Here is a 57,671-nt window from a genome sequence, read left to right on the forward strand (position 1 = left end):
CCGCTCCTGGCGGTCCGGCGATACCGAGCAGATAGCGTCCGGCGTGCGCGCCTGCCCGCGCTCGCACGCGCTTGGCTAGAACGCTCAACGGTACTTCGACGTGTGCCTCGGCCACTGGTGCGACTCTACCTGTGCGGGATCGGAATTCGTTCGATGCGCGGTCCGTTCACCGATTACATCGCGCTGCGGCCGCGGTGCGAAACAGGGTGTACCGATTGTCCGGAAATGTCCGAGAATCGTCGACTGGGGAATCAGCGGCCGGACCGGCTCTGGAACTAATGCGATTCGGTCAGCGCAGGCGCTGGCGGACCAGTGCGGACAGGTGCGCCGCGGCGTCGCGCAGTGCCTCGGTGAGGTCGCAGCGAACCCGGTCGTCGCGCAGTGCGGCGCGGTAGACGACCGCGGTGCGCCGGATGGCGTCGGGGTGATCGATGCGGACGAGCGCGACCGTCGGCGGCAGCACCGGGACGGCGATACCGGGTACGACGGTGCTGCCCATACCCGCGGCGACCAGGCCGAGTTTGGCGAACCAGTCCCGGGCGACGAAGGCGATATCGGGCGGCTGGGCCGGGTCGTACCAGGCGCCGAGCATGGTGCTGCCCGGGTCGGCGCTGCCCGCGATCCAGCGTTGGTCGCGCAGCCGGTCCGGGGTTACGCCGAGTTGACCGGCCAGCGGATGATCCAGTGCGACCGCGACGAGCAGTGGATCGTCGAGTAGATGTTCTACGACGACCGCGTCCGGTATTTCGGCGGGCGTCGGCACCACCGCCAGGTCGAGGCGGCCCCTCGCGACAGCGGTCAGCAGGCGCGGGCTCAGCCCCTCGCGCAGCGGCACCCGCGCCGCCGGATGGCGCGCGACCAACGCCGCGATGGCCCTCGGCAGCAGCGCGGACATGGCGGTCGAGAAGCCGCCGACCCGGATCCGAACGGGCGCAAGGGATTCCAAGTCACGCAGGTCTTGGCGGGCGGTGTCGAGTTCGCCGAGTACGGCGTCGGCGTGCCGGACCAGGATTCGTCCCGCCTCGGTCGGCCGGACACCGCGCGCCTGCCGTTCGAACAGCGGCCTGCCCGCGGCCCGCTCCATCAGCGCGATCTGCCGCGAGACCGCCGACTGGGTGTAGCCGAGATGCTCCGCGGCGGTGGAGAACGATCCGGTGGCCGCCGCCTCACGGACCACCCGCAATCCGGCGATAGTGAACTCACCCATGCGAAATACGGATACCAGATATGCGAGACCATCGCTTGTCGCATACCTGACGCCTACATAGCGTCGAGCACATGAGCATCGAAGCGAATAAGCGACTGTTGACCGATATCTTCGAGCGCACGGCCGAGGGCGATATGCGCGCGATCAGCGAGGCGATGGCCGACGAATTCCATTGGACCTTCCCGGGAAACTGGTCCTGGTCGGGTACCTGGGGACCGAAGTCGGTGGCGCTCAACGGATTACTGCGTCCGCTGATGGCCCAGTTCCGCGACTACCGGATGACCGCCGATTTCATCGCCGCCGAGGGCGATCGGGTGATCGTGCAGGCCCGCGGCCACGGCGTGACGCGGCGCGGCGACGCGTACGAGCAGACCTACTGCCTGATCTTCCGGGTAGCCGACGGGCGGTTGACCGAGGTGATCGAGCACTGCGATACCGCACTGGTCGAACGGGTACTCGAACGGCCCGTCGGCTGAAATCGAATGCCGCGGTTCAGGATACGAACGCTCGCTCGATGATCGCACCGGTGTCGACGCCGGTGGGCAGGGTGCCGAAGGCGATGCCCCAGTCGTCGCCGAGGCGGGTGGCGCAGAAGGCGTCGGCGACCGCGGCGTGACCGTGCCGGATCAGCTGCGCGCCCTGCAATACCAGCGCCATCAACTCGATCACCCGCCGCGCCCGGTACTGGATATCGTTCAGATCCGAAAGTTCCTTGCCGACACGGGCGATCGCGTCGTCGAGCCGGGGATTCTCCCCCTTGGCCAGCGTGACCTCGTTGAAGTACGCCTCCACCGTCTCCGGCTGCCTGCCCATGGCGCGCAGCGCGTCCAGCGCCGCGACATTGCCGGAGCCCTCCCAGATGGACATCAGCGGGGCCTCCCGGTACAGCCGCGGCATACCCGACTCCTCGGCATATCCGTTGCCGCCCAAGCATTCCAGCGCCTCGGCCGCATGCGACGGCGCGCGCTTGCACACCCAGTACTTGGTGACGGCGAGCGCGATCCGGCGCAGCGCGGCCTCGGCGGGATCGGTGGCGGCGCGGTCGGTGGCGCCGGCCAGCCGCATCATCACCGTCGTCGCGGCATCGGATTCGATCACCAGATCCGCCAGCACATTTCGCATGGCGGGTTGATCGATCAGCTTGGCGCCGAAGGCCTCCCGATGCCGCGCGTGGTGCACCGCGAATACCGCGCCGACGCGCATACCGGTCGACGAGCCGATCACACAGTCCAGCCGGGTCATATTGACCATCTCGATAATGGTTTTCACGCCTGCGCCCTCCGCGCCGACCAGCCAGCCGGTGGCGTTCTCGTACTCGATTTCGGAGGAGGCGTTCGACTTGTTGCCCAGCTTGTCCTTGAGCCGCTGGATCCGGATCGGATTACGGGTGCCGTCGGGCAGAACGCGCGGCAACAGGAAACAGGACAGTCCGCCGGGGGCCTGCGCCAGCGTGAGGAACATATCGGACATCGGCGCCGAGGTGAACCACTTGTGGCCGACGATGCGGTAGGAACCGTCGGATTGCGGTGTCGCCGTTGTGGTGTTGGCGCGCACATCGGAGCCGCCCTGCTTCTCCGTCATCGACATGCCTGCAATCAGACCCGCCTTCGTCGACGGCTCACGCAGGCCGAAATCGTAGGTGCGAGAACCCAATAGAGGTTCGTACCGGGCCGATAGCTCGCGATTGTGGCGCAGCGCGGGAACCACCGCGTACGTCATCGAGATCGGGCACATATGCCCGGCGTCGGCGACACCCCAGGTGTAGAACTTGGCGGCGCGCGCGACGTGTGCGCCCGGCCGCTCATCCAACCACGGCGAACCGTGCAGACCATGTGCGACAGCGACATTCATCAGGTTGTGCCAGCGCGGATGGAATTCCACCTCGTCGACCCGGTGGCCCCAGCGGTCGTGCGTGTGCAGCACCGGCGGGTATTCGTTGGCCAGCCTGCCCCACTCCTGCGCCTCGGAACCGCCTGCCAGCGCGCCGAGTTCGCGCACCTCCGGCTCGGCCCAGCCCGCACCCTCGCGGTGTAGACCCTCCAGCAGCGCCGGATTGCGCGATACGTCGAACGGCACGATATCGGGCACCTGGTTGAAGACTTCATGCGTCGGCATCGGATACTCCTGATTCTCGCCGAGATTCCTCGCGCACGCCCAATGCGCGTAGCGCGAAGGTAACTAGTTGTGGCACAACGGATTCGCTATGCGGCGCGGCGGCAAGCGGACCGACGAGCACCTCGCCGATCGCGCCGACCAGTGCGGCGGCGCTGGTCCGCGCGTCCTGCGCGGGCAACTCGCCGCGCGAAACCCCTTCCCGGATGGCGGATTCGAATGACTCGGCGAAGGCGCGGCGGAAGTGCAGCCGCTCGACGTCGACCTCGGTGTCCACCGGTTCGGCCAGCAGTACATAGGCCAGCTTGGGATTCTTGAGCGCGCGACCCGCGAAGGTCTCCACCGCGGCGGTCACCCGGGTGACGGCGTCACCGGTGGCAGCCGCCGCCGTCACCGCGGCGACCTCGCCCGCGACCACCTTGCGGAATACCGCGGTGACCAGTTCGGCCTTGCCGCCGAAGTGTTTGTATACGGTGCCCGTCGCAATACCCGCCTCGGCCGCGACGGTGGCCATCGAAAGTCCCGCGTAACCGGCCCTCGACAGGATTTTGGTCGCGACCTGCACGATCAGCCCGGTTTGCGCGTCCAGTCTGGCCTGGACGGCGGGCGTTCTGCGGTACGCCATGAAAGAAGTGAATCATGAATTCACTCCTTCACACAAGGGTCGGTTGGCCGTATCGTCGGGCGGTACGGAGCGCAGCGCCGATGCTGAGCCCGACGAGGAGGAGGCGACGTGACGGATCCCCAACCGCCCGCCGTGCGGGTGGAGCACGCCGGACCCGTGACAACGGTGATCCTGGATCGCCCCCATGCGCGCAACGCCGTCGACGGGCCGACCGCGCAGGCGCTGGCCGACGCATTCCGCGCCTTCGACCGCGACCCGGATGCCGCGGTGGCGGTGCTGTGGGGTGCGGGCGGCACCTTCTGCGCGGGCGCCGACCTGAAGGCGCTCGGCACCGAAAAGTCCAATCACGCAAGCGAAAACGGCGACGGGCCGATGGGGCCGACCAGGATGCGGCTGTCCAAGCCGGTGATCGCGGCGGTATCCGGCTACGCGGTGGCGGGCGGCCTGGAGCTGGCACTGTGGTGCGATCTGCGAATCGCCGAGCAGGACAGCACATTCGGCGTCTTCTGCCGCCGCTGGGGCGTACCGCTCATCGACGGCGGCACGGTGCGGCTGCCGCGCGTCATCGGGATGGGCCGGGCAATGGAGCTGGTGCTCACCGGCCGCCCGGTCAGCGCGCCGGAGGCGTTGCAGATGGGCCTGGTGAACCGGGTGGTGCCGACGGGTGACGCGCGCCGCGTCGCCGAGGAACTAGGCGCCCAACTGGCCGCATTGCCACAGACCTGCCTGCGCACCGACCGGATGTCGATGCTCGAGCAGGAGGGCCTGGATGAGGAGGCGGCGCTGCGCAATGAATTCCGGCACGGCGTAACGGCTTTGGCCAACGGCGCGCTGGACGGCGCTCAGCGGTTCGCCGCGGGCGCCGGTAGGCACGGGGTGTTCTGACCGAGGTGAGCGCCTACGGGGACGCGGCAGACCGGTTGAGTGTCGTCGACGAGATCTTCCTGCGCACCCACCGTGGCATGGGCACACCGATAGCGTTGCAAGGACTTTGGCGCACCGCCGACCGAATCGATCCGGAACTGCTGCGCAGGCTGCACGCCGAGCTCAGCGTTGGACCGTTGGGGCGCAGGGTGATTCGCCCTCGGGTGCCCGGCGCCCGCCGCGGTTGGCGGCCGAACATTCGCTCGCACGCGCTCGGGTTGTCCGATGAACCGATTCCTGTCGCGAGGCTGCTCGATTGGGCCGATGGACAGGGCAACGACCTCGATCCCGAATCCGGGCCCGGTTGGCGGCTCGCGGCCACCGCGCTCGACGACGGCGGAACCCTTGTCGCGCTGACCTGTTCACATGTCCTCGCCGACGGCAGGGCGCTCGCGCTCGCGGTGGATATGGCGCTGCGCGCGCTCGATACGCCGCATTCGGCGGATTCCCGGCCGCCCACACCCCCTGTTTCGGATTGGGCCGACGCGCGGCGACAATGGTGGATTGTCCTGCGCGGCACGGCCCGTGCACTGCGCAACGGCATACCGCGGCGACCGGCCGCGGCGGCACCGGATGAGCGCGCGGGCACCGGCCTCGTACCGACGGTAGGCGCGGTCTTGCAATGCCCGGCCGCCGATTGGGACCGGGTGGCCGCGACAGCTGGCGGAACTGCCAACAGCCTTTTCATCTACCTGGTCGCGAAAGTGCTGTGGGACAGCGGATTTCCCGGCGAGGCAATCGAGGCGAGCCTTCCGGTCGACACCCGCGCCGAACCTCGCGTCGATAACGACCTCGCGATGACGTCCATCACCGTCGATCGCAGCGACGACCCCGCGACGATCCGCGAAAAGGCCAGGGCCGCCTACGAATCAAGAATGTCCAGCCCCGGCGGCATGCCGGAGGAGTTGTTGCAGTTGATCCCGGATCGCCTGGCGTACGCGCTGTCGCGGGGCGCGGGCGAACGAGACATCCTGTGCTCCAATATCGGAACGCTGCCCGATTCCCTGCGCGCACTCGGCCCGCATCGGTGCGTCGGGGTCGCCGCGCGGGCCATCCACCCGGGCCTCGACGCGAATCATCGCCCACGGACCCGACTTTCGGGCTACCTGACCCGCATCGACGCGGATTACACGCTGGCGCTGGTCGGCCTGGACCCGGCGCGCATCCGAACGACGACCGAACTGCACGACCTGATCCGCAAGCCCGCGGCCGAGCTGGGCCTACCGCTCACCTTCTGGTGATTTCAGCCGATCGACTCCGATAGCTCGACGAGGCAGAACGGGTGCCCCTCCGGGTCGAGCAGCACGGTCCACTGATTCGGGGAGATACGGTCGGGTGCGTGGCCCGGCTGGAAATCCGGTACCGTCGCGCCCAATTCGACGGCGCGTGCGGTGGCCTGCGCCCGATCGGCCACCTTCAGATCGATGCGTCAGGATCCCCATTCTGCCCGTGCGCCGGACCCAATGCCATGGTGGCCCACTCAGCGGACCGGCCGCTCGCGGCCCCGACGTACCGGCTGCTTCCGCGCGAACGGAGACCGATGACCCGCGCCGGAATTCACCGGCGCACAGGCAATCTTCCCGGTTCCGGCCGCTCCGAAACATCCTGCGGCACCGGGATTCCTGGTTCGACATCGGCGGAAGTGATTGGTGCGTCCCATATCTGACGCAGTGGCAGCACACCGGCCCATACCCCTCCGGTCGCGATATCCGCCGCGTAGTCTCCTGGGTCGCCGGACCGCACCTTGACCGACGCCTCGGTGAGATCGAGGGCGAGCACGATCGTGGCGGCCAATTCCTTCTTGTCCGGCCTGCGCACCCGGTCCCACGCGCCCGGCGCACTGTGTTCGATGATCACCCGCAGCGCGTCCAGCCGGCGCGCCGGATCGGTCACCTCGACCGGACGGCCGTGGACGACGGCGGAGCGGTAGTTCATCGAGAAATTCATCGCCGAGCGCGCGTAGACCACCCCGTCCACCAGCGTCACCGCGACCGAGACCGGCCCGCGCAACGCGGCCCGCAGATTGCCCGCTCCGGTGGAACCGTGCAGGTAGAGGGTGTCGCCGTCGCGGCCGTACACGGTGGGCAGCACCACGGGAGCACCGTCGAACAGCACGCCGAGATGGCAGACCAGCCCGGCATCGAGCACCGCGTCCAGTTCGGCGCGATCCGAACGCGCTCGTTCCTTCAATCTGTTCGGCGTGCTGCGCGGCGTCGGCGAGAGCGGAATTCTCGGGGCACTCATGCGTTAAGCCTCCCGGACAGAATGGCATCCTTGAATAGCCAATTCGCCTATGAATCCAAAGACCACTTCGGGGGCCGATGCCGAACAACTTCCACGAACTGCCGCTGAAACTGGACCGCAAAGGCCTTGCGCCATTATCGGTCCAGGTCGCCGACGGTCTGCGGGCCGCGGCGGCGAGCGGTGTGCTGCAGCGCGGCGATCGGCTGCCCTCCTCCCGCGCGCTGGCCGACCAGCTCGCGGTGAGCCGCACCGTCGTCGCCGCCGCCTACGACCAACTGCACGCCGAGGGGTGGATCAGCGGTAGGCAGGGCTCGGGCACCTATCTGCTCGCGGCGCCGGAGATCACCGAGCCGCGCACGATCATGCCGGTCCCCGAGGATGATTCCGCCGACCTGCTCGACCTCGGACCCGGTGCGCCGTGCACCGACACGATCGATCCGGCCGCGTGGCGCCGGGCCTGGCGGGCCGCGGCGGATCAGGCGCCGCGGATCAGGAAAGACCGTGCGGGCGAACCGGATTACCGCGCGGCGGTGGCCGAACACCTGCTGCGCCACCGGGGTTTGACCGCGTGCGGCGGCACCGTCGTCCTGGCTACCGGCGGAACCAGTTCCGCGGTAAGCGAATTCGCGGCGGCGGTGCTGCGGCCCGGCGACCGGATCGCGATGGAGAATCCGGGCTATCAGCGCGCGGTCGGCGCGTTCCGGGCGGCCGGGGTCCAGGTGCTCCCGGTGCCGGTGGACGCCGAGGGATTGCGGGTCGACCGGCTGCCGCAGGACATCAGGGCGGTGTATTGCACTCCGGCGCACCAATTTCCGCTCGGCGGCCGGATGCCCGCCGCGCGCCGGGTGCAACTCGTCGAATTCGCGCGCAAGCACGGCATATTGATCATCGAGGACGATTACGACGGCGAATTGCGTTATGACACCGCCCCTTTGCCGCTACTGGCCGCGCTGGCCCCGGATGTCGTCGTACATCTCGGCACGACGAGCAAGATCCTCACCCCGACGCTCGGCGCGGGTTGGCTCGTTGCGCCACCCGGTATCGCCGATGCGGTGCTCGCGCACCGCGACCGCACCGGAACCGGCCCGGCGCCCGCGGGACAACTGGTGCTGGCCGAACTTGCGGGCAACGGCGATCTGGCCCGGCACCTGCGCAGGTTGCGCCGCGAGATGCCGCCCCGGCGCGCGCTGGTGGTCGACGAACTGCACCGGCGCGGGCTCACGGTGCTCGGCGACGACGCCGGATCGCATGTGGTGATACCGCTGGAGTCGGCCGAGGAGGAGCTGCGGATCACCGCCGCCGCCCGCCGCCGCGGCGTATACCTGGACGGGCTCGGCCGCCACCACATCGGCCCCGCGCACACCTTCGGCATCAGCCTCGGCTATGCCGCGCTGCCGGAGTCGGCGCTCGGGACGGCGGTGCGCATCGCCGGTTACTGTTTGACGCGGCCGTAGCATTGACCGCATGACCGAACAGGACGTCCTGGCCCGCATCAAACAACTGGTGGACCGCGAGCACCAGCTGCGCGCCCAGGCCACCAGCGGCGACCTCGATCCGAAGACCGAGCGCCAGCAGCTGGCCGAACTGGAAGTGATGCTCGATCAGTGCTGGGATCTGCTGCGCCAGCGGCGCGCCCGGATCGACCGCGGCGAGTCGCCCGACACAGCGGAGGCCAATTCCGCGACCCAGGTCGAGGGTTACCTCCAGTAATCCGATGAGCGCAGCGAATTCCACCGAATACGACGTCATCGTGCTCGGTGGCGGACCGGCCGGGGAGAATGCCGCGGCCTATGCCATCGCGGGCAGCACGCGCACCGCGGCCATCGTGGAGCGCGAGCTCGTCGGCGGGGAATGTTCGTACTGGGCCTGCATTCCGAGCAAGGCGCTGCTGCGACCAGGCCATGTGCTGGCGGGTGCGCGGGCGATGAGCGGATTGGCGGCGACCGGACTCGATATCGCGGCCGTGCTGCGGCGGCGCGACGAATTCGTGCACAACCACGACGACGCCTCGCAGGTCGAATGGGCCACCGGCAACCGGATCGATATCGTGCGCGGCAGCGGACGGCTGGCCGGTCCGCGGCTCGTCGAGGTCGGCGGCCGGACGCTGCGGGCCAGGCATGCGGTGGTGCTGGCCACTGGCACCACCGCCAACGTTCCCGATATTCCGGGGCTGCGCGCCGCACTGCCGTGGATCTCCCGGGACGCGACCAATCTGCACGAGGTTCCCGGTCGGATCGTCATCGTCGGCGGCGGTGTCGTCGCCTGCGAAGCCGCGACCTGGCTGGCCGCGCTCGGTGCCGAGGTCACCCTGCTGGTGCGCGGAAAGTCGCTGCTCGGCGCGGTGGAACCGTTCGCGGGCGAGCGGGTCGCCGCCGGATTGGCCGAGGCCGGTGTGCGGGTGCGGTTCGGCGCGACGCCCGTCTCGGTGGACCGGCCCGCCGCGAAGGACACCGGCGAGGGCTGGATACATGGCGGCCAGGTGACCGTCCGCGTGCGCGACGCGCAGGGCGAGTCCGAGCTGATCGCCGACGAGATCCTGGTGGCCGCCGGGCGGACCCCGGCCTCCGCGGGTCTCGGGCTGGAGACCGTCGGACTGCCGGGAGGGTATGTATCCGTTGACGATCACCTCACCGTCACCGACGTCGACGGCGAATGGCTTTATGCCGTAGGCGATTTGAATCACCGCGCGCTGCTCACGCATATGGGCAAGTACCAGGCGCGGGTGTGCGGGGATGTCATCGCCGCGCGGGCCGAGGGAAGGCCGCTGGACGGTCCGCGGTATTCCGCGAGCGCCGACAACGGGCAGGTACCGCAGGTGGTGTTCACCGAGCCGGAGGTCGCCGCGGTCGGGTTGACCGAGGCGGCGGCCCGGGACGCCGGGCATGCGGTGGAGGTGGTCGAGCTCGATATCGCGGTGGCCGGAACCGCGTTGGCGCGCAACGACTTCGCCGGACATGCCAAACTCGTCATCGATACGGCGACCGATACGCTGCTCGGCGCGACCTTTGTCGGACCCGATATGGGTGAGCAGTTGCATGCGGCCACGGTCGCGGTGGTCGGCCGGGTGCCGCTGGAGACGCTTTGGCACGCGGTGCCCGCCTTCCCGGCGGCGAGCGAATTCTGGTTACGTCTGTTGGAGGCGCGGCGGGCTGGCTACCATCGGTGAATGATGGTGGCTCAGACAGAAATCCCGACCGCGGCCGGCGTGGTGCGTGGCAGTCGCGGTGCCAGGGTGCTGCGCTGGCGCGCCATCCCCTATGCCGCGCCGCCGGTGGGAGAGCTGCGTTTTCGCGCACCGCAGCCGGTCGAGCCGTGGTCCGGGGTGCGCGCGGCGACCGAATTCGGCTTCGCCGCGATGCAGCACCGCACCGGGGCGCGCACCGGGCTGCGCACCTTCCAGCCGACGGGCGAGGATGCCCTGACACTCAATGTCACGGTGCCGGTGAGCGCGTCCGAGACACCGCGCCCCGTCCTGGTCTTCATCCACGGCGGCGGCTATCTGTTCGGCACCTCGGCAACCTATCCCAGCGGGCGGCTGGCCACCCGGGGCGATGTCGTCGTGGTGACGCTGAACTATCGGCTCGGCGCGTTCGGATATGCCGACTTCAGCGAGTTCTCCACGGGCACAAGGATTTTCGAAACCAATCTGGGGTTGCGCGATCAGGTCGCCGCGCTGGCGTGGGTGCGCGACAATATCGCGGTCTTCGGCGGGGACCCCGGCAACGTGACCGTCTTCGGCGAATCGGCGGGCGCGCACGCGGTGCTCAGCCTCTTCGCGACACCGGCGGCCGCCGGTCTGTTCCGGCGCGGCATCGCACAGAGCCCTCCCGCCGACTGGGCGGTAAGCACAACGGACGCAAAGGCTTTCGCGCGCCGCTGCCTCAGCGAACTCGGCATTCGCCCAGACGAGGCGGCCGAGGCGCTGCTTGCGGCGGCCCCGAACGATATCCGCCGCGCGGCCGATAGGCTCGCCGCCCGGGTGCGTCGGGAACGGCCGGGCGTCTATCTCATCGCGCCGGAGGTCGACGGCGATTTCCTGCCGAAGGCGCCGATCGACGCGCTGGTCGACGGAACGGCGCACCGGCTGCCGCTGATCATCGGCACCAATCGGGACGAGGGCACGCTGTTCGCCCGCAATCCCGGCGAACTGCCGACCCGGCCGGAAGAGCTGCGCGCCGCCATCGGCGCCGAAAGCGAATCCCGGGTCGCCGCAGCATATTCCGGCTATCCCGGACGGCGGGGCGCGATACGGGCCGGCGGCGATTTCACCTTCTGGCGGCCCTCGGTGACGATCATGGCCGGCCACAGCCGCTACGCGCCGACCTACGCGTACCGGTACGACTTCACACCGCGCGCGCTGCGGCTCACCGGATTCGGCGCCACCCACGCCAGCGAGCTCATACCCGTATTCGGGCTCACCGATACCGCCATCGGCCGCGCGGTCACCGCGGCGGGCGGCGGGCGCGGCCTGCGCGAGGTGACCCGTCAGATCCAGGACAACTGGCTGGAATTCGCGCGCACCGGGGCGCCGCTGCCCGCTTGGCCCGCCTACACCGAGGACCGGCGGACCACGCTGATCATCGACGCACCGACCCGGCTGGTCGACGATCCGGATCGCGCCAAACGCCTTGCCTGGGAAGGGGTTTGCGCGCCGACGCTGGCCGCGACCCGGTCGTGAATTATTTCAGCAGCCGCGACATCCTGCGGTCGGCGAGGATCTTGCCGCCGGTCTGGCAGGTCGGACAGTACTGGAACGAGCGTTCGGCGTAGGAGACCTCGCGGACGGTGTCGCCGCACACTGGGCACGCCTCTCCGGTTCGCGCGTGCACCCGCATGCCGGAACGTTTTTCGCCCTTCAGCCGGGCCGCGTCCTGACCCACCGATCGGGTGACGGCGTCGGTGAGTACCGCGCACATGGCCGCGTAGAGTTCCGAAACCTTCTCCGCGGAAAGGGTTTTGGTATTAGCGAAGGGTGAAAGCTTTGCGGTGTGCAGTATTTCGTCGGAATACGCGTTGCCGATACCGGCGATCAGCGACTGGTCCACGATGGCGGTCTTGAGTCGCTGCGCGGCGCCGCGCAGGATCGCCGCGAATTCGTCCTCGCTCACCGCGAGCGCGTCCGGGCCGAGTTTGGCGATACCGGGCACCGTCTTCGGATCCTCGACGATATAGACGGCCAGCCGCTTCTTGGTGCCCGCCTCGGTCAGGTCGAATGCGGGCGTCGCGCCCTCCGGCGTGAAGAAATGCACCCGCAGCGCGAGCGGACCCTTACCCGGCTTCGGCGGTGTCGCACTCGGCTCATCGATCCAGCGCAACCAGCCGCCGCGGGACAGGTGAGTGATCAACCACAGCCCACCGCAATCCATTCCGAGAAATTTCCCCCACCGGCCCGCCCCGGTGACATCCCGCCCGGACAACGCCGTCACCGGCGGCTCGAACGTCTTCACCGCACTCAACGCGGCCACATCGACGCGCCCGACCACCGCGCCGACCGCATGCTCCCGCAGGAACTGCGCCAACGCCTCCACCTCCGGCAGTTCAGGCACGCGCCCAGGCTACCCGGAGGCACCGACAAATGCCGTCCGGCGACCGATGACAGCCGCTTACCGCATGGTCGGCGACCGCGACGTTCACCCCCGCCGGAGCAGGTAGATGTCCATGATCCAGCCCTTTTCCGCGCGCAGCCGGGTGCGTAGGTCGACGATTTCGTCCTCGACCTTGCGCAGTGGGCCCTCGATCAGGGTTTCGTCGGGGAGGCCGAGGTAGGCGGCCCACCAGATGTGGATGTCGTCGCCGCAGACGTCGGTGAATGCGCAGTCGCCGTCGAGCATGACGAGGGTGGAGCCGGGGCCGAGGCCGTCTTCGCGGAGTTTGCGGCCGGTGGTGATGTGGAGGGGTTCGCCGACTCGGTGCAGCACGATGCGGTGCCGGGCGGCGAGGGCCTGGGCGCTGGTGATGCCGGGTATCACCGCGTACTCGAAGGTCTGGTTGCCGCGGGCGATGACGCGGTCGAGCATGCGCAGGGTGCTGTCGTACAGCGACGGATCGCCCCATACCAGGATGCCGCCGACGCCGTCGACCGCGGCGAACGCCTTCGCCAATAGTTCGGAGCGGCGCTCGTGCCACTCGTCGACGACGGCGCGGTAATCACCGGGGGTCCGGTCACGGGGCGGGTCCTGGATTTCGACGATCCGGTACGGCGAGTTGAGGTGTTCGGCGAGGATCGCGGTGCGCACGTCGACGAGTTCGCGTTTATCGGCCCCCTTGCCGATGACGAAGAACACGTCCACCTCGCGCATGGCCTTGATGGCCTGCACGGTCACCTGGTCGGGATCGCCGGCGCCGATGCCGATCACGTAGAGCTTGCGCATGCGCCAGAGCTTGCCACGCGCCCGGCACTAAGGTGGTGAGGCGTGGCGACCACCGATACGCAGTACGAAGATCTGCTCCGACTGGTGTTGGAGTCCGGAACGCCGAAGGCGGACCGCACCGGTACCGGCACCCGCAGCATCTTCGGGCATCAACTGCGCTACGACCTGTCGAAGGGCTTCCCGCTGATCACCACCAAGCGGGTGCACCTGAAGTCGATCGTGTACGAGTTGCTGTGGTTCCTGCGCGGCGATTCGAATGTGGCGTGGCTGCAGGAGCACGGGGTCTCCATCTGGGATGAATGGGCCGACGAGAACGGCGAACTCGGACCGGTGTACGGCGTGCAGTGGCGGTCCTGGCCGACGCCCGACGGCACCCATATCGATCAGATCGCGCAGGTGTTGCAGACGCTGCGAACCAATCCGGATTCCCGGCGGATCATCGTGTCCGCCTGGAATGTCGCCGAGCTGGACCGGATGGCGCTGGCCCCGTGCCACGCCTTCTTCCAGTTCTATGTCGCCGGCGGCAGACTGTCCTGCCAGCTGTATCAGCGCAGCGCCGACCTGTTTCTCGGGGTGCCGTTCAATATCGCCAGCTACGCGCTGCTCACCCACATGGTCGCGCAGCAGACCGAACTGCTGCCCGGTGATTTCATCTGGACCGGCGGCGATGTGCACATCTACGACAATCATGTCGAGCAGGTCACCGAGCAGTTGACCCGCGCACCGTACCCCTTCCCGACGCTGCGCCTGCATCCGGCGCCGTCACTGTTCGACTACCGCTACGAGGATGTGGAAGTCGTTGGCTACGAACATCATCCGGCTATCAAGGCACCGGTGGCGGTGTGAACGTCAGGCCCGAAGGAGGCAGCCTGCGTAACCACGCAGGGCCCGTGAGCACCGCAATCGAGCACAGCGGTGTGAGTGAGCAGACCGTCGCGCTGATCTGGGCACAGACCGAGGACGGCGTCATCGGCTCCGGCAATACCATTCCGTGGCGGATTCCGGAGGATATGGCCGGATTCAAGGAGGCCACCATGGGCCATCCGGTGGTGATGGGCCGACGGACCTGGGATTCGCTGCCGCCGCGGTTCCGCCCGCTGGCCGGGCGCCGCAATATCGTGGTCACCAGGCAGCCCCAGTGGTCGGCCGAGGGTGCGGAGCGGGCCGGATCGATAACCGAGGCACTCGAGCTGGCGGGCGGCGATACCGTCTGGATCGCCGGTGGCGGTGAAATCTACCGCGCGGCAATGCCTTTCGCCACCATGCTGCGGGTCACCGAAGTGGATGCGAAAATCCCCGGCGATGCGTACGCACCGGTCATCGGGCCGGAGTGGGTCGCCGATGCCCCGGAGCCGTGGCGCGAATCCACGGGCGGCCTGCGCTTCCGGATACGCAACTACACGCGAGCCTGATTCACTCCGCTACCCGGCGGCAATATCAGCAAACTCTCCGCATCGGCATCTTCGGCTGCACAACGGTATTCGCCACGAGAACACGCCGGATCGAACACGGCCGTGGCAATCCCGACCCGCGAACTGGACCCGTCCGGCATACTCCTGGGTATCAGCCCGTTCGCCCAGCCGGATACCGGCTGAGATGCCCTGCGAAAGGCGGTCCATGGATAAGAAATCGCTGACCGCGGTAGCGCGCCAACAGCTGAAGCTGGCCGCCACCGCCACGAGCGGACGCAGTTCGCAAACGATATACGGCGGCCACGCGCACGCACTGCGGCAGACCGTCGTCGGTCTCACCGCCGGGCAGAGCCTGGCCGAGCACGACAATGCGGGCGACGCCACGCTGCTGGTGCTGTCCGGCACCCTCACCTTGATCAGCGGATCCAATGAATGGAAGGGTTCGGCGGGCGACCTGCTCGTGGTGCCGAAGGCTCGGCACAGCGTCAAGGCGGTGGACGATGTCGCCTTCCTGCTCACGGTCGCCAAGCAGTAGCTGGCAATCCGCCGAATGAGGCCGGTTACCCGCCGAATCGACGTGCCGGGTGGCCGATCCACCTGTCAAGGGTTCTAGGCTGGATGGCATGGGTGAGCCGCAGCCGCTTCTGGAACCGCTGTCCCCGGCCGCGCTGTTCCTCGTCGCGACCATCGACGCGGACGGCGTCGACACGGTCCGCGATCTGCTCGCCGAACTGCCCGGTTTGCGCCGTTCCGTCGGCTTCCGGGTGCCGGGGTCCGGGTTGGCGTGCATCACCTCGATCGGGTCCGCCGCATGGGATCGGCTGTTCGCCGGGCCGAAACCGGCCGAACTGCACGAATTTCCGGGATTCGCCGGCGCCCGGCATCGAGCGCCCGCGACGCCGGGCGATCTGCTCTTCCACATCAAGGCCGAAACCCCGGACGCCTGTTTCGAATTGGCCATGGCGATCGGCGAGCGGCTGGACGGCGCGGTGACCTTCGTCGACGAGACGACGGGCTTCCGCTATTTCGAACAGCGCGATCTGCTCGGCTTCGTCGACGGCACCGAGAATCCGGAGGGTTCCGGGGCGGTCGCGGCCGCGTTGATCGGCGACGAGGATCCCGAATTCGCCGGTGGCAGTTACGTTATCGTGCAGAAATACCTGCACGCCATGCCGGACTGGCGGGCGCTGCCGGTATCGGAGCAGGAGCGGGTGATCGGGCGGACCAAGCTGGAGGATTTCGAGCTCGACGACGAAACCAAACCGGCGAATTCGCATGTCGCGGTGAACACCGTGTACGACGCGGACGGCGATCAGCTGCAGATCCTGCGCGCCAATATGCCGTTCGGCAGCGTGGCCGACGGTGAATTCGGCACGTACTTCATCGGTTACGCGTCGACGCCGAGCAAGCTGGAGACGATGATCCAGCGGATGTTCGAGGGCACCGAGGACGCCGCCTACGACCGGATACTCGACTTCTCCACCGCGATCACCGGCACCCTGTTCTTCACCCCGCCCGCCGCGTTCTTCGACGACCTGCCCGAAGCCGCGGTCGCGGATGTCCGGGAATCCCTGCCCGCCAACGGCGTCGACCCCGGCGGGGACGGTTCCCTCGGTATCGGCACGTTGAAAAGGAGTACGCAGTCATGAACAACCTCCACCGTGAGCTCGCGCCGATCACCGCCGAGGCCTGGTCGGCGATCGAGGAAGAGGCGAGCCGAACCTTCAAGCGGCACATCGCCGGTCGCCGCGTCGTCGATCTGTCCGGTCCGCACGGCACCGCGTATTCGGCCGTCGGCCTCGGTTACACGACGCCGATCGCGGCGCCCGACGAGGGGGTGCAGGCTCGGCAGCGCGCGGTGGCGCCGCTGGTCGAGCTGCGGGTGCCGTTCCGGCTGTCCCGCGACGAACTCGACAATGTGGAGCGCGGGGCCAAGGACACCGACCTGGACGCGGTCAAGGATGCGGCGAAGAAGATCGCCTTCGCCGAGGACCGCGCCATCTTCGAGGGTTACGAGGCCGCCAACATCACCGGTATCCGCGCCGCCTCCTCCAATCAGTCGATCAAGGTGCCGACCGATCCGAGGCTGGTGCCCGAGGCGGTGACGCAGGCGGTTTCGGCGCTGCGCCTGGCCGGTGTCGACGGGCCGTATTCGGTGGCGCTCAGCGCCGACCTCTACACGGCGGTCAGCGAGACCTCCGATCACGGTCATCCCATCCGCACCCATATCGAACGCCTGCTCCCCGACGGTGAAATCATCTGGGCCCCGGCCATCGACGGCGCCTTCGTGCTCACCACCCGCGGCGGCGATTTCGATCTGCAACTGGGGCAGGACCTTTCGATCGGCTACCTGTCCCATGACGCCGAGTTCGTGCACCTGTACTTCCAGGAGAGCCTGACCTTCCTCATCTACACCGCCGAGGCCGCCGTCGCGTTGGAGGCGTAAGGATCAGGCGCCGCGGATAATCGCATCGATGGTGGAATACCTTGGCCGCCAAGCCAATTCATAATTGGCCCGGGTACTGTCGCTGATCAGGCACGGCGGTTCGTCGACCGGCGGCCCGTAATCCACCGGGATGGCGCGGCCGGTTATCCGCTCGGCGGCGGCAATCAGGCCGTTCAATGTGGTGCCGACGCCGCTGCCGATGTTGTAGCGCCGGAATCCGCCCGGATCGGGCAGCCGGACCACGGCGGCCGCGAAAGCCGCTGCGGCATCGGCGATGTGCAGGTAGTCGCGGATCACCGAACCGTCGCCGTTGACGCGTAACGGATGCTCCGGGGTCGCGGCGAGGATGCGCGGCAGGATCCGGGTCGGATCCGGATCCGGACCACCGGCGATATTGCACAGGCGCAGCACGCTCGCCGCTAAATCGCCTGTGGCGGTCCGGGATTCGATGAGCCGCTCGGCGGCGAGCTTGGTTTCGGCATATGGGTGCCCCGGGTCTTCGGGCAGGTCCTCCGGCATCGGCTGCCGGTCGGGCGTGCCGTAGACGGCGACGGTGGACGCGAAGACCAGACCGCGAATTCCAGCCGCGCGCATGGCATCCAGCAGATTCCCGGTGCCGTCCACATTGATGACGGCGTATTGCGCCCGCGCCGCTGCGGATTCGCGGACGCGGGTGAGCGCGGCGAGGTGGCAGACCGCGTCGACATCCCGGACCGCCGCCGAGAGCGCCTGGGGATCAAGCAGATCCGCCGACCGCACGACGGCCCCGTCCGGGACTCGCGACCGGTCCCCGTGCACCAGCGCGACCACCTGGTGCCCGGCGGTCAGCAGCGCTTCGACCACCGCGCTACCCAGGTAGCCGTTGCCCCGGTGACCAGTACCCGCGGATTTCGCATGACACCAGACGGTAGTCGCCACCCCGTGCCTTATGGACAATGCAGGTGACGAAGGAGTCGGTATGGAAAGCATTGTGTCGGTGACGGGCGGCAAGGTTCGCGGGACGATCCAGGACGGCATCGGCGTCTTCCTCGGCATACCGTATGCGGCGCCGCCGGTGGGTCCGGCGAGGTTCGAACCGCCGCGGCCGGTGACGGAGTGGTCCGGGGTGCGGGATGCGTCGGTATGGGGGCCGACCTGCGCCCAGGCAGAGTATCCGCCGCCGATCCACGCACTGTTCGGCAGCGACCGGATTCCGGGCGCGGAATACCTGAACGTCAACGTGTGGACCCCGGATCCGGGCGGATCCGGGCTGCCGGTGCTGGTCTGGATACACGGCGGTGCGTTCGTCCGCGGCGCGAATTCGAAACCGATATACGACGGCGCGGCCTTCGCCCGCGACGGCATCGTGCTGGTCTCGATCAACTATCGGCTCGGCATCTCCGGATTCGCGGAAATCCCTGGCGCACCATCCAATCGGGGCCTGTTGGACCAGGTGTTCGCGCTGCGCTGGGTGCGGGACAATGTCGCTGCCTTCGGCGGCGACCCGGACAACGTCACCATCTTCGGCGAATCGGCGGGCGGGATGAGCGTCGGTCTGCTCGCCGCCTCGCGAACGACGCGGGGATTGTTCCGCCGGGCGATCATTCAGAGCGGACCATCGATCGTCTGCGCGCCCGACGACGCGCAACTGGTGGCCGGGGAGGCCGCGAAGATTCTCGGAATCGAGCCGACCACAACGGCATTCGGCGCCCTGGAACCTGATCAACTGCCACCGGCGCAGAACGCCGTGGCGCTCGCGATGATGTCCGACCCGGACCCGAGGCGCTGGGGCGAGACGGTGATCGCCAACGGGCTCGGCGTGCTCAGCTTCTTCCCCGTGGTCGACGGTGAGCTGGTCGAGGGCCGGGCGGTGGACGTCCTCGCCGCACATCCGGATCGGACGCTGCCGCTGCTGACCGGTTGGACCGCGGACGAATTCCGCTTCTTCACCGTTCCCACCGGGGTGGCCGCGGGCATCACCGACGCGAACCTGCCGCAGCTGCTGTCCAGGTACGGTGTGAATCCCGCGGTGGCCAAGGTCTATTCGGCGAACCGACCGGGCCGACCGGCCGCCGAGGTATTCAACGCGATCATCACCGATAGGGCCTTCCGCAACGACACCGTCGCCGCCGCCGAGATCAACGCGGCCGCGGGACAGCCGACGTTCGTCTACGAATTCGCCTGGCCCAGCGGCATTGAGGGCATCGGCGCCTGTCATGCGCTGGAACTGCCGTTCGTCTTCGACACGCTCGCCGTCGCACACAAGTTCACCGGGCCGAATCCGCCGCAGCGGCTGGCCGAGGAGATGCATGCGGCCTGGGTCCGATTCGCCGAACACGGCGATCCGGGCTGGGCGCGCTTCGAAACGGGCGCCCGATCGGTGTTCACCTTCGAGGGTTCGCGATCACATCTGGTCGATTATCCGCGCGCCGACGAACTGGCCGCGTTGCGCGGCGGACGAGGTTGACCCGCGACGACTAGCCGGGTGCCGACGAAATACCGCCGCGACGCGCGGCACGGTGTTTGTCACCCGGCGTACCCGGAAATCCGTCATCCTGTACTCGTCACTCGCCGTCCGCACGAAGGAGCGAACCATGTGGGGCATCATCTCGATGATCGTCATCGGTCTCATCGCAGGGGCGATCGCCCGCCTGCTCGTCCCCGGCAAAGAGAATTTCGGCTGGATAGGCACGATCGTGCTCGGCATCCTCGGCGGTTACGTCGGCGGCACGCTGGGCAGTCTGGTGTTCGCGCCGCATAAGTTCAGCGTGCACCCACCGGTCACCCACTCCTTCATCGGCGCGATCATCGGTGCGGTGATCCTGCTGGTGATCTATAAGTTCGTCAGGGCGCGAGTCTGAGCGAGCCGGATCGGGCCGGGCCGCGCAACGGGCGCGGCCCGGCCTTATTCGTCTCCGAGTATGTTTGCGGCCCAGCCGATTTGGGGGTTGCGCGGGGTGTACGACGACCCGCGAATAGTGGCATGATCGGCGGGCATGGGGAGAAATCACTCATATACCGGAGCTCTGCTGGTCGGCCAGGCCATCGTGATGGCGTTACTGCTGGCCGGAAACTGGCATCCGGTGCGCGCGGCCGTATACGTCGCGATCTTCGTGGCCACCGCGGTCGCGCTGATCGCCATGGACCGGCGGCACAGCAGGGCCGAAATCACCGACGAGACGGTCGGCGCAGCGGCTCCCCCCGTCGCCTCGGCGGTGCCGCCCGGTGCGTGACCGGCGCGGCCGTGTGCGGATTCGCACACGGTTCGCCCTGGTCGGTGCGGTTTCAGCGCGGTAGCGTTGCATTCGGTACACCGGCGTTACCCCACCCCAACGGCTTCCCCCAGGCAGATCTGGGGCGGGGAGCGCCGGATGAGGTCGGACACGGAGGCCGGGATTGACGACGGTGCACGCGGGCGTTGTGCCCGCTCGGCGGGTACTTGGCTACAGCGCGATCGGCTTGCTGGTGCTCGGCGCCGTCTGCGCCGGGTTCGTGATCGGTTTCGGCATCAACCGGGTGTTCACCGGGTTGCTCATCGGCATCGTCCTCGCCGTCGCGACGCTGGCGCTGCTGTTCACGAGGGATTCCGTCGTACTCGCCGAGGAGGCCATCTACCGGCGCAAACCGTGGTCGGTGTCCAGCTTCGGCTGGGATCGTGTGGTGGCCGGGCGGTTCGCGCTCGACGAGCGCGCCCGCTGGACCCTGGCACTCGACCTCACCGCGGGCGCCGAACGCCACGGCGAGCTGGTGCTGCTTTCCATACCGCCGGTGGTGGGTCCGGTCGCGGGCGCCTATGACCTGCGCAAGCGGGAGCAGGTGACCGAGATCCGAGAGATGCTGCGACGCAAGCGCGTTCCGGTGACGGTGCTGCCGGAGATCGCGGGCGCGCTGCACAACTACTGGCAGATCGCCCCGCCCACCACCCGCTGACCCGTCACCGCGGCCGGATCGGTTGCGGCGCCAGCCGCTCCAGCAACGACCGTGCGGCGCCGCGTAATTCGGTGAATTCACCGCCCCAGCCGAGCACCCGCAGCGCGGCGTCGGGGATGGTGTGCTCGGCGTAGGCGGGTACCGCGCCCGCGTCGGAGCGGATATTGATCACGGTTTCGACTAGCCGGAACGGCAGCACCTCGGCGCCGCCGATACCGCCAACCGCCGCGGCGAAAATCTCGTAGTGGCCGCGTAATTCGTCGCGGCGCAGCCGAAATGCGGCGAATCGCTCGGTGCGCAGCTCCGGCAGCAGGTAGAGGGCGCCGAGATTCCAGCCCGCGGAACATAATTGGCGCACATCGAACCAGGCCATGGCATAGAGCTTGGCGGCGGCCGGATCCGGTGCCGCGTCCAGGCGCGCGGCGAGTTCCAGTGAGGTCGCGATGGTTTCGGCGAGCAACGCGTCGAGAATGTCGTCCTTGGCCGCGAAATGGTGATAGAGCGAGGCCTGCCGGATGCCGACCGCGTCGGCGATGGCGCGGGTCGAGGTGTTCGCATAGCCCTTGGTGGTGAACAACTCGGCGGCGGCATCGAGGATTTCGGCGCGCGGCGTGCGGCCGCGGCGGTGCCGCTGCGCTGATCGGGGGCGGCCGGGGCCGAGATTTGCCACCCGCCCATTCTGGCACTGTGGAGCGTTGTCAGGTCATGGTCGACGGAACCACCGGACCGTTCCAACCGCACGGCAGACCGCAGGTCGCCACGACCAGCGCGGCCGAGGAACCGTCGTCGAACTGGACATTGATCGTCGACGCGCGCGCCGGATACCCGCACACCGGGCATTTGCCGAAGTAGTTCAGGATCGGATCCACCTGGGAGGCAACGATTGTCCGCTGACGGCGGTTGGTCGTGTGGTCCATCCATTCCGCGCCGCAGTTCCAGCCGAGCGCCTCGGCGGCCTCGATCGATTCGTCGTCCCAGTCGTTTTCGATGGCGCGACGTTGCTCCTCGGGCAGGTCCGGCGACCATCCGCAGCTGCGCCAGAACGCTTCCCGGTGTTCGTCGCTCAGTGCATTGGGTTCGCGCATGGCGCTCACTCCTGGTGACGACGGTCTATCCACTGATTGTGGGCCGGTTCCGGCGTCGACATGCCAGGAACCGGCCCACAGACCGCGAGGTCTCGCGAAATCTCGGAAGGTCGGCCCGGTTTTGCCAACGGCTGCTCGAATCGGGTTCCGTGGCAGCCGAATCCGAGTAATCAATCGACGCCCGCCACCGCTTCCGGATTGGCGGCGTCGCGGATCCGCCGCAGTTTGGCGACCAGATCGGCGAGTTGGTCCTCGGTGAACAGATCGACGAACCAGCGGTCGACGCAGTCCAGGTATTCCGGCAGCAGATTCGCCAATCGCCGCTCCCCCTCGGCGGTGAGCACGGCGTACGCGCTGCGCCGATCGGCGGGATCCAGCTCGCGCCGCACCAGCCCGCCGCGCTCCAGCCGATCGACAAGGCGGGTGACGCCGCTGGTCGACAGTTCGGTCTGGGTGGCCAGATCGGTCATCCGCAGGCGCCGCCGCGGCGAGCGGCTGAGCCGCATCAGGGCATTCGAGTCGAGGCCGGACAGTCCGTGCCGTTCGAATACCGGGCGCAGCTTGGCCAGCATTCCATTGGACGCCTCGAAGAGCAGGCCGACGCTGGTGAGTCGCGGATCGTCGAACAGGTCCATCAGGCCAACCTACCGCAGTAAGTTGCTTAGCGGATAGTTGACATGAGGAATATTCACTAGTAGAAACATGCACAGGAATTATTCCTCGCGTCAAGCATTGGAGGGTGCAATGTCGAACACCGGCCGCTGGATCGCCGGCTTCCGCTCCGGGGTGGTCAGCCCGTACGAGCAGATCAAGCTGGCCGTGTCCCGCGAATTCGCCGATCAGACGGTGCGGCAGGTACTGCACCTCGCCGGTGGCGGCGAGCAGCTGCGCGTGCGGCTGTCCAATCGTTACGGGCAGGCGCCGCTGACGATCGGCGCCGCTCGGGTGGCGCTGCGCAAGGCGGGGGCCGGAATCGTCGCCGAAACCGATGCGCCGCTGCGTTTTTCGGGGGCCGAGCAAGTGACCGTGCCGGCCGGAGCCGAGGTGATCAGCGATCCGGTCGAACTGGAGGTGACCGCGGGCGACGACCTGGCGCTCAGCCTGTACCTGCCCGGTCCGACCGGGCTCGCCACCTTCCTGCATGAACCCGGTGAAAACTCGTATGTGGCACCGGGAAATGTCACCGGAGACGCCGAACTGGCTGGAGCGCAGGAGGTTTCCGAACGCTTCTTCATCTCGGGCGTAGATGTCCTTGCGGCCGATGACATTCCGGTGGCGGTCGCGTTCGGGGATTCCTGGTTCGGTGGCGTGGGAACCACCGTCGGAGCGAATCGGCGGTCGATCGACCTGCTCAATGCGCGGCTGGACCGAGGCTGGGCCGTCAACCAGGGCATCGCCGGAAATCGCCTGCTGCGCGCCGAGATCGGCGAGTCGGCGCTGGACCGCTTCGATCGCGACGTACTCGCCACCCCCGGCGTCGGGCGGGTGCTGATCAACTTCGGCATCAACGATCTGATCATCGGCGATATGGCCGATCCGGTGCAGCCGCCCGCCACCGCTGCGGAGCTCGTCGCCGGATTCACCGAGCTGGCCCGGCGCGCGCACGCGGCGGGCCTGCCCATTCACGCCGCGACCATCGGCCCGTACGCGGGCTGCGTCTACGAGGGAATAACCGTCGCCAAATCCCTCGCCGCGCGCCGCGAAGTGAATGAATGGCTGCGCACCACGGATATTTTCGACGGCGTCTTCGATGTCGCCGCCGCGGTCGAGGATCCGGACCGCCCGGACCACATCCGTCCGGAATTCGACTGCGGCGACGGTATGCACCTCAACGACGCGGGCGCCGCGGCCATGGCCGAAACCATCGATATCGCAGCACTTTTCGGCTAGGGAACCAACCCCCGCAATACGATCTCGGCGCCCGCCCGGAATTCGTCGACGGGCGCGATCGTCCGGGCGAAGGCGGCGGTTTCGGTCAGGTGCGGGTAATCGGCCGCGGGCAGGCTCGCCAGTGCGGCGGTGCCGGGGCCGGACAGCGCGGCGTAATGCTCGTTGTTCAGGTGGCCCAGCAGAAATGCGATCAGGGTGCGCTGCGCGATCACGCGCTCGCGGCCGGTGAATCCAGCCTCGGTGAGCACCGCGAGCATCGCCTCGATCGTCCGGGTCGAGGCGGCGGCCTGCCGGTGCCGCAGCAGCAGGGGAATGACCTCGGAATGCTCCGACACCGCGGCCCGCATCCGGTCGAGCAGGGTGAAAATCTTTATCCGCCAATCCGATTCGTTCGGCGGGACGGGATCGACGGCGCCGAACACCCGATCGACGACCAGCACCTCCAACGCATCCCGGTCGGGCACATAGCGATACAGCGACATGGTGGCCATGCCCAGCCGTTGCGCCACCGCCCGCATGGTGAGCGCGGACAGACCGGAAGCGTCGATCACGGCGAGCGCGGCGTCCGCGAGGGCCGCATCGGTCAGCGTTTTGGGCCGGGGCATGGATTGACAGCGTACAAGATACGCGCATACTGGTGTAGGCGTACAACATACGCCTACGAATCAGGGAGCTCTCATGTCGTTACCCAGCCAGATATCGCGCCGCACGCTGCTGTCCGTCCACGACGAGCCGGTCCAGGTGCCGGATCCGGATCGCCTGACCCACCTGCAATTCCGCCGCTTCGCCGGCTGCCCGGTATGCAACCTGCACCTGCGCGCGTTCGCCGCGCGCGACGCCGAGATCCGGGCCGCGAATATTCGGGAAGTGGTCGTATTCCATTCCAGCGCAACCACATTGCGCACCTACACGGCCGATCTGCCCTTCGATGTGATACCCGACCCGAACCGGGTGCTCTACCGCGAATTCGGCGTCGAATCCGCCCCGCGCGCCCTGCTGGATCCACGCGCATGGCCCACCATCGCGCGGAGTATCGCCTACGAGCTGCGCGCGATCCGCCGCGGCGAAAAGGCCGCTCCACCGAAGACCGCCGAGGGCGGACGACTGGGCCTACCGGCCGACTTCCTCATCACACCCGACGGCACGCTGCTGGCATCGAAACACGGCAGACACGCCGACGACCAATGGTCGGTCGACGAACTGCTCGCGCTGGTCCCGAATGCGAAAGGGCGGCATTGACCGCCCGCACTCCGGTAGCAACCGCATCGACCGGGGGCTCAAACGGACAGCAGGGCAGCCGGGTCGACACAGAATTCGAACGGGATGCGCAGGGTTACGGTGTCGCCCGCGGATACGCGGTGGGTCAGCTGGTAGGAGCCGTCGGTGCCGAGGACGTAGGTGAATACCACCGGCGGTAGTTCACCTGGCAATTGCGGGTGGACCGGTTGGATTTCGCAACGCCAGTAGTGCGGGATGCCCGCCTCGGCGTACAGCAGCGGTTTGATCGAGCGGTCCGCCATCCGCGACGACTCGGAGACCACCTCGATCGCCAGCACCACCTGTTCCGCAGGGACCCTGGACAGGTCGGGATCGATCGGGCTGGCGGTGACGATGAGGTCCGGTATCGGTTCGTCCTGGCCGATCAGCACGCCGAGGCCGTAACCGATTTCGTAGTCGTCATCGGGCAGCGCCGCGTTCAGCGCATGCGCCATGCCGTGCAGCACCACCTGGTGGCGGGTGGTGGGCGGCGCGCTGACCACCAGCTGGCCGTTCAGCACCTCGTAGTGCAAACCGTTTTCGGGTAGGTGGTCGAGGTCCGCGCCGGTCCACCGGTCGGAACGCATCGGTTTCGCCACGCCTAAGCCCACCTCCGACCACTTCGCACAGGTCCGGTCCCCGCGCGATTCGGCACGATCGTATCTCCTCGGTCCGGGCGATCCGTCTCCGGAACGCCCGAATACCCGCGATACGACCGGGTTTCGCCGCTTCGCCGGATGCGGGCCGGGCAGGCGTCGCATCCGGCGAAGCGCTGATCGCTACTCCGCGACGACAATTCGGACTTCGTCGGTGGCCGCGTCGACCGGTTCGCCCGGTGTGACGAACCAGTGGCCGACCTCGCCGTCGGCCAGATCGTCGGCGGGTTCGCCGCCCGACGGAATCACCGAGAGCGCGCCCGCCGTCGCGGCGGCCAGGAATTCCAGCACCGCCGTGCGGCCGGTGACGGCCAGGGTGTACGTGGTCGACTCGTAGTCGATCGCGTATTCGTCGCGCAGCCGGACCGCCTGGTCCAAAGCCTCGGATTGTGTCAGCGTCGCGAAGCGACTCGATGAGGAATGGTGGTCGGGCGACGGGTGGGCCAGTGGAGTTCCGTCCACCACGAACGCCGGGTGATCCTCGCCGAGCGGGCGGACCCGGTCGGCGTAGGACACCGGATGCGTTGGTGCGGCGGCCAATTCGGCCCGAACCTGCGGATCGGACGGCACCAGCCAGCGCACCGTGCCCTCGGCCTGCTCGGTGCCGATGCCGAAGCTCGCCCCGGCCGCGGCGATATCCACCGATCCGGAATCACCGGCGAACAGGCAGGCCGCACCCGCCTTCTGCACCGCCCAGGCCGCGACAACCGAATCGACCGAATGCGGCAGCGCGATCGCGACGATATCGCCCGGTCCCGCACCGCGATCGATGAGCACCCGCGCGAGCTGCGAGGAGCGCCGATCCAGTTCGTGGTAGGCGATTTCGGTATCGCCGTCCAACAGCGCGGGCGCCTGCGGATCCGCCTCGACCACCTCGGCGAGCACCTTGGCGACCGTGCGCGCACCAACCCATCCGGTCGGTTCCGGTGTGGAAACCGCTGCCGTGACACCGGATTCGGCCAGCAGCTTGGCCCGCTCACCGCTGTCGAGTATGTCGATATCGCCGACCGGAGCGTCGGGATCGCCGAGCAGTGCGTCGAGCACCCGGAGGAACCGCGCGGACAGGGTCGCCACCTCGTCGGCGGTGAACCGGCTGCCCAGGTACTTGAAGGTGAGCTCGATGCTCGCCTCGGCCATCACCAGCAGCGTCATCGGGTAGTGGGTCGCGTCGTTGACGCCGACGCCGGTAACCGAAACGCCGTCGATCGAGCTGGCGGCCGAAATCGCCTCCTTGTCCATCGGATACGACTCGAACACCACCAGCGTGTCGAACAGCGAACCCGCGCCCGCCGCCCGCTGGATATCGGTGAGGCCGACGAAGTGATGGTCGAGCAGGTCGGCCTGCTCGCCCTGCAGGCGCTGCAGCAGCTGGCCGATGCTCGCCCGGTCATCGATGCGCACCCGCACGGGCAGCGTGTTGATGAACAGGCCGACCATCGCTTCGACGCCGGGCAGCTCGGCGGGACGGCCGGAGACCGTCGCGCCGAACACCACATCGCCGCGGCCGGTCAACCGGCCGAGCAGGATGCCCCACGCCGCCTGCACCAGCGTATTCACCGTGACACCGAGTTCGGCGGCGTGCTTGGTGAGCTGACGCGTGCGGTCGGCGTCGATTTCGGTGACCAGCTTGCCGATCTCGTACGTCTCGGCCGAACGCGGCTGCGGCGCAAGCTGTGTCGGCTCCTGCACCCCGTCCAGCGCGGTCGCCCAGGCGCGCAGCGATGCCTCGCGGTCGCGCCCGGCCAGCCAGCCGAGGAAGTTGCGGTACGGGGTCACCCGCGGCAGCGCCGCCAGATCGCCGTGAACCGCGTACAGCACCAACAGATCCCGCATCAGCAGCGGCATCGACCAGCCGTCCAGCAGGATGTGGTGGGTGGTGATGACCAGGTGCCACTGCGTTTCCTCGGTGCGGAACAGCGTGAACCGCAACAGCGGCGGCTGCGCCATATCGAAATGCGTTGCCTGGTCGGCCTTTACCAGCCGCTGCAGTTCGGGCATCCGCTCGTCCTGCGGCAGCTCGGTGAGATCCACCTCGCGCCAAGGCGCTTCGATCCGGTCGAGCACCACCTGCACGGCCTGACCGTCCGCGTCGGTGACGAAGGCGGTGCGCAGGTTCGGGTAGCGATCGACGATGGCCTGCGCGGCCGTCCGCAGCCGCTCGATATCGACGACACCGCTCAGGTCCACCACCGCCTGCATGGTGTAGACGTCCACGGTGGCCTGGGTGAGCAGCGCGTGGAACAGCAGACCGGACTGCAGCGGCGAGAGCGGCCAGACCTCGGTGATGGCCGGGTAATTCCGTTCCCACAGTTCGATATCCGGCTGGCCGACCCGCACCAGCGGCAGATCCGACGGCGTCAGGCCGCCCGCGTCCGGCCGCTGCGCGTGGGTGGCGAGCGCGGTGAGCGCGGCAACCCAGAGATCGGCGAATTCCTGCACCCGCTCCCGATCGAGCAGCCCGTTCGGGTAGGCGAAGGACGCGCCGAGCTGCGGGCCGTCCGCGCCGTCGGTGACGATCGCGTTGATATCGACGGTCGCATTGGCGGGCATATCCAGATCCATATCGCCGTCGAGGCGACCCAGATCCGCCACCGGCACCCAACCGATTTCGGCCAGCTGCTGCGGAATCTCCCCCGCCGATGCCCGGCCGAGGTAGTTGAAGCTGATCTGGCCCACCGTGCGCAGGCGCTGCGCGGTGCTCGGGTTCAGGTACCGCAGCAGGCCGTAGCCGATGCCCTTGTCCGGCACCGCGAGCAGCTGTTCCTTGACCGATTTCACGATGTCGCCCATGGCGTTTCCGCCGTCGAACGCGTCGTCGAGATCGGCGCCGGCCAGTTCGAGCAACACCGGGTAAGCGGTGGTGAACCAGCCGACCGTGCGCGAAAGATCCGCGCCCGCAACGACATCCTCTTCGCGACCGTGGCCCTCGAGTTTGATGAGAGCCGAGTCGCCGCCGCGCCAGCGGGCGGTCGCCATGGCGAGCGCGGAGAGCAGACCGTCGTTCACACCGCCCCGGTACAGACCCGGAATCGCGGTGAGCACCGCGTCGGTGACCGCGGCGGGCAGCAGAACCTCGACCCGCTCGACGGTGGCGAAGGTGTCCACCGCCGGGTCGAACGGACGCGCACCGAGATGCGGATCGTCGGCCTGCGAGATCTTCTGCCAGAATGGCAGTTCCGCGACCCGTTCGGCCGAGACGGCCTCCTCGGTGAGCGCGTGCGCCCAGCGCCGCATCGACGTCCCGTTCTCGGGCAGCGCGACCTGCTGACCGGCGGCCAGCTGCGACCAGGCGACCGCGAGGTCCGGGATCACGATGCGCCAGGAGACGCCGTCGACCACGAAGTGGTGCGCGACGATCAGCAGCACATCGCGCCGGTCACCGTTGAAGGCGAACCAGATGAACTGCGCCATCACGGCATTCGCCGGATCGAGGCGACCCATCGCGGCGTCGAATTCGATGCTGGCCAGCCTGGACAGCTCGGCGTCATCGACGTCGGCGGGCAGTTCGACGCGATGCACGAGCGCGTCGACATCCACCGCGCCGTGCGGCAGCGCCTCGAACGTCCAAGCGTCCTTGGCGTTTTCGGCGTCGGCGTTGCGCCGCAGCCGCGACCGCAGCACATCGTGGTGCTCGAATACCGCGGCGATGGTGCCGACCAGGGTCTCCCGGTCGATGCCGTCGGGCAACCGCAGCGACATCGACTGCGAGAACCGCTGGTAGGTCGAACCGCTCGCCAGGATCTGGGTCATGATCGGCGTCAGCGGAATCTCGCCGATACCGCCACCCTCCAGTTCCTCCAGCCGCACCTGCTCGACCTCGCCACCGAGCGTGGCGATTTCGGCCAGCGCGGCGACGCTGCGCCGCTCGAACACATCGCGCGGGGTGAACACCACACCGCGCGCCTTGGCCCGCGACACCAGCTGGATGGACAGGATCGAATCACCGCCGAGCGCGAAGAACGAATCGTCCAAACCGATCTGGGTGACACCGAGCACCTCGGCGAACACCTCGGCGATGGTCGCCTCGATTTCCGTTGCCGGAGCCCGGAATTCGCGCGGCGCCAGCACGGGTTCGGGCAGCGCCTTGCGATCCAGCTTGCCGACCGGGGTCAGCGGGATCTCGTCGAGCACCATGATCGCGGCCGGAACCATGTGCGGGGCAAGGCTGCGCGCGGCGTACTCGGTGAGTTGTGCCGGATCGACGGCCTTTCCGGGCGCGCCGAGCACATACGACACCAGGATCGTCGCGCCCGCATCGGTTTTGCGGCCGATGGTGATGGCGAACTCGACATCCTCGTGCCGGGCCAGCACCGAATCGATCTCGCCGAGTTCGATGCGGAAACCGCGGATCTTCACCTGGAAGTCGGAGCGGCCGACGTAGTCGAGCTCCCACGGCACCTCCGGCAGCGCGGCATTGCCCGCCCGCTCGCCCGGTTCGGCGAACCAGCGCACCACGTCACCGGTGCGGTACATCCGGTCGCCCGGCGCGCCGAACGGATTGGCCACGAACCGATCCGCGGTGAGGTCGGGGCGGTTGTGGTAGCCGCGGGCCAGTGCGTCACCGGCCAGGTACAGCTCGCCGGCGACGCCGGGCGGCACCGGGTTGAGCCGCCCGTCGAGCACCAGCGCCGAGACGCCGCGCACCGGCTTGCCGATGGTGATGTGCCGTCCCGGGGTCAGATGCGCGTACGAGGTGATGATGGTCGCCTCGGTCGGACCGTACGCGTTGAAGTACAGCCGGCCCGGCGCCCACTTCGCCAGCAACTCCTGGGTGGTGACATCGCCACCGACGGAGGCGACCTCGAGCGCGACACCCTCCGGATCGACGGTGCCGAGCACCGCCGGAGTGATGATCGTATGCGTCACCTTTTCGGTGCGCAGCAGCTCGGCCAGGTCGGGACCGCCGATGATGCCCGATGGCACCACGACGAGCGTCGCGCCGGTGTAGCCCGCGCACACCCACTCCAGCACCGACGGGTCGAAGCTGGGCGAGCAGATGTGCAGGAACCGGTGATGCCGCTCGAGCCGGTAGAGATCCGTTGCGACACCGACCAATCCGCCCATACCCGAGTGGGTCACGGTGACGCCCTTGGGCATACCGGTCGAACCCGAGGTGTAGATCACGTACACCGGATGCCAGGAGCGCAGCGGCGCGAGGCGCTCGGCGTCGGTGACCGGATCGGTCGACTTGCTCGCCAGCAGCACGTCCATCGCCGGATCGTCGATGGTCATCCATTCGACGTCGGCGGGCAGCTGATCCAGGTACTCGCTGGAGGTGAGGCCGATGACCGCGCCCGAGTCGGTGACCATGTGCCGCTTGCGATCGTCCGGGTAGGTCGGGTCGATCGGCACGTGCGCGCCACCGGCCTTGGCTACCGCCCAGAACGCGGCGACCATCTCGTAGGACCGCGGGAACGACAGCGCCACAATCTTTTCCGGACCGACACCGCGATCGATGAGCACCCGCGCGAGTCGCGAGGAGTACTCGTCGAGTTCCCGGTAGCTGATCGAGCGGCCCAGGTAGCGCACCGCGGTGTGATCCGGATCGAACCGGACGCCGCGGGCCAGCAGGTCGGGCAGCAGATCGTGGGTGTCGACATCGACGCCGCACACGTGGGTGAGCAGCTCGTGCTCGTCCTCGTCCAGCAGCGGCAGGTCGCCGATCGGCGTATCGGCCTGGGTGGCAATGGCTTCCAGCAGCCTGGTGAACCGCTCGGCGAACACCTTGACGGTGGCATCGTCGAACAGGTCGCGGGCGAAGGCGAATTCGGCGAACATACCCGCGCCCGCGGTGTTCGCGCCCGCCTCCCGAACCGTCAGCGACAGATCGAATTTCGCGGTGTCCACCTCGAAATCGACCGCGGCGACGCTGAGTCCGGGCAGTTCGAAGCTGCTCTCCGGCAGGTTCTCGAACGACAGCGCCACCTGGAACAGCGGATGCCGCGCCGTCGAACGCTCCGGGTTGAGCAGTTCGACGAGTCGTTCGAACGGCAGATCCGCGTGCGCGAACGCCTGCAGATCCGAATCCTTGGTCTGCGCCAGCAATTCGGCGAAGGTCAGCTCGCCGCGCACGTGCGAACGCAGCACCAGCGTATTGACGAACATGCCGATCACATCGTCGAGTTCGGCCTCGCCGCGACCGGCCACCGGGGTGCCGATGGCGATATCGTCGGTACCCGACATCCGCGCGAGGAACAGCGCGAGCGCGGCGTGCACCACCATGAACAGCGTCGCGTGCTGTTCCCTGGCGATCTCGGTGAGCTTGCGGTGCAGACCCGCCTCGATCGGGAACACCACGCGCCCACCGGAGAACGACTGCGCCGTCGGGCGCAGGCGGTCTGCGGGCAGGTTGAGCTCGTCGGGCAGCCCCGCCAGCGTCTTGCGCCAGTAGTCGGCCTGCTGCGAGATCAGGCTGTCCGGATCGGTTTCCGCGCCGAGCACTTCGCGCTGCCAGAGGCTGAAGTCCGCGTACTGCACCGCCAGCGGCGACCAGCCCGGGGTCACCCCGGCCGCGCGGGACGCGTAGGCGACCATCACGTCGCGGGTGAGCGGGCCCATGGACCAACCGTCGGCGCTGATGTGGTGGGCGACGAAGACCAGCACGTATTCGCCGTCCGCCACCTGGAACAGCTTGGCCCGCAACGGAACCTCGACGGTGACGTCGAATCCGGCGCCGATCACCTCGATGATCCGCTCCCGAATGTCTTCGGCCGCAACGGGTTCCGGAGTCAGATCGGGTACCGCGCGCTCGACCGGCAGGATGACCTGATGCGCCGTGCCACCCTGTTCGGGGTAGATGGTGCGCAGGGTCTCGTGCCGGCCGATGACATCCGCGACCGCTTGTTGTAGTGCGGCGACGTCGAGGTCGCCGGACAGGCGCACGGCCACCGGAATGTTGTTGACCGCTGAGGCGGTGTCGAACTGGTTGAGGAACCACATGCGCTGCTGAGCCAGCGACAGCGGGATCTCCTCGGGGCGTGGTCCGGCGACGAGGGCTTTGCGGCCGCCCGCACCGGCGTGCTGTTCGACCTTGACCGCGAGCCCGGCCACCGTCGAGGCCTCGAACAGGGCACGCACCGGCACCCGTGAATCCAGTGCGGCACCGATGCGGGCCGCGACCTGGGTCGCCAGCAGCGAGTTACCGCCCAGGGCGAAGAAATCGTCATCGGCACCGACTCGCTCCAGCCCGAGCACGTCGGCGTAGACGCCCGCGACGATCTCCTCGATCGGAGTCGACGGGGCGCGGAAGACCGTTGTCTCGAATTCCGGCTCCGGCAACGCCTTTCGGTCGAGCTTGCCGTTGACATTCAGCGGCAACGCGTCCAGCACCACGAATGCCGAGGGCACCATGTACGACGGCAGACCCGCCGCCAGTGCCGACTTCACCTGCGCGACATCGACTTCCGCATCCGCCGCCACCAGGTAGGCGACCAGGCGATCACCCGTCTTCGGATCCGACTTCGCCACGACAGCGGCCTGCGCGATCTCCGGCAACGCCAGCAGCGCCGCCTCGATCTCACCCAACTCGATACGAAAACCACGGATCTTCACCTGGAAATCGGTACGACCCCGATACTCCAACTCACCGTTGGCATTCCAGGCCACCAGGTCACCGGTGCGATACATCCGCGCCCCTGCGGTGAACGGATTGGCGACGAACCGGTCCGCGGTCAGATCCGCGCGACCGAAGTAGCCACGCGCCAACTGCGCACCCGCCAAATACAACTCACCCGAAACCCCGACCGGTACCGGACGCAACCGCGCATCCAGGACATACACCTGACTGTTCCACTCCGGCGCACCAATCGACACCGACACCTGATCGGCCGGGGTGACCCGATGACTGGTGATCGACACCGCGGCCTCGGTCGGACCGTAAAGGTTGAACAGTTCCGTACGCGGACGTTCTTTCAAGAACTTCTGCGCCAGTGCACCGGGCAGGGCCTCACCGATCGCGAGGACCCGCCACAGCGAGGTCGGGAAGTCCCCGGCCAGCAGTGCGTCCAGCATCGACGGGACCACATGCAGGGTGGTGACCCATTCCCGTGCCATGAGCTCGTTGAGGTAGGCAGGGTCGCGATGCCCGTCCGGGGCGGCGATCACCAGGCGACCACCGCATGCGGCGGCCGACCAGAACTCCCAGACCGACAAATCGAACGTCGCGGCCGTCTTGAGCAGGATCGCGTCCGCCGGGTCGAGACCGAATTCGGTGACCTTCCACAGCAATTGGTTCGCGATCGCGGCATGCGGTACCGCGACACCCTTCGGCCTGCCCGTCGAACCCGACGTGAAGATCACATACGCGGTGTTCGACGGACGCAGCGGCGCAACCCGATCCGCATCGACCACCGGGGTCGCGGACAGGTCGTTCAGGTCGAGTTCATCGATGCGCACCACGGGTGCGGCGTCGGTATCGAAACCGGCGTCGGCGTTGGTCAATACGCAGACCGGTGCCGCGGTCTCCAGGATGTAGGCCGTGCGCTCAGCCGCCTGATCCGGATCCACCGGCACATACGCACCGCCGGACTTGGCCACCGCGTACATCGCCACGATCAGATCCACCGAGCGGCGGATGGCGAGCGCTACCCGCGACTCCGGGCCGACACCCAGCGAAATCAGGTGCCGGGCAAGACGATTCACCCTGGCGTCGAGTTCACCGTAGGTCAGCGTGGCGCCGTCATCGGTGACCAGCGAGACTTCCTTCGGATCCGCGGCGACCGTCGCGTCGAGGATCGACACCAGCGTCGCATCCGAATCCACCTCGTATGCGGTGGCATTGCGGCGCACCACCAGTTCGGCGCGTTCGGCGGGGTCGAGCAGTTCGATCTCGCCGACCGCGGTGCGCGGTGCGGCAATGATCTCGCCGAGCAGTCGCGCGAAGCGTTCGACGAAGTCCTGCACCGTATCCCGGTCGAACATATCGGTCGCGTAGGTGAAGAAGCCGGTAATGCCTTCCGGTTCACCGGAATCGCTGTAGCGGTCGGTGGCGATCAGGTGCAGATCGAACTGCGACAGCTGGGTATCGATATCGAGACCGGCCACGGTCAAACCGGGCAGCTCCAGACTGGACTGGGCCAGGTTCTGGAACGACAAACCCACCTGGAACAACGGATGCCGCGCGGTCGACCGCACCGGGTTGAGCACCTCGACAAGGCGCTCGAACGGCACATCGGCGTTGGCGAAGGCCTGGATATCGGTTTCGCGTTGCCGCGCAAGCAGTTCGACGAACGGCTCACCGGCATCGATCCGCGAACGGAACACCAGCGTATTGACGAACATACCGATCAGGTCATCAAGCACAGCCTCACCACGACCAGCCATCGGCGTACCGATCGCAATGTCGTCGGTGCCCGACAACCGGGACAACAGCACCGCCAGGGCGGTGTGCACGACCATGAACAGCGTCGCACCCTCAGCACGAGCCAGCTCGATCAACGCCTGATGCGTGCCCGCATCGACCCGCAACTCGACCTTGCCACCGGCGAAGGACTGCACCGCCGGACGCGGACGATCCGACGGCAAATCCAGCTGATCGGGCAGGTCAGCCAATGCTTGCTGCCAGTAGGCAACCTGCTTGGACGCCAACGACTCCGGATCCTCTTCGCCACCCAGCAGTTCACGCTGCCAGATCGAGTAATCCGCGTACTGCACCGCCAACGGAGCCCAACTCGGCGCCTCACCGAACGCACGAGCCGCATAAGCGGTCACCAGATCCCGCGTCAACGGGCCAACCGACGACCCATCACCAGCGATATGGTGCACCACCATCGCGAGAACGTATTCGTCGACGGCATCGGCGATCTGGAACAACGCCACCTTCACCGGCACCTCGGTGGTGACATCGAAAATCGTCGAAATCAGCTCGATGACAGCCGCTTCCACGTCGGCCGCCGCGACGACCCGCACATCCAGCTCGGGCACCGCCTGCGTCGGCGGCAGGATCACCTGCACCGCACCGGCCTCGGTCTGCGGATAAATCGTCCGCAGAATCTCATGCCTGCTCACCAGATCCGCGATCGCCGCACGCAGCGCCGCCACATCCAACGCACCGGTCAACCGCACCGCGATCGGCACGTTGTACGCCGCCGACTGCGTATCGAACCGGTTGAGGAACCACATCCGCTGCTGCGCCAACGACAGCGGAATGTGCTCCGGCCGCGGACCGGCGACGAGTGCCTTACGGCCACCGGCGTCGGCGTGCTGCTCCACCCGAACCGCAAGCGCGGCAACGGTGGACGCCTCGAACAGCAGCCGCACCGGCACCCGGGTATTCAGCGCCTCACCGAGCCTGGCGGCGACCTGCGTCGCCAGCAGCGAGTTACCGCCCCAGGCGAAGAAGTCGTCGTCGAGGCCGATTCGCTTGCCGCCCTCGCGGTTATCGATGCGCAGCACCTCGGCGAAGGTGTTGGCGACGATCTGCTCGATCGGGGTCACCGGCGCACGGAAGACCGCCTTTTCGAAGGTCGGTTCCGGCAGCGCCTTCCGATCCAGCTTGCCGTTCGCGTTGAGCGGCAGGGCATCCAGCTCGATCAGCACCGAAGGCACCATGTACGACGGCAATTCGGCGGACAGCGCCGACTGCAGCGCACGCTTGTCCACCGGGCCTTCGGCCGGGACAACGTAAGCGACAAGGCGGTCACCGATATTCGGATCGGTGTGCGCCAGCACCGCGGCGGCGGCGATCGCGGGCTGGCGCAGCAGCGCCGCCTCGATCTCGCCGAGTTCGATGCGGAAACCGCGGATCTTCACCTGGAAGTCGGTGCGGCCCCGGTATTCCAGCTCGCCGCCGGCGTTCCAGGCCACCAGGTCGCCCGTGCGGTACATGCGGCTGCCCGCCGCGCCGAACGGGTCGGCGACGAAGCGGTCGGCGGTCAGCTCGGCGCGGCCGAAGTAGCCGCGCGCCAGCTGGGCGCCCGCGAGATACAGCTCACCCGAAACACCGACCGGCACCGGCCGCAGGCGCGAATCCAGCACGTAGACACGGCTGTTCCACTCCGGCGCACCGATCGACACCGAGGCCCGGTCGGCATCGGTGACCAGGTGGCTGGTGATGGACACCGCGGCCTCGGTCGGGCCGTACAGGTTGAACAACGTAGCGGCATTGTGCTGCCGGAACCGCTGCGCGGTCGCGGCGGGCAGCGCCTCACCGATGGCCAGCACACGACGCAGGCTGTGCGGCAACCGGTTACCCGACTCGGTGAGCAGTGCGTCGAGCATCGACGGCACCACATGCAGGGTGGTGACGCCGGTCTCACGCATCAGCTCGTTCAGGTAAGCCGGGTCGCGGTGGCCGTCGGCCAGCGCGATCACCAGGCGGCCGCCCGAGACGGCGGCCGACCAGAACTCCCAGACCGAGAGGTCGAAGGTGGCCGCGGTCTTGAGCAGGATCGCGTCATCCGCGCCGAGCTCGAATTCGGCCGTCTCCCAGAGCAACTGGTTGACGATCGCGGCGTGCGGCACCGCGACGCCCTTGGGCTGACCGGTCGAGCCGGAGGTGAAGATGACGTAGGCGGTGTTCGCCGGGGTCAGCGCGCCGCGGCGCTCGTCGGCCCGCACCGGATCGACGGAATACGCCCCGAGGTCGAGCACGTCGACCGGCACCACATCGGTTGCCACCGTGTGGAATCCGTCGCCGACCGTGGTCAGCACGCATGCGGGCGCGGCGGTGGTGAGGATGTACTCGGTGCGCTCGGCGGGCTGGTCCGGATCGATCGGCACGTAGGCCGCACCGGTTTTCGCGACCGCGTACATGGCGGTCACCAGATCGGCGGAGCGGCGGATGGCCAGCGCCACCCGGTCCTCCGGTCCGATGCCGCGGCCGATCAGGTAGCGCGCCAGGCGATTCACCCGTGCGTCGAGTTCGGCGTACGAAATTTCGACGCGGCCCTCGGCGGTGTCGGCCACCAGCGCCACCGCGTCCGGGCCGGCCGCCACCGTGCGATCGAGCAGCGAGACCAGGGTTGCGGCGGTGTCGGTTTCGTGCGCGGTGTCGTTCCACGCGGTGAGGATCCGGTCGGTCTCGTCGGCGGAGAGCAGATCGATCTCGCCGACCGCGACCGCGGGATCGGCCACCACGGCGTCGAGCACCCGGATGAACCGGTCCGCGAAGCCCTGCACCGTCGCCTGATCGAAAAGATCGATGGCGTAACCGAATTCGGTGACGATCTCGGCCGGGGTGCCGTCCTCGGCGTACCGGTCGTAGAGCGTGACATGCAGATCGGTCTTGGCCAGCTGCGAATCGAAATCGACCGCGCTCACCGAAAGACCCGGCAGCTCGAAGGTGGTCTCGGCCAGGTTCTGGAACGAAAGGCCCACCTGGAACAGCGGATTGCGCGCCGTCGAGCGCACCGGGTTGAGCACCTCGACCAGCCGCTCGAACGGCACGTCGGCGTTGGCGAACGCCTCCAGGTCGCGCTCCCGGACATCGGCGAGCAGATCGGTGAACCGCGCGCCCGAACCCACCCGGGTGCGGAACACCAGGGTGTTGACGAACATGCCGATCAGGTCGTCGAGTTCGCGCTCACCGCGACCGGCGATCGGGGTGCCGACCGCGATGTCGTCGGTGCCGGACAGCCGGGCCAGCAGCACCGCCAGCGCGGCGTGCACGACCATGAACAGCGAGGCGTTGTTGGCGCGCGCCAACTCGTGCAGGCGGGCGTGCCGCTCCGGATCGATCTCGAAGCGAATCGCCTTGCCCTGGAACGACTGCGCGGGCGGGCGCGGCCGGTCGGCGGGCAGCTCCAGCTGGTCCGGCAGCTCCGCGAGCGCCGCGGTCCAGTACGCGACCTGCTGGGCGGCAAGCGATTCCGGATCGTCCTCGGCACCGAGCACCGCGCGCTGCCACAGCGCGTAGTCGGCGTACTGCACCGGCAGCGGAACCCACTGCGGCACATCGCCGCCGACCCGGGCCACGTACGCGATCATCAGGTCGCGGGCCAGCGGCCCCATCGACGAGCCGTCCGCCGCGACGTGGTGCACCGTGAACGCGAGCACATGCTCCTGTGGCGCGATCCGGAACAACGCGACCTTCAGCGGCACCTCGACGGTGACATCGAAGGTGGTGAGCGCGAATTCGATGACCTTGCCCACCAATTCGGACTCGGCCACCTCGACCGGGCTCAGCGAAACCGCCGACGCGGATGCGGGCCGGATCACCTGGTGTGGGCCGTCGGCCGAACGCGGGTAGGTGGTGCGCAACACCTCGTGCCGGGCGAATACGTCGCCGATCGCCAGTTCGAGCGCGGCGACGTCCAGCTCGCCGGACAGCCGCACCGCGAGCGGGATGTTGTCGACCGCCGAAGTGGCCGTGTCGAATTGGTTGAGGAACCAGTACCGCTGCTGGGCGGGCGAGAGCGGGATGCGCTCCGGCCGCTCCCCCGCGACGAGCCGGGGCCTGCTGCGACCCGAGCCCGCGGCCCGCTCCACCCGCGCAGCGAACGCGTGCACATCGGAGGCCTCGAACAGATCGCGCACCGCGAGCTGGGTATCCAGTGCCGCGCCGAGCCGCGCGGTCACCTGGGTGGCCAGCAGCGAGTTGCCGCCGAGGCCGAAGAAGTCGTCGTCGAGGCCGACCCGCGCGACGCCGAGCACGTCGGCGAAGGTGTTGGCCACGATCTCCTCGATCGGGGTCGACGGCGCACGGAACACCTTGGCCTCGAACACCGGCGCGGGCAGCGCCTTGCGATCCAGCTTGCCGGACGCGTTGAGCGGGAATTCGTCGAGCACGACGAACGCCGACGGCACCATGTACGCGGTGAGCTGCTTGGCCAGCGCCGCGCGCACCTCGTCCACGTCGATGACGCGATCCGGTTGTGCGACAAGGTAACCCACCAGCTGGTCGCCGGTGCGCTCATCGGTGCGCACCACAACGACCGCCTGCGCGATCGCGGGCTGCGCGGTGAGCGCCTGCTCGATCTCGCCGAGCTCGATCCGCAGACCGCGCAACTTCACCTGGAAGTCGGTGCGGCCCAAATACTCCAGCTCACCATCGGCCGTCCAGGTAACAAGGTCACCCGTGCGGTACATCCGGGTGGCGGCGCCGAACGGGTTGGCCACGAACCGATCCGCGGTCAGATCCGGCCGCGCGACGTAGCCGACCGCCAACTGCGCACCCGCGAGATAGAGCTCGCCCGGCACGCCGACCGGCACCGGCCGCAGCCGCGAATCCAGCACGTACACCTGGGTGTTGAACACCGGCGCACCGATCGGCACCGAGGTGAGATCGGCATCGGTCACCTCGTGATAGGTGACGTCGACCGCGGCCTCGGTCGGGCCGTAGAGGTTGTGCAACGCCGCACCGGTAAGCTCGCGCAGGCGCTGCGCGGTCGGCGCGGGCAGCGCCTCACCGGATGCGAAGACCATACGCAGGCTGGTGCATTCGGCGGCGCGCTCGTCGGCGACGAACACCGACATCAGCGACGGTACGAAATGCGCCGTCGTGACGGCCTCTTCGGTGATGAGCTGAGCCAGGTAGGCCGGGTCGCGATGACCGTCCGGCCTGGCGACTACCAGTCGCGCACCGACCTGCAAGGGCCAGAAGAACTCCCAGACCGAAACGTCGAAGGTGGCCGGGGTCTTCTGCAGCACCACGTCATCCGGGCGCAGACCGTACTCGGCCTGCATCCAGACCAACCGGTTGACGATCGCGCCGTGGCTCACCGCGACGCCCTTCGGGCGTCCGGTCGAACCCGACGTGAAGATCACGTACGCGGTATTGCCGGGCAGCACCGGCTGATCGGTGAGCGGTTCGTCGGAAAGCCCGGCCAGATCCAGCTCATCGATGCGAACCTGGCGCGCGTGCGTCGTCGCCAGATCGGCGCCGGAGGTCAGCACGCAGACCGGTTGCGCGGTCTCCAGGATGTAATCGATGCGCTCGGCGGGGAAGTCGGGATCCAGCGGCACGTAGGCGCCACCGGCCACCGATACCGCGTACATGCCGACCACGAGGTCGATCGAACGCCGCATACCGAGGGCCACATACGATTCCGCGCCGACACCGGCCTGCCGCAGCCAGCGCGCGAGTCGGTGCACCCGGCTCGCGAACTCGGCATAGGACAGACTTGTCCCCTCGAATGTGAGGGCGGTCGCGTCAGGAGTACGCGCCACCTGCGCCTCGAACATCGACACCAGCGTTGCGGCCGAATCGATTCCGTGCGCGGTGGCATTCCACAACTCGACCACCCGCGTGCGCTCGGCGGTATCGAGCAGGTCGATCTCGCCGACGACCACCGTCGGCTCGGCCGCGACCGCCGTCAGCAACCGCACCAGGCGGCGGGCCAACGTTTCGATCGTGCCCGCGTCGAACATATCGGTGGCGTAGGCGAATTCGGCGGTCATGCCGTCCGGTGCGCCCGTGGCGTCGAGGCGGTCGGTCAAGTTCAGCTGCAGATCGAACTTGGCCGTCACCACGTCGAGCGGCACCCCGGCCACCTCGAGGCCGGGCAGCTCGAACGAGGCCTCGCCCTGGTTCTGGAACGACAGCATCACCTGGAACAGCGGATGCCTTGCCTGCGAGCGCGCCGGGTTCAGGATCTCCACCAGCCGCTCGAACGGCAGATCCGCATGGCCGAACGCGGCAAGGTCGGTTTCCCTTGTCCGCGCGACCAATTCGGTGAAGGTCTCGGCCGAATCGACCTGGGTGCGCAGCACCAGCGTGTTCACGAACATGCCGATGGCATCGTCGAGCGCCGCCTCACCACGGCCGGCGACCGCGGTGCCGATGGCGATGTCGTCGCTGTTGGACAGGCGGGCGAGCAGTGCGGCGAAGGCCGCGTGCACCACCATGAACAGGCTCGCGCCGTGCTCGCGGGCCAGCGCGTTCAGCCCGCGCTGCAGCTGCGCGTCGAGCGAGAACTCGTACACGTCACCGCGATTCGACGCGATGGCCGGGCGCGAGCGATCCGCGGGCAGATCCAGCTGATCCGGCAGCCCGGCCAGGTTCCGCGACCAGAACGCCACCTGCTGGGCGATCAGCGACTCCGGATCCTCCTCCGAGCCGAGCGTTTCCCGCTGCCACAGCGCGTAATCCGCGTACTGCACCGGCAGCGGCGCCCAACCGGGCGCCTCGCCGCTCGAACGGGCCAGGTAGGCCACCATCACATCGCGGGCGAGCGGCCGGATCGACCAGCCGTCACCGGAGATGTGGTGCACGACGAAGACCAGCACATGCGTCTCCGGCTGCGAGCCGTCCATCGAGCCCGCGACCCGGAACAGCTTGGCCCGCACCGGAACCTCGGCGGTGACATCGAAACCGGTGAGCACGAGCTCGCTGATCTGTTCGCGAATCTCGGTCTCCGACACCGTGATCGGTGAAAGATCGATGGTCTCCTGCCCCGCGGGCAGCACCACCTGCACACCGTGGCCGTCGGCGGTCTCCGGGTAGATGGTGCGCAGCACCTCGTGCCGGTCGATCACGTCGGCGACCGCGCGGCGCAGCGCGTCGGTGTCGAGCGCACCGGTCAGCCGCACCGCGAGCGGAATGTTGTTGACCGCGGTCGCGCTGTCGAACCGGTTCAGGAACCACATGCGCTGCTGGGCAAGGGAAAGCGGAATCTGCGCCGGGCGCGGACCGGCCACCAGCTCGCGGCGGCGTCCGGTGCCCGCCTGCGCCTCGAGGCGCGCGGCGAGCGCCGCCACATTCGGCGCCTCGAATAGCAGACGCACCGGCACCCGGGTATCGAGCGCCGCGCCGAGTCGGGCCACCACCTGGGTGGCGATCAGCGAGTTGCCACCGAGTTCGAAGAAGTCGTCGTCGAGGCCGACCGGGCGATCGCCCTCGGCCGCGGCGAGCCCGAGCACCTCGGCGAAGGTGTCGGCGACGATCTCCTCGATCGGCGTCGCGGGCGCACGGAACTCCCGCGCCTCGAAGACGGGTTCGGGTAGTGCGCGCCGATCCAGTTTGCCGTTGGGGCTCAACGGCATCGCGTCGAGCACAACGATCGCCGCGGGCACCATGTACGAGGGCAGTCGCGCAGCGAGGGCGCCGCGCAGCTCGTCGGCGTCCAGCTCGGCGCCCGAGGGCACGACGTAGGCGACCAACTGGTCGCCCGTGCGCGCGTCCGACCGCACCATGGCCACCGACTGGGCCACCGAAGGCTGTGCGGTGAGCGCGGTTTCGATCTCCCCGAGCTCGATGCGCAGGCCGCGCAGCTTCACCTGGAAGTCGGTGCGGCCCAGGTACTCGATCGCGCCGTCGGCGCCCCGGGTGACCAGGTCGCCGGTGCGGTACATGCGCGCACCCGGCGCACCGAACGGGTTGGCCACGAAGCGATCCGCGGTCAGGTCGGCACGGCCGAAGTAGCCGCGCGCCAATTGCGCTCCGGCCAGGTACAACTCGCCCGCCATACCCGCGGCGACCGGGTGCAGGCGCGAATCCAGCACGTAGGCCTGGGCATTCCACACCGGCAGACCGATCGGGACCGCGCCCGTGATCTCGGCGGCCACCGGGCCGTGCGTGGCGTGCACGGTGAATTCCGTTGGGCCGTAGAGGTTGTACAGCTCGGCATCGCTCACCCGGCGGATCGCGTGCACCGCGTCGGCGGTGAACGCCTCACCGGCGACGAACAGCAACCGCAGCGAGGCCAGCGCTTCGCGGCCGATACCGGTCGCCTCCGCGCTGGACGCGAATACGGTCAGCATCGACGGCACGAACGAGGTCATGGTGATGCGCTCGGCGGCGATCACCTCGGCCAGGTATTGCGGGTCGCGGTGCCCGTCGGGGCTCGCGATCACCATCCGGCCGCCGGTGCTGAGCGGACCGAACAGCTCCCACACCGAGACGTCGAAGGTGGCGGGCGTCTTGAAGAGCACGATGTCGTCGGCGCCGATGCCGTATTCGCCGGTGATCCAGCGGATCTGGTTCACGACGGCGGCATGCGGCACCGCGACGCCCTTCGGACGGCCGGTCGAGCCGGACGTGAAGATCACATACGCCGGATGTTCGGGCCGCAGGGGCGCGATCCGTTCGGCATCGCCGACCGGCGCGTCCGAGTACTCGTCCAACTCGAGTTCATCGAGCGTCAGCGTCTCCCGCGCGCCGGCGTCGAACGCGTCGCGTGCGGTGGTGAGCACGCAGACCGGCGCGGCGGATTCCAGCACGTACTCGATGCGCTCGGCGGGCTGATCCAGATCCAGTGGCACGTAGCCGCCGCCCGCGGCCTGCACCGCGTATGCCGCGACGACAAGGTCGACCGAACGGCGAATGCCAAGGGCGACAAGACTTTCCGGTCCGACACCGGCGTCGATCAGGCGGCGTGCCGTGCGATGCACCCGCGCCGCGAATTCGGCGTAGGTAAGGGAGGTCCCGGTGCTCGGGTCGACGATCGCGATCGAATCCGGGGTCGCCGCGGCCTGCTTCGCGAATACCTCGACCAGCGTCCGCGCGGCACCCAACTCGTGCGCGGTGTCGTTCCAACCACGCAGCGCCAGTTCGGTTTCCGACTCGTCCAGCAGCGCGATATCACCGACCGGACGATCCGGTTCCGCCGCGACGGCCCGCAGCACCCGGTTGAACCGCTCGCCGAATTCGGCCATCGTCCGCGGATCGAAAAGATCGGTGGCGTAGATCAATTCGGCGATGATGCCGGACGGCGTCGCCGCCGCGCCGTTGGTCGCGCTCGCCGCGGTGCGCTCGGACAGCGCCAGATGCAGGTCGAATTTGGCCACGTCGATGGGCAATTCGACACCGCTGACCGTCAATCCGGGCAGTTCCAGCACATTCTGGCCGAGGTTCTGGAACGACAGCATCACCTGGAACAGCGGATGCCGGGCCTGCGAACGCGGCGGGTTCAGGATCTCCACCAGCCGCTCGAACGGCAGGTCGGCGTGACCGAAGGCGGCGATATCCGTGGCGCGCACCGCACGCAGCAGGTCGGTGAACGTCGCGCCGCCGTCGACCGGGGTCCGCAGCACCAGGGTGTTGACGAACATGCCGATCAGGTCGTCGAGCGCGCGCTCACCGCGGCCCGCCACCGGGGTGCCGACGGCGATGTCGTCCTCGCCCGACAGGCGCGCGAGCAGCACGGCCAGCGCGGTGTGCGCGACCATGAACAGCGTCGCGCCGCGGGTGCGGGCGAGTTCGGCCAGCCTGGTGTGTGTTTCGGCGTCGATCTCGAAGGTATAGGTCGCGCCGCGGCCGGAAGCCACCGCGGGACGCGGCCGGTCCGCGGGCAGATCCAGCTGCTCCGGCAGCCCGCGCAGCGCCTGCGACCAGTACGAGATCTGTTCGGAGATCACCGAATCCGGATCGGTCTCGGCACCGAGCACGGTGCGCTGCCACAGCGCGTAGTCGGCGTACTGGACTTCCAGTGGCCGCCAAGCCGGTTCGCCGCCGTCGACGCGAGCGCCGTACGCGGTCATCACGTCCCGGGTCATCGGGAGCATGGAGAAGCCGTCGGCCGAGATGTGGTGCACCACCAGGGCGAGCACATGTTCGGTCGGGCTGATCTCGAACAGCTGCGCCCGGAACGGCACATCGACGGTGACGTCGAAGCCGGTCAGCACCAGTTCCGAAAGCCGCTGCGGCAGTTCGGTTTCGCTGACGTCGATCGGCGTCAGATCCGGAATCACCTTGCCGGTCGGCACGACGACCTGATGGGCGGTGCCGTCCACCTCCGGATAGTAGGTGCGCAGCGATTCGTGCCTGGCCAGGACGTCGGCCACCGCGATCTGCAGCGCCTGCCGATCCAGCAGACCCGACATGCGCACCGCGGCAGGGATATTGTCCACGGCTGATTCGGGATCGAAGCGGTTGAGGAACCACATGCGCTGCTGCGCCAGCGACAGCGGCACCAGCTCCGGCCGCTGCTGCGGCACCAGCGGCGCGCGCTTGCCCGCGCCGACCCGCGATTCCGCGCGGGCCGCGAGCGCGACGACGGTGGAGGCCTCGAACAGCTCGCGCACGCCCAGGTCGGTGTCGAGCGCGGCCGAGAGCCGGGCCGCGACCTGGGTAGCGCTCAACGAATTACCGCCGAGTGCGAAGAAGTCGTCGTCCAGGCCGACCCGTTCCAGGCCGAGCACCTCGGCGAAGGTGGTCGCGACGATCTCCTCCACCGGCGTTGTCGGCGCGCGGAACACCGCGGCCTCGAACACCGGTGCGGGCAATGCCTTCCGATCCAGCTTGCCCGACGCGTTGAGCGGGAATTCGTCGAGCGCGATGAGCACCGACGGCACCATGTAGGCGGGCAGCTGCCTGCCCAGATCCTCGCGCACCAACTCGGTGTCGAGCGGAACGCCCGGTGCCGCGATGACATACGCCACCAGCTGATCGCCGGTATGCGCATCCGAGCGCACCACGACCACCGACTGGGCGATCTCGTCCAGCGCGGTGAGCGCCTGCTCGATCTCGCCGAGCTCGATCCGCAGACCGCGCAACTTCACCTGGAAGTCGGTGCGGCCCAAATACTCCAGCTCACCATCGGCCGTCCAGGTAACAAGGTCACCCGTGCGGTACATCCGGCTGCCCGCGACACCGAACGGGTTCGCGACGAATCGATCGCTGGTCAGATCCGGCCGCGCGACATAGCCGCGCGCCAGCTGGGCGCCCGCGAGATACAGCTCACCCGCGACACCGACCGGCACCGGCCGCAACCGCGAATCCAGCACGTACACCTGGGTGTTGAACACCGGCGCACCGATCGGCACCGAATCCACGTCCGCCGCGGTCACCTCGTGGAAGGTGACGTCGACGGCGGCCTCGGTCGGGCCGTAGAGGTTGTGCAACGCCGCACCGGTCAGCTCGCGCAGGCGCTGCGCCGGCTTGGGCGGCAGCGCCTCACCGGAGGCGAACACCAGCCGCAGCGAATCGCATTGGGCCGCGGCCGCATCGGCGACGAACACCGCGAGCATCGACGGCACGAAGTGAGTGACGCTGATCCGCTCGGTGCGGATGATCTCGGCCAGATACGCCGGATCTCGGTGGCCGTCCGGCTTGGCGACCACCAGTCGCGCGCCGATCTGCAAGGGCCAGAAGAACTCCCACACCGAAACGTCGAAGGTGGCCGGGGTCTTCTGCAGTACCGCGTCGCCCGCGTTCAGCTGGTAGGCCGACTGCATCCAGACGAGGCGGTTGACGATCGCGGCATGGCTGACCGCGACACCCTTCGGGCGGCCGGTCGAACCCGAGGTGAAGATGACGTACGCGGTATTCGACGGGCGCAGCGGCGCACGGCGTTCCGCGTCGGTGACCGGTTCGTCGGACAGGCCGAACAGGTCGAGCAGATCGATGCGCACCTGGGCGGTGTCGATCTGCAGATCGACTCCGGAGGTCAGCACGCAGACCGGATCGGCCGTCGCCAGAATGTATTCCGTGCGCTCGGCCGGATGATCCGGATCCAGCGGCACGTACGCGCCGCCCGCGACGGTCACCGCGTACATGCCGACGACCAGATCGATCGAGCGCCGCATGCCGAGGGCCACATACGATTCCGGCCCGACACCGCGTTCGATGAGCCAACGCGCCAAGCGGTAGACGCGCGCGGCGAACTCGTCGTAGGAGACACTTGTCCCCTCGAACGTGAGCGCCGTCGCCTCCGGCGTCCTGGCCAGCTGTTCCTCGAACAGCGAGACAAGCGTTGCGGCCGAATCGATCTCGTGCGCGGTGTCGTTCCAGCCGGAGACCACCAGCTCGCGCTCGGCGGCATCCACCAGTTCGATATCGCCGACGGCGAGCTCGGGTTCGGTGGTGATGGCGGTGAGCACCCGGATCAGGCGGTCGGCGATGCGGCGCACGGTCGCCTCGTCGAACAGGTCGCGCAGGTAACCGGCCCGGATCCGCAGCCGCGAATCCAGCTGTGCGATAAGGGTCAACGGGTAGTGGGTGGCATCGGCCGCGGCCAGATCGACCACCGCCATACCGTCGATATCGGCGGCCTGTGCGCGCAGACCCTCCGCATCCACCGGGTAGGACTCGAAAACCACCAGGGTGTCGAACAATCCGCCGACACCGGCCGCCGACTGGATATCCACCAGGCCGACGTAGTGGTGGTCGAGCAGATCGGCCTGCTCGCCCTGGGTGCGAATCAGCAACTGGCGCGCCGATTCCGACGGGTCGAAGCGCACCCGCACCGGCACGGTGTTGATGAACAGACCCACCATGTTCTCCACGCCGGCCAGCTGCGCCGGGCGACCGGAGACCGTGGTGCCGAACAGCACGTCGTCGCGGCCGGTCATCCGGCCGATCAGGATGCCCCACGCGGTCTGCAGCACGGTGTTCGGGGTGACGCCGAGCGAGGCGGCCAGCGCGGTCAGGCGCGCGGTGGCGGCCTCGTCGAGATCGAACAGGTATTCCCCGGACAGCGCGGTGATTTCGCGTCCGGCGTCCGGCCTGGCCAGCAGCGTCGGTTCGGAAATACCTTGCAGCGCACGGGTCCACGCGGCCAGCGAGGCCGCAAGATCCTGCCGCGCGGTCCATTCCAGGAAGTGCCGGTAGGAGCGGGCGGCGGGCAGCACCGAGGCATCCGCGTGCGCCGCGTACAGCACCAGCAGATCGCGCATCAGCAGCGGCATGGACCAGCCGTCCAGCAGGATGTGGTGGTTGGCCACCACGAACTGCCAGCGGTCGGCCGCCACCTGGATCAGCGTGAACCGGATCAGCGGCGGCGCGGTCAAATCGAAGCGCGTCATCCGATCGGCGGCGATCAGGTCATCGGCGTTACCGGATTCGGTGCGGTCGTATTCGGACCAACCGACCCGGACGTTGTTGAGGACCACCTGCACCGGATTGCCGTTGGCGTCGGTGACGAAGGCGGTACGCAGGTTCTCGTAGCGATCGACCAAAGCCTGTGCGGCCGAATGCAATCGGGTCGCGTCGACGTGCCCGGTGAGGGTCACCACCGCCTGCGCGGTGTACACGTCCACCGAGCTCGCGGCCAGGCGGGCGTGGAACAGCAGACCCGCCTGCAGCGCCGAGAGCGGCCAGATATCGGCCAGCGCCGGGAAGCGCCGCTCCCAGGCGTCGATATCGCGCTGGGTGGTGCGCACCAGGCCGAAATCGGACGGGGTGTGTCCGCCCGCACCGGTCGAATTCGCATGCCGGGCAACCGCTTCCAGCGCGGTGGTCCACAGCTCGGCGAATTCGCGCACCTCGGCGGCGGTCAACAGCGTTGCCGGATAACCGATATTCGCGGTGAGCTTGTCACCGACCACGATCGCGTTGATGTCCAGCGGCGCCATCGCGGGCATATCCGCGTCGTAAGCGCCGCCGAGCGAGGCCAATTCGGCCGCCGGGATCCAGCCGAAGCCGCGCAGCGCCTCCGGCACATCGCCGTCGGAGACCCGGCCCAGATAGTTGAAGCTCACCTGGCCCGGCAGCTCGGCGGGCAGCTGCGCCGCCGTCTCCGGGTTCAGGTAGCGCAGCAGGCCGTAGCCGATGCCCTTGTCCGGCACCGAAAGCAGCTGTTCCTTGACCGCCTTGATGGCCTGGCCGAGCGCCGGGCCGCCGGCGAATGCGGCGTCGACATCGATACCGGACAGTTCGAAGCGGACCGGGAAGATCGCGGTGAACCAGCCCACCGTGCGCGACAGATCCGCGCCCGGCACCACCTCTTCCTCGCGGCCGTGGCCCTCCAGCCGCAGCAGCAGCGCGTCGTCGGTCCGCGTACCCGCCTTGCGCGCACGCCATTTCGCGGTCGCCAGCGCGAGCGCGGTGAGCAGGCCGTCGTTCACGCCGCCGTGGAACAGCGCCGGCACCGTGGTGAGCAGCGCCTTCGTCACCTCGGCCGAAACCTCGACCTGCAGCTTCTCGATGACACCCGAGACATCGACCGCCGGATCCATCGGTCGCGCGGTGAGCAGCGGATCGGCGGTGCCGACCACCGAACGCCAGTAATCGAGTTCGGCGGTGCGGCCCTCGCTCTGCGCCTCGCGCTCGAGCGCGTGCGCCCAGGCCCGCATCGATGTCGCGGGCGCGACCAGCTCGGGCTCCTGTCCCGCGGTGAGCTGACCCCACGCGGTCACGAAGTCCGGCACCAGGATTCGCCAGGTGACGCCGTCGACCACCAGGTGGTGGCCGACCACGATCAGGCGGCCCATCTGTCCGGCGGTCGCCGGATCCAGCCAGACGAACCGGATCACGACGCCCGCGGCCGGATCCAACCGGTCGAGCGCGGAATCCAATGCCGCCGAGGCGACTTCGAGCAGTTCGGCCTCGTCGGTGTATTCGACCCGGTCGATCAGCGCGTCGACGTCGACGGTGCCGGGCGCGGCGGTCTCGAGCACGAGGCCGTCACCGTCGTCGTACAGCCGGGCACGCAGCATGTCGTGCCGATCGATAACCGCGCCAACGGTTTTAGCGATGCCGGCGCGATCGATACCGGCGGGCAGCTCCAGCGCCATGGTCTGGTTGAACCGGCCGAACGAACCGGCCCGCTCGGCCATGAACCGGACCACCGGGGTCAGCGGCATCCGCCCGACGCCACCGCCCGGCAGCTCGGCCAGCACCGCCACCGCGGGCGCGGCGGCATCGGCGGTCTCGGCCACCGCGGCCAGCCCGGCCACCGTGCGCTGCTCGAAAACCTGTCGCGGCGTGAAGATCACCCCGCGCGCCTTGGCCCGCGACACCAACTGGATCGACACGATCGAATCGCCGCCGAGCGCGAAGAAGGAGTCGTCGACGCCCACCCGCTCCAGGCCCAGCACCTCGGCGAAGACCTCGGCGATGGTGTGTTCGACCGGTGTGCGCGGCGCGCGGAAGACGACCTCGGTCGCGAATACCGGCTCCGGCAACGCCTTCCGGTCCAGCTTGCCGACCGGGGTGAGCGGCACCCGGTCGATCACCATCACCGACGACGGCACCATGTAGGCGGGCAACCGCTCCTCGACGTGCGCGGTGAGCGCCGCGACGTCGATCGAATAGCCGTGTGTCGCAACAACGTACGCGACCAAGGACACCGCGCCCGCCGAGTTCTTGTGGCCGATGGTCACCGCGAAGTCCACGCTCGGATGTGCGGCCAGCGCGGCGTCGATCTCACCCAGCTCGATCCGGAAACCGCGCACCTTCACCTGGAAGTCGGAGCGGCCGACGTACTCCACCTCGCCGGTCCGGGTCCAGCGGACCACGTCACCGGTGCGGTACATCCGCGCACCGGGCACATAGGGATTCGCGACGAACCGCTCCGCGGTCAGACCCGGCCGGGCATGGTAGCCGCGTGCCAGTTGCACGCCCGACAGATACAGCTCACCCGCGACACCCACCGGGACGGGCCGCAACCGGCCGTCCAGGATCAGCGATTGCATGCCGCGCACCGGGCCGCCGATGGTGACCCGGTCGCCCTGGGCCAGCGCATCGCTGATGTTCGTCATGATGGTGGTCTCGGTGGGGCCGTAGCCGTTGTGGAAGCGGCGGCCCGAATCGTCTTGCGCGCCACCCCACTTCGTCACCATGTCGGCGGGCACCGCCTCGCCACCGGCGACGATCACCCGCATATCGGCGAGCGCGTTCGGATCCAGCGAGGCCAGCACCGACGGGGTGATGAACGCGTGGGTGACCCGCTCGCGCCGGATCAGCTCGGTCAGCTCCTCGCCGCCGTAGACACCGGGCGGGCAGACCACCAGGGTGCCGCCGCGGCCGATCGCGAGCAGGAATTCCAGAATCGACGCGTCGAAGCTCGGCGAGGCGAAATGCAGTGCGCGCGTATCGGAGTCGACCGCGTAGCGCTCGTTCTGCTCGGCACGGAAGTTGGCGAGGCCCGCATGGGTGACCACGACGCCCTTCGGCACACCCGTCGAACCCGAGGTGTAGATGACGTACGCCGGATGCTCCGGACGCAGCGGGCGCACCCGATCGGCATCCGAGATCGCCGACGCGGCGTACCCGTCGAGCGCGAGCTCGTCGAGCACCAGCCAGTCCACCGATTCGGGCAGTTCGGCGCGGACGGACGAAACCGTAAGGCCCACCGGCGATCCGGAGTCGGTCACCATATGCGCGATGCGGTCGGCCGGGTAGGCCGGGTCCACCGGGACGAATGCCGCACCGGTCTTGCTCACCGCCCATTCCGCGAAATACGAGTCGTCGGAACGCGGGACCGCGACGGCCACCAGATCCTCGGTACCGATGCCGCGCTCGATCAGCAAGCGCGCCAGCCGGTTCGAGCGTTCGTCCAACTCGCCATAGGACAGACTTGTCCCCTGGAATACGACGGCGGTCGCGTCCGGATCGTGCGCGACGGCCTCGGCCAGCAGCTCGGGCAGCGTCTGAAGCGGTTCCGCGGGCGCACCGGTCCGCGCGATCAGATCGTCCCGCTCGGCGGCGTCGAGCACATCGATCGCACCGACGGCGATCGCCGGATCCGTTGCGACGGCGTCGAGTACCCGATGCCAGCGGTCGATGATCTCGGCGGCGGTCGGCTCGTCGAACAGTTCGGTGGCGTAGGTGAGCGCCAACGTCATTCCGCCGCGGTCGTTTTCGGACAGCGTGAACTGGAGATCGAAGCGCGCGACGCTCTCCTCCAGATCGAGCGCGGCCACCGAAAGGCCCGGCAGCTCGAAGGTGGTCCGGTCCAGATTCTGGAAGGCCAGCATCACCTGGAACAGCGGGTTGCGCGCCTGAGAACGTTGCGGTGCGAGCAATTCCACCAGCCGTTCGAACGGCACATCGGCATTGCCGTACGCGTCGAGGTCGGTCTTGCGGACCCGGTCGAGCAGTTCGGTGAACGATTCGCCGGGTTCGACGCCGGTGCGCAGCACCAGCGTGTTCACGAACATGCCGACGAGATCGTCGAGCGCCTGCTCGCCGCGGCCCGCCATCGGCGTGCCGATCGCGATATCGTCGCCGCCGGAGAGCCGGGCCAGCAGTACCGCGAGCGCACCGTGCATGACCATGAACAGCGAGGCACCGCGTTGCCGCGCAACGTTTTCCAGCTCGCCGATGAGTGCGGCGGGCAGCTCCCGGCGCAGTGTCGCGCCGCGCAGCGAGGCGACCGCGGGGCGCGGCCGGTCGGTCGGCAGCGCCAACTCGTCCGGCACGCCGTCCAGCGCCCGCTTCCAGTGCGCGACCTGACGGGCCATCAGCGATGCCGAATCGTCCTCCGAGCCGAGGACTTCGCGCTGCCAGATGGCGTAGTCGGCGTACTGCACCGCCAGCGGCGCCCAACCGGGCGCGCTGTCCTGGGTGCGCGCGGTGTACGCCAGCATCACGTCGCGGCTGAGCGGGCCCATCGAGAAGCCGTCTCCCGCAATGTGATGCACGACGACGACCAGCACATGTTCGGCGTCGCCCGCCCGGTAGAGCCGGGTGCGCAGCGGAACCTCTTCGGCCACATCGAATCCGGTGTAGACGAATTCGGTGACCTCGCGGGTCAGGTCGGCCGGGTCCACCGGCACCGGATGCAGATCGAGCGCGATTTCCTCCGCGGGCACGATGACCTGGACCGGAATACCGCCGTGCTCCGGATATCTGGTGCGCAGCGATTCGTGGCGGCGCACCACATCGGCGATCGCCAGCCGCAGCGCGTCGACGTCCAGCGTGCCGGACAGCCGGATGGCCATCGGCAGGTTGTATGCCGCCGACGACTTGTCGTACTGGTTCAGGAACCACATGCGCTGCTGTGCGAACGACAGCGGCACCAGTTCATCGGCGGTGCGCGGCCGGGCGACCAGGCTGGCGCGCGCCTCACCGGTATGCGATTCCAGCCGTGCCGCAAGGGCTTCCACGCTCGACGCCTCGAACAGCGCGCGCACCGGGACGGTGACGCCGAGCGCCGCGCCGATCCTGGCGACCACCCGGGTCGCGATCAGCGAGTTGCCACCGAGATCGAAGAAGTCGTCGTCGACGCCGACCTGGTCCAGGCCGAGCACATCGGCGAACACCTCCGCGACGGTCTCCTGGATCGGATTCACCGGTGCGCGGAAGGTTTTCACCTGCGCCGCCGGTGCGGGCAGCGCCCGCCGGTCCAGTTTCCCGTTGACCGTCAACGGAATCCACTCGAGCCGCACCATGGCCGCCGGGACCATGTACGCGGGCAGTTGCTCGGCCGCGCCGTTGCGCACCACATCGAGCTCGAGCTCGGCATCGGGTTCGGCGACGACGTAGGCGACGATCCGCCGATCGCCCGGCTGATCCTCGCGAACGATGACGGCGGCCTGCGCGACGCCCGGCTGGGCCAGCACCGCGGCCTCGATCTCACCGAGTTCGATGCGGAAACCGCGGACCTTCACCTGATCGTCTGCGCGGCCGAGGTATTCGAGCTCACCGTGCCGGTTCCAGCGGGCGAGGTCGCCGGAGCGGTACAGGCGGGCGCCGCCCGGATCGAGCGGGTTCGCCACGAAACGGGTCGCGGACAGGTCCGGGCGGCCGAGGTAGCCGCGCGCCAATTGCGGTCCGGCGACGTACATCTCACCCGCGACACCCACCGGCACCGGCCGCAGCCTGGCGTCCAGCACATACACCCGCAGGCCCGCGATGGCGCGGCCGACGACGCTGCCGGAGGCGGCGGCGATGGTGGCGGCGTCCAGCGCCCGGTACGACACGTGCACCGTGGTTTCGGTGATGCCATACATGTTGACCAACAGCGGCGCTGAATCGCCGTGGCGGGCAACCCAATCCGACAGACGGCGCAGTTCCAGCGCCTCACCGCCGAACACCACGTAGCGCAGCGCGAGCGGCTGCGCGTCCGGTGCGGCGTTGCGATCCGCCTCGGCCAGTTGGTAGAACGCCGACGGGGTCTGGTTGAGCACCGTAACCCGCTCGGCGCGCAGCAGTTCCAGGAACTGTTCGGGCGAGCGGGTGGTGAAGTAGTCGACCACCACCAGCGTGCCGCCGAACAGCAGCGGGCCCCACAGCTCCCACACCGAGAAGTCGAAGGCGTAGGAGTGGAACAGCGTCCACACATCGTCGGGGCCGAAACCGAATTCGCGATCGGTATTCGCGAACAGCCGCACCACATTCCGGTGCGACACCGCGACGCCCTTCGGGCGCCCCGTCGAACCGGAGGTGTAGATGACGTACGCGACATGGTCCGGGGTCAGCGCCGCCCGGCGGTCGGCGTCGGTGACGGGCGCGTCGTCGGCGTCCTCCACATTGCCGGTCTCCACGGCGAATCCGTCGACCACCACGACCGGCAGGTGCTCGGGCACCTCGACCTGCACGGTGGAATCGATGACGACGCCGGTCGGGCGCGCGTCGGCGAGCACATAGGCGATGCGCTCGGCCGGGTTGGTCGGATCCACCGGCACATAGCCCGCACCGGTTTTCACGACCGCGAGCAGCGCGACGACCAGATCCAGCGAACGCGGCAGGATCACCGCGACCAGCGATTCCGGGCCGGCGCCATCGGCGATCAGCCTGCGCGCCAGCACATTCGCGCGCCGATCCAGCTCGGCGTAGCTCAGCGCCTCCGCACCGAACCGCGCGGCCGTGCGGTCCGGATGCGCGGCGACCGCGGCGTCGAACAACCGAATCAGCGTGGTATCCGGGTCCGCGAACAGACCGCTGCCCGCATCCGCGCCGGAGGACACCCAGCGCTGCGAAACATCAAGGCGCTCGGCCTCACCCAGCAGATCGATATCGCCGACGGCGAGCTCCGGATCCTCGGTGATCCCGTGCAGGATCCGCACCAGGCGGTCCGCGAAGGATGCGACCGTCTCCGGGTCGAACAGGTCGGTGGCGTAGTTCCACGACATGGCGAGCCCGCCGTCGCGAGCAGCGCCGACGGTCAGCTGCACATCGAATTTCGCGGTGCCCGGATCGAATTCGACGACATCGACGTCGAGTCCGGGCAGCCGCACGGTGTCGATTTCGGTGGCCGAGGCGGCCTCGAAGGTCAGGCCCACCTGGAACAGCGGGTGATGCGCCTGCGACCGGGCCGGGCTGATGACGTCCACCAGCCGCTCGAACGGCACATCGGCATTCGCGAAGGCGGACAGGTCCGTTCGGCGCACCTGCTCCAGCAGATCGACGAACCGGGTGCCCGGCTCGACCCGGCTGCGCAGCACGAGCGTATTGACGAACATGCCGACCAGATCGTCGAGCGCGCGCTCACCGCGGCCCGCGATCGGGGTGCCGATGGCGATATCGGTGCTATTGGACAGCCTGGCCGCCCACGCGGCCAGCGCGGCGTGAACCACCATGAACAGCGTCACCCCGCGCGAGCGCGCGAGTTCGGCCAGCGCGTCCTGCAATTCGGCATCGATCGCGAAGCCGTGCGTGCCACCGGCATTGGAGGCGATCTCCGGGCGCGGGCGGTCCGCGGGCAGTTCGATCTGGTCCGGCAGGTCGCGCAGCTGTTCGGTCCAGTACGCGATCTGCTTGGCCGCCACCGAATCCGGATCGTCCTCGGCGCCGAGCACCGCGCGCTGCCACAGCGCGTAATCGGCGTACTGGACGTCGAGCGGAGCCCAGGTGGGGGTCTCGCCGCGCATCCGCTCGGTGTACGCCACCACGATGTCGCGCAGCAGCGCGCGCAGCGAGAAACCGTCCGAGCTGATGTGGTGCATCACGAGCACCACGACGTGGTTTGTGTCATCCAGGCGCAAAAGGTTTGCCCGGAAAGCGATTTCGTTCGTGACATCGAAGTGGACGCTGGCCAGCTCGACGATTCGGGCCGGCAGCGCGGCCGCCGCGACGGTCTCCGACGGCAGCCGGAACCGCATCTCCGAGACCGGCAGCACCCGCTGGTAACCGGTGCCGTCCACCTCCGGGTACACGGTGCGCAGTGCCTCGTGCCTGGCCAGCACGTCCGCGATGGCCGCGTGCAGCGCGGTGGCATCGATGGTTCCGGTGAGCCGGATGGCGACCGGGATATTGTTCACCGCGGTCGCGCTGTCGAAGCGGTTCAGGAACCACATGCGCTGCTGTGCCAGCGACAGCGGCACCAGCTGCGCGGTCTCGCCATTCGGCAGGGTCACCGGCGCGGGCCGCTCCTGCGGCTCCAGCGGGGCCCGCCCGCCCTGTCCCGCAGCGGATTCCACGCGTGCGGCCAGTGCGACGACGGTCGGCGCCTCGAAGAGGGTGCGCACCGGGATCTGCGCGTCGAGCGCCTCACCCAGCCGCGCCGCGACCTGGGTCGCGATCAGCGAGTTGCCGCCCAGCTCGAAGAAGTCGTCGTCCAGGCCGACCCGCGGCGCGCCGAGTACCTCGGCGAAGACGCCCGCGACGATCTCCTCCACCGGAGTCGTCGGCGCGCGGAACACCTTGGCCTCGAAAACCGGTGCCGGCAGCGCCCTTCGATCCAGCTTGCCGGAGGCATTGAGCGGGAACGCCGCGAGCACGACATAGGCCGCGGGCACCATGTACGCCGGAAGCTGTTGTGCCAGTGTGGCTTTCACGGCGTCGAGGTCGATCGTGCGATCCGCGTCGGCGACCAGGTACGCCACCAGCTGATCGCCCGTGCGCTCATCGGTCCGCACCAGGACCACCGCTTGCGCCACCGCGGCTTGGGCGGTGAGCGCGTTCTCGATCTCGCCGAGCTCGATCCGCAGACCGCGCAACTTCACCTGGAAGTCGGTGCGGCCCAAGTACTCCAGCTCACCGTTGACCGTCCATGCCACCAGGTCGCCGGTGCGGTACATCCGTGCCGCGTCGCCGAACGGATTCGCGACGAA

The 57,671-nt window shown here is 68.5% G+C and carries 33 protein-coding genes (2 of these 33 cut by a window edge); 18 read left to right on the forward strand and 15 right to left on the reverse strand.

The genetic code is table 11. The annotated features are described in order from the left end of the window. Both LGY53_RS05800 and LGY53_RS05805 read right to left on the reverse strand, forming a co-directional pair. Nucleotides 1-115 carry the start of a nucleoside/nucleotide kinase family protein gene (locus tag LGY53_RS05800; protein ID WP_225725560.1) on the reverse strand. The gene continues 599 nt to the left of window position 1, outside the view, so only the first 115 of its 714 coding nucleotides appear in the window; its start codon is at nt 113-115; its stop codon lies off the left edge, out of view. A gap of 174 nt (nt 116-289) precedes the next feature. Further along, nucleotides 290-1,207, reverse strand: coding sequence for a LysR family transcriptional regulator (locus tag LGY53_RS05805; protein WP_225725561.1), 918 nt, complete (start codon nt 1,205-1,207; stop codon nt 290-292). Between the two features lie 71 nt (nt 1,208-1,278). Here LGY53_RS05805 and LGY53_RS05810 point away from each other — a divergent pair, with 71 nt between their 5' ends. Further along, nucleotides 1,279-1,683: a nuclear transport factor 2 family protein gene (locus LGY53_RS05810; protein WP_225725562.1), complete on the forward strand. Its 405-nt coding sequence runs from the start codon at nt 1,279-1,281 to the stop codon at nt 1,681-1,683. Nucleotides 1,684-1,699: 16 nt separating this feature from the next. Here the strand turns inward: LGY53_RS05810 and LGY53_RS05815 are convergent, their stop codons facing one another. Next, nucleotides 1,700-3,322 carry an acyl-CoA dehydrogenase family protein gene (locus LGY53_RS05815; protein ID WP_225725563.1) on the reverse strand — a complete coding sequence of 541 codons (1,623 nt, stop codon included), beginning with the start codon at nt 3,320-3,322 and terminating at the stop codon, nt 1,700-1,702. Continuing rightward, on the reverse strand, nt 3,309-3,944 hold the full coding sequence (locus LGY53_RS05820; protein ID WP_225725564.1) for a TetR/AcrR family transcriptional regulator: 636 nt from the start codon (nt 3,942-3,944) through the stop codon (nt 3,309-3,311). The genes LGY53_RS05815 and LGY53_RS05820 overlap by 14 nt, the downstream gene beginning before the upstream one ends. A 108-nt stretch (nt 3,945-4,052) precedes the next feature. On the opposite strand from LGY53_RS05820, the gene LGY53_RS05825 reads away from it, so the two are divergent. Both LGY53_RS05825 and LGY53_RS05830 read left to right on the forward strand, forming a co-directional pair. Then, nucleotides 4,053-4,829, forward strand: coding sequence for a crotonase/enoyl-CoA hydratase family protein (locus tag LGY53_RS05825; RefSeq protein ID WP_225725565.1), 777 nt, complete (start codon nt 4,053-4,055; stop codon nt 4,827-4,829). A 5-nt stretch (nt 4,830-4,834) separates the two neighbouring features. Continuing rightward, nucleotides 4,835-6,109 (forward strand): hypothetical protein, encoded by a 1,275-nt coding sequence (locus LGY53_RS05830; protein ID WP_225725566.1) that lies wholly within the window; start codon nt 4,835-4,837, stop codon nt 6,107-6,109. Nucleotides 6,110-6,111: 2 nt separating this feature from the next. On the opposite strand, the gene LGY53_RS05835 is transcribed toward LGY53_RS05830, so the two are convergent. Then, a complete protein-coding gene (locus LGY53_RS05835; protein WP_308102817.1) occupies nt 6,112-6,294 on the reverse strand; it encodes a VOC family protein in 183 nt (60 codons plus the stop codon). Between the two features lie 131 nt (nt 6,295-6,425). Beyond that, nucleotides 6,426-7,112, reverse strand: a complete 687-nt coding sequence (locus LGY53_RS05840; RefSeq protein ID WP_225725567.1) for a pyridoxamine 5'-phosphate oxidase family protein — start codon at nt 7,110-7,112, stop codon at nt 6,426-6,428. A gap of 77 nt (nt 7,113-7,189) precedes the next feature. On the opposite strand from LGY53_RS05840, the gene LGY53_RS05845 reads away from it, so the two are divergent. Genes LGY53_RS05845 through LGY53_RS05860 form a run of 4 tightly spaced genes read left to right on the forward strand, consistent with a single transcriptional unit; the run spans nt 7,190 to nt 11,790 of the window. Next, entirely contained in the window at nt 7,190-8,566 is a 1,377-nt protein-coding gene (locus LGY53_RS05845) for a PLP-dependent aminotransferase family protein (protein ID WP_225725568.1), read from the forward strand. Nucleotides 8,567-8,576: 10 nt separating this feature from the next. Continuing rightward, nucleotides 8,577-8,822: a DUF2630 family protein gene (locus LGY53_RS05850; protein WP_225725569.1), complete on the forward strand. Its 246-nt coding sequence runs from the start codon at nt 8,577-8,579 to the stop codon at nt 8,820-8,822. Nucleotides 8,823-8,826: 4 nt separating this feature from the next. Beyond that, nucleotides 8,827-10,278 (forward strand): NAD(P)/FAD-dependent oxidoreductase, encoded by a 1,452-nt coding sequence (locus tag LGY53_RS05855; RefSeq protein ID WP_225725570.1) that lies wholly within the window; start codon nt 8,827-8,829, stop codon nt 10,276-10,278. Nucleotides 10,279-10,281: 3 nt separating this feature from the next. Continuing rightward, on the forward strand, nt 10,282-11,790 hold the full coding sequence (locus LGY53_RS05860; RefSeq protein WP_225725697.1) for a carboxylesterase/lipase family protein: 1,509 nt from the start codon (nt 10,282-10,284) through the stop codon (nt 11,788-11,790). A 1-nt stretch (nt 11,791) separates the two neighbouring features. On the opposite strand, the gene LGY53_RS05865 is transcribed toward LGY53_RS05860, so the two are convergent. Next, nucleotides 11,792-12,658 (reverse strand): Fpg/Nei family DNA glycosylase, encoded by an 867-nt coding sequence (locus LGY53_RS05865; protein WP_225725571.1) that lies wholly within the window; start codon nt 12,656-12,658, stop codon nt 11,792-11,794. Nucleotides 12,659-12,742: 84 nt separating this feature from the next. Continuing rightward, nucleotides 12,743-13,483 (reverse strand): precorrin-6A synthase (deacetylating), encoded by a 741-nt coding sequence (gene cobF, locus LGY53_RS05870; protein WP_225725572.1) that lies wholly within the window; start codon nt 13,481-13,483, stop codon nt 12,743-12,745. 42 nt (nt 13,484-13,525) lie between these two features. On the opposite strand from cobF, the gene LGY53_RS05875 reads away from it, so the two are divergent. The 5 genes from LGY53_RS05875 to LGY53_RS05895 all read left to right on the forward strand — a co-directional run bounded on the left by LGY53_RS05875 (nt 13,526) and on the right by LGY53_RS05895 (nt 17,341). Next, entirely contained in the window at nt 13,526-14,329 is an 804-nt protein-coding gene (locus tag LGY53_RS05875; protein ID WP_225725573.1) for a thymidylate synthase, read from the forward strand. A 44-nt stretch (nt 14,330-14,373) separates the two neighbouring features. Continuing rightward, nucleotides 14,374-14,895 carry a dihydrofolate reductase gene (locus LGY53_RS05880; protein ID WP_308102809.1) on the forward strand — a complete coding sequence of 174 codons (522 nt, stop codon included), beginning with the start codon at nt 14,374-14,376 and terminating at the stop codon, nt 14,893-14,895. 205 nt (nt 14,896-15,100) lie between these two features. Then, nucleotides 15,101-15,430, forward strand: a complete 330-nt coding sequence (locus LGY53_RS05885) for a cupin domain-containing protein (RefSeq protein ID WP_167478056.1) — start codon at nt 15,101-15,103, stop codon at nt 15,428-15,430. Between the two features lie 88 nt (nt 15,431-15,518). After that, the gene (locus LGY53_RS05890) at nt 15,519-16,544 is read left to right on the forward strand and encodes a Dyp-type peroxidase (protein ID WP_225725574.1); all 1,026 of its coding nucleotides are present in this window, start codon (nt 15,519-15,521) and stop codon (nt 16,542-16,544) included. Beyond that, the gene (locus tag LGY53_RS05895) at nt 16,541-17,341 is read left to right on the forward strand and encodes a family 1 encapsulin nanocompartment shell protein (RefSeq protein WP_167478058.1); all 801 of its coding nucleotides are present in this window, start codon (nt 16,541-16,543) and stop codon (nt 17,339-17,341) included. The genes LGY53_RS05890 and LGY53_RS05895 overlap by 4 nt, the downstream gene beginning before the upstream one ends. Before the next feature lie 3 nt (nt 17,342-17,344). Here the strand turns inward: LGY53_RS05895 and LGY53_RS05900 are convergent, their stop codons facing one another. After that, the gene (locus LGY53_RS05900) at nt 17,345-18,259 is read right to left on the reverse strand and encodes an NAD-dependent epimerase/dehydratase family protein (RefSeq protein WP_225725575.1); all 915 of its coding nucleotides are present in this window, start codon (nt 18,257-18,259) and stop codon (nt 17,345-17,347) included. Nucleotides 18,260-18,299: 40 nt separating this feature from the next. Here LGY53_RS05900 and LGY53_RS05905 point away from each other — a divergent pair, with 40 nt between their 5' ends. The 4 genes from LGY53_RS05905 to LGY53_RS05920 all read left to right on the forward strand — a co-directional run bounded on the left by LGY53_RS05905 (nt 18,300) and on the right by LGY53_RS05920 (nt 21,250). After that, the gene (locus LGY53_RS05905; RefSeq protein WP_225725576.1) at nt 18,300-19,787 is read left to right on the forward strand and encodes a carboxylesterase/lipase family protein; all 1,488 of its coding nucleotides are present in this window, start codon (nt 18,300-18,302) and stop codon (nt 19,785-19,787) included. 127 nt (nt 19,788-19,914) lie between these two features. Then, entirely contained in the window at nt 19,915-20,181 is a 267-nt protein-coding gene (locus LGY53_RS05910; protein WP_167479837.1) for a GlsB/YeaQ/YmgE family stress response membrane protein, read from the forward strand. 135 nt (nt 20,182-20,316) lie between these two features. Further along, nucleotides 20,317-20,553, forward strand: coding sequence for a hypothetical protein (locus LGY53_RS05915; RefSeq protein ID WP_225725577.1), 237 nt, complete (start codon nt 20,317-20,319; stop codon nt 20,551-20,553). A 172-nt stretch (nt 20,554-20,725) separates the two neighbouring features. Beyond that, nucleotides 20,726-21,250, forward strand: a complete 525-nt coding sequence (locus LGY53_RS05920) for a hypothetical protein (RefSeq protein WP_225725699.1) — start codon at nt 20,726-20,728, stop codon at nt 21,248-21,250. A 4-nt stretch (nt 21,251-21,254) separates the two neighbouring features. Here the strand turns inward: LGY53_RS05920 and LGY53_RS05925 are convergent, their stop codons facing one another. The 3 genes from LGY53_RS05925 to LGY53_RS05935 all read right to left on the reverse strand — a co-directional run bounded on the left by LGY53_RS05925 (nt 21,255) and on the right by LGY53_RS05935 (nt 22,970). Then, a complete protein-coding gene (locus LGY53_RS05925; protein WP_225725578.1) occupies nt 21,255-21,920 on the reverse strand; it encodes a TetR/AcrR family transcriptional regulator in 666 nt (221 codons plus the stop codon). 28 nt (nt 21,921-21,948) lie between these two features. Continuing rightward, on the reverse strand, nt 21,949-22,335 hold the full coding sequence (locus LGY53_RS05930) for a hypothetical protein (RefSeq protein ID WP_225725579.1): 387 nt from the start codon (nt 22,333-22,335) through the stop codon (nt 21,949-21,951). A 170-nt stretch (nt 22,336-22,505) separates the two neighbouring features. Then, nucleotides 22,506-22,970, reverse strand: a complete 465-nt coding sequence (locus tag LGY53_RS05935; protein ID WP_225725580.1) for a MarR family winged helix-turn-helix transcriptional regulator — start codon at nt 22,968-22,970, stop codon at nt 22,506-22,508. Between the two features lie 109 nt (nt 22,971-23,079). On the opposite strand from LGY53_RS05935, the gene LGY53_RS05940 reads away from it, so the two are divergent. Beyond that, entirely contained in the window at nt 23,080-24,225 is a 1,146-nt protein-coding gene (locus LGY53_RS05940; RefSeq protein WP_225725581.1) for a GDSL-type esterase/lipase family protein, read from the forward strand. On the opposite strand, the gene LGY53_RS05945 is transcribed toward LGY53_RS05940, so the two are convergent. Next, on the reverse strand, nt 24,222-24,830 hold the full coding sequence (locus LGY53_RS05945; RefSeq protein ID WP_225725582.1) for a TetR/AcrR family transcriptional regulator C-terminal domain-containing protein: 609 nt from the start codon (nt 24,828-24,830) through the stop codon (nt 24,222-24,224). The two genes, LGY53_RS05940 and LGY53_RS05945, sit on opposite strands and share 4 nt — an antisense overlap. Before the next feature lie 73 nt (nt 24,831-24,903). Between LGY53_RS05945 and LGY53_RS05950 the strand changes: the two genes are divergently transcribed. Further along, nucleotides 24,904-25,464, forward strand: coding sequence for a peroxiredoxin-like family protein (locus LGY53_RS05950; protein WP_225725583.1), 561 nt, complete (start codon nt 24,904-24,906; stop codon nt 25,462-25,464). A 38-nt stretch (nt 25,465-25,502) separates the two neighbouring features. Here LGY53_RS05950 and LGY53_RS05955 read toward each other — a convergent pair whose 3' ends face one another. Both LGY53_RS05955 and LGY53_RS05960 read right to left on the reverse strand, forming a co-directional pair. Further along, entirely contained in the window at nt 25,503-26,081 is a 579-nt protein-coding gene (locus tag LGY53_RS05955) for a Uma2 family endonuclease (protein ID WP_225725584.1), read from the reverse strand. A 180-nt stretch (nt 26,082-26,261) separates the two neighbouring features. After that, nucleotides 26,262-57,671, reverse strand: partial view of a non-ribosomal peptide synthase/polyketide synthase gene (locus tag LGY53_RS05960; RefSeq protein WP_225725585.1) — the 3' portion only. The gene runs 12,180 nt beyond the window's last position; the window shows 31,410 of its 43,590 coding nt (coding positions 12,181-43,590); its start codon lies beyond the right edge, outside the window; it ends in the stop codon at nt 26,262-26,264.

Origin of the sequence: Nocardia sp. JCM 34519.1 (assembly GCF_020361265.1) — a bacterium.
Taxonomy (GTDB): domain Bacteria; phylum Actinomycetota; class Actinomycetes; order Mycobacteriales; family Mycobacteriaceae; genus Nocardia; species Nocardia arthritidis_A.

Bases quoted from the DNA above. Each gene is read 5' to 3' on its own strand.
- LGY53_RS05805 (WP_225725561.1), bottom strand. From the start codon at position 1,207: ATGGGTGAGTTCACTATCGCCGGATTGCGGGTGGTCCGTGAGGCGGCG.
- LGY53_RS05810 (WP_225725562.1), top strand. From the start codon at position 1,279: ATGAGCATCGAAGCGAATAAGCGACTGTTGACCGATATCTTCGAGCGC.
- LGY53_RS05815 (WP_225725563.1), bottom strand. From the start codon at position 3,322: ATGCCGACGCATGAAGTCTTCAACCAGGTGCCCGATATCGTGCCGTTC.
- LGY53_RS05820 (WP_225725564.1), bottom strand. From the start codon at position 3,944: ATGGCGTACCGCAGAACGCCCGCCGTCCAGGCCAGACTGGACGCGCAA.
- LGY53_RS05840 (WP_225725567.1), bottom strand. From the start codon at position 7,112: ATGAGTGCCCCGAGAATTCCGCTCTCGCCGACGCCGCGCAGCACGCCG.
- LGY53_RS05845 (WP_225725568.1), top strand. From the start codon at position 7,190: ATGCCGAACAACTTCCACGAACTGCCGCTGAAACTGGACCGCAAAGGC.
- LGY53_RS05850 (WP_225725569.1), top strand. From the start codon at position 8,577: ATGACCGAACAGGACGTCCTGGCCCGCATCAAACAACTGGTGGACCGC.
- LGY53_RS05855 (WP_225725570.1), top strand. From the start codon at position 8,827: ATGAGCGCAGCGAATTCCACCGAATACGACGTCATCGTGCTCGGTGGC.
- LGY53_RS05860 (WP_225725697.1), top strand. From the start codon at position 10,282: ATGGTGGCTCAGACAGAAATCCCGACCGCGGCCGGCGTGGTGCGTGGC.
- cobF (WP_225725572.1), bottom strand. From the start codon at position 13,483: ATGCGCAAGCTCTACGTGATCGGCATCGGCGCCGGCGATCCCGACCAG.
- LGY53_RS05885 (WP_167478056.1), top strand. From the start codon at position 15,101: ATGGATAAGAAATCGCTGACCGCGGTAGCGCGCCAACAGCTGAAGCTG.
- LGY53_RS05890 (WP_225725574.1), top strand. From the start codon at position 15,519: ATGGGTGAGCCGCAGCCGCTTCTGGAACCGCTGTCCCCGGCCGCGCTG.
- LGY53_RS05895 (WP_167478058.1), top strand. From the start codon at position 16,541: ATGAACAACCTCCACCGTGAGCTCGCGCCGATCACCGCCGAGGCCTGG.
- LGY53_RS05905 (WP_225725576.1), top strand. From the start codon at position 18,300: ATGGAAAGCATTGTGTCGGTGACGGGCGGCAAGGTTCGCGGGACGATC.
- LGY53_RS05910 (WP_167479837.1), top strand. From the start codon at position 19,915: ATGTGGGGCATCATCTCGATGATCGTCATCGGTCTCATCGCAGGGGCG.
- LGY53_RS05915 (WP_225725577.1), top strand. From the start codon at position 20,317: ATGGGGAGAAATCACTCATATACCGGAGCTCTGCTGGTCGGCCAGGCC.
- LGY53_RS05930 (WP_225725579.1), bottom strand. From the start codon at position 22,335: ATGCGCGAACCCAATGCACTGAGCGACGAACACCGGGAAGCGTTCTGG.
- LGY53_RS05935 (WP_225725580.1), bottom strand. From the start codon at position 22,970: ATGGACCTGTTCGACGATCCGCGACTCACCAGCGTCGGCCTGCTCTTC.
- LGY53_RS05940 (WP_225725581.1), top strand. From the start codon at position 23,080: ATGTCGAACACCGGCCGCTGGATCGCCGGCTTCCGCTCCGGGGTGGTC.
- LGY53_RS05945 (WP_225725582.1), bottom strand. From the start codon at position 24,830: ATGCCCCGGCCCAAAACGCTGACCGATGCGGCCCTCGCGGACGCCGCG.
- LGY53_RS05950 (WP_225725583.1), top strand. From the start codon at position 24,904: ATGTCGTTACCCAGCCAGATATCGCGCCGCACGCTGCTGTCCGTCCAC.